49 protein-coding genes and 1 other RNA gene are annotated in these 51,751 nt (G+C 45.5%); 15 read left to right on the top strand and 35 right to left on the bottom strand.

Features of this window, described 5'->3' with window-relative positions; all coding sequences use genetic code 11:
• Window positions 1–226 precede the first annotated feature (226 nt).
• A complete protein-coding gene (serS, locus tag Q7V32_RS19010) occupies window positions 227–1,501 on the bottom strand; it encodes a serine--tRNA ligase (RefSeq protein WP_304898552.1) in 1,275 nt (424 codons plus the stop codon).
• 141 nt (window positions 1,502–1,642) lie between these two features.
• Entirely contained in the window at window positions 1,643–2,188 is a 546-nt protein-coding gene (gene orn / locus Q7V32_RS19005; RefSeq protein ID WP_304898551.1) for an oligoribonuclease, read from the bottom strand.
• A gap of 89 nt (window positions 2,189–2,277) precedes the next feature.
• On the opposite strand from orn, the gene Q7V32_RS19000 reads away from it, so the two are divergent.
• On the top strand, window positions 2,278–3,528 hold the full coding sequence (locus Q7V32_RS19000; RefSeq protein WP_304898550.1) for a M48 family metallopeptidase: 1,251 nt from the start codon (window positions 2,278–2,280) through the stop codon (window positions 3,526–3,528).
• Complete coding sequence (gene rsgA, locus Q7V32_RS18995) at window positions 3,525–4,406, top strand: ribosome small subunit-dependent GTPase A (protein ID WP_304898549.1); 882 nt, start codon at window positions 3,525–3,527, stop codon at window positions 4,404–4,406. Before Q7V32_RS19000 ends, rsgA begins: the two co-directional genes overlap by 4 nt.
• 221 nt (window positions 4,407–4,627) lie before the next feature.
• Here the strand turns inward: rsgA and Q7V32_RS18990 are convergent, their stop codons facing one another.
• From Q7V32_RS18990 to rluC, 11 genes are all read right to left on the bottom strand, one after another.
• A complete protein-coding gene (locus Q7V32_RS18990; protein ID WP_304898548.1) occupies window positions 4,628–4,966 on the bottom strand; it encodes a histidine triad nucleotide-binding protein in 339 nt (112 codons plus the stop codon).
• Between the two features lie 18 nt (window positions 4,967–4,984).
• On the bottom strand, window positions 4,985–5,581 hold the full coding sequence (gene recR / locus Q7V32_RS18985) for a recombination mediator RecR (RefSeq protein ID WP_304898547.1): 597 nt from the start codon (window positions 5,579–5,581) through the stop codon (window positions 4,985–4,987).
• Window positions 5,582–5,586: 5 nt separating this feature from the next.
• On the bottom strand, window positions 5,587–5,910 hold the full coding sequence (locus tag Q7V32_RS18980) for a YbaB/EbfC family nucleoid-associated protein (RefSeq protein WP_159656321.1): 324 nt from the start codon (window positions 5,908–5,910) through the stop codon (window positions 5,587–5,589).
• Window positions 5,911–5,930: 20 nt separating this feature from the next.
• A complete protein-coding gene (gene dnaX / locus Q7V32_RS18975; RefSeq protein ID WP_304898546.1) occupies window positions 5,931–7,544 on the bottom strand; it encodes a DNA polymerase III subunit gamma/tau in 1,614 nt (537 codons plus the stop codon).
• A gap of 36 nt (window positions 7,545–7,580) precedes the next feature.
• An RNA gene (gene ffs / locus Q7V32_RS18970) (signal recognition particle sRNA small type) lies at window positions 7,581–7,677 on the bottom strand.
• A 151-nt stretch (window positions 7,678–7,828) separates the two neighbouring features.
• Complete coding sequence (locus Q7V32_RS18965; RefSeq protein ID WP_304898545.1) at window positions 7,829–9,172, bottom strand: ATP-binding protein; 1,344 nt, start codon at window positions 9,170–9,172, stop codon at window positions 7,829–7,831.
• Between the two features lie 72 nt (window positions 9,173–9,244).
• A complete protein-coding gene (locus Q7V32_RS18960) occupies window positions 9,245–9,916 on the bottom strand; it encodes a response regulator transcription factor (protein ID WP_159656327.1) in 672 nt (223 codons plus the stop codon).
• A gap of 17 nt (window positions 9,917–9,933) precedes the next feature.
• A complete protein-coding gene (locus Q7V32_RS18955; RefSeq protein WP_304898544.1) occupies window positions 9,934–10,218 on the bottom strand; it encodes a PepSY domain-containing protein in 285 nt (94 codons plus the stop codon).
• A gap of 104 nt (window positions 10,219–10,322) precedes the next feature.
• Window positions 10,323–11,303 (bottom strand): signal peptide peptidase SppA, encoded by a 981-nt coding sequence (gene sppA, locus Q7V32_RS18950; protein ID WP_304898543.1) that lies wholly within the window; start codon window positions 11,301–11,303, stop codon window positions 10,323–10,325.
• A complete protein-coding gene (locus tag Q7V32_RS18945; RefSeq protein ID WP_370690851.1) occupies window positions 11,293–11,961 on the bottom strand; it encodes an HAD-IA family hydrolase in 669 nt (222 codons plus the stop codon). Before Q7V32_RS18945 ends, sppA begins: the two co-directional genes overlap by 11 nt.
• Window positions 11,948–12,901 (bottom strand): 23S rRNA pseudouridine(955/2504/2580) synthase RluC, encoded by a 954-nt coding sequence (gene rluC / locus Q7V32_RS18940; protein WP_304898542.1) that lies wholly within the window; start codon window positions 12,899–12,901, stop codon window positions 11,948–11,950. The genes Q7V32_RS18945 and rluC overlap by 14 nt, the downstream gene beginning before the upstream one ends.
• A gap of 484 nt (window positions 12,902–13,385) precedes the next feature.
• Here rluC and Q7V32_RS18935 point away from each other — a divergent pair, with 484 nt between their 5' ends.
• On the top strand, window positions 13,386–15,488 hold the full coding sequence (locus tag Q7V32_RS18935) for an Rne/Rng family ribonuclease (RefSeq protein WP_304898541.1): 2,103 nt from the start codon (window positions 13,386–13,388) through the stop codon (window positions 15,486–15,488).
• Window positions 15,489–15,663: 175 nt separating this feature from the next.
• On the opposite strand, the gene dnaE is transcribed toward Q7V32_RS18935, so the two are convergent.
• The 14 genes from dnaE to Q7V32_RS18865 all read right to left on the bottom strand — a co-directional run bounded on the left by dnaE (window position 15,664) and on the right by Q7V32_RS18865 (window position 31,241).
• Window positions 15,664–19,149 carry a DNA polymerase III subunit alpha gene (gene dnaE / locus Q7V32_RS18930; RefSeq protein ID WP_304898540.1) on the bottom strand — a complete coding sequence of 1,162 codons (3,486 nt, stop codon included), beginning with the start codon at window positions 19,147–19,149 and terminating at the stop codon, window positions 15,664–15,666.
• A 300-nt stretch (window positions 19,150–19,449) separates the two neighbouring features.
• Entirely contained in the window at window positions 19,450–20,025 is a 576-nt protein-coding gene (gene rnhB, locus Q7V32_RS18925) for a ribonuclease HII (RefSeq protein WP_304898554.1), read from the bottom strand.
• Window positions 20,022–20,843 (bottom strand): acyl-ACP--UDP-N-acetylglucosamine O-acyltransferase, encoded by an 822-nt coding sequence (gene lpxA / locus Q7V32_RS18920; RefSeq protein WP_370690850.1) that lies wholly within the window; start codon window positions 20,841–20,843, stop codon window positions 20,022–20,024. The genes rnhB and lpxA overlap by 4 nt, the downstream gene beginning before the upstream one ends.
• A complete protein-coding gene (gene fabZ / locus Q7V32_RS18915; protein WP_159656339.1) occupies window positions 20,794–21,240 on the bottom strand; it encodes a 3-hydroxyacyl-ACP dehydratase FabZ in 447 nt (148 codons plus the stop codon). The genes lpxA and fabZ overlap by 50 nt, the downstream gene beginning before the upstream one ends.
• A gap of 80 nt (window positions 21,241–21,320) precedes the next feature.
• The gene (locus tag Q7V32_RS18910) at window positions 21,321–21,821 is read right to left on the bottom strand and encodes an OmpH family outer membrane protein (RefSeq protein WP_304898538.1); all 501 of its coding nucleotides are present in this window, start codon (window positions 21,819–21,821) and stop codon (window positions 21,321–21,323) included.
• Window positions 21,822–21,918: 97 nt separating this feature from the next.
• Window positions 21,919–24,195, bottom strand: coding sequence for an outer membrane protein assembly factor BamA (gene bamA, locus Q7V32_RS18905; protein WP_304898537.1), 2,277 nt, complete (start codon window positions 24,193–24,195; stop codon window positions 21,919–21,921).
• A gap of 230 nt (window positions 24,196–24,425) precedes the next feature.
• Window positions 24,426–25,031, bottom strand: coding sequence for a hypothetical protein (locus tag Q7V32_RS18900; protein ID WP_304898536.1), 606 nt, complete (start codon window positions 25,029–25,031; stop codon window positions 24,426–24,428).
• A gap of 418 nt (window positions 25,032–25,449) precedes the next feature.
• Window positions 25,450–26,661 (bottom strand): argininosuccinate synthase, encoded by a 1,212-nt coding sequence (locus Q7V32_RS18895; RefSeq protein ID WP_304898535.1) that lies wholly within the window; start codon window positions 26,659–26,661, stop codon window positions 25,450–25,452.
• Between the two features lie 128 nt (window positions 26,662–26,789).
• Window positions 26,790–27,512 (bottom strand): tRNA pseudouridine(65) synthase TruC, encoded by a 723-nt coding sequence (gene truC, locus Q7V32_RS18890; RefSeq protein ID WP_304898534.1) that lies wholly within the window; start codon window positions 27,510–27,512, stop codon window positions 26,790–26,792.
• Complete coding sequence (locus tag Q7V32_RS18885) at window positions 27,506–27,778, bottom strand: GIY-YIG nuclease family protein (RefSeq protein ID WP_304898533.1); 273 nt, start codon at window positions 27,776–27,778, stop codon at window positions 27,506–27,508. The genes truC and Q7V32_RS18885 overlap by 7 nt, the downstream gene beginning before the upstream one ends.
• Window positions 27,779–27,793: 15 nt before the next feature.
• The gene (locus Q7V32_RS18880; RefSeq protein WP_304898532.1) at window positions 27,794–28,123 is read right to left on the bottom strand and encodes an ASCH domain-containing protein; all 330 of its coding nucleotides are present in this window, start codon (window positions 28,121–28,123) and stop codon (window positions 27,794–27,796) included.
• Window positions 28,124–28,400: 277 nt separating this feature from the next.
• Complete coding sequence (locus Q7V32_RS18875; protein ID WP_304898553.1) at window positions 28,401–28,841, bottom strand: VOC family protein; 441 nt, start codon at window positions 28,839–28,841, stop codon at window positions 28,401–28,403.
• 372 nt (window positions 28,842–29,213) lie between these two features.
• Window positions 29,214–30,584, bottom strand: a complete 1,371-nt coding sequence (locus tag Q7V32_RS18870; RefSeq protein WP_304898531.1) for a TrkH family potassium uptake protein — start codon at window positions 30,582–30,584, stop codon at window positions 29,214–29,216.
• A 3-nt stretch (window positions 30,585–30,587) separates the two neighbouring features.
• The gene (locus tag Q7V32_RS18865; protein ID WP_304898530.1) at window positions 30,588–31,241 is read right to left on the bottom strand and encodes a TrkA family potassium uptake protein; all 654 of its coding nucleotides are present in this window, start codon (window positions 31,239–31,241) and stop codon (window positions 30,588–30,590) included.
• A gap of 315 nt (window positions 31,242–31,556) precedes the next feature.
• On the opposite strand from Q7V32_RS18865, the gene Q7V32_RS18860 reads away from it, so the two are divergent.
• The 5 genes from Q7V32_RS18860 (at window position 31,557) to cpdA (ending at window position 38,444) form a co-directional block, all read left to right on the top strand.
• Window positions 31,557–33,818 (top strand): PAS domain S-box protein, encoded by a 2,262-nt coding sequence (locus tag Q7V32_RS18860; RefSeq protein WP_304898529.1) that lies wholly within the window; start codon window positions 31,557–31,559, stop codon window positions 33,816–33,818.
• 386 nt (window positions 33,819–34,204) lie between these two features.
• Window positions 34,205–35,959, top strand: coding sequence for a serine/threonine-protein kinase (locus Q7V32_RS18855; RefSeq protein WP_304898528.1), 1,755 nt, complete (start codon window positions 34,205–34,207; stop codon window positions 35,957–35,959).
• 128 nt (window positions 35,960–36,087) lie between these two features.
• Complete coding sequence (locus tag Q7V32_RS18850) at window positions 36,088–36,231, top strand: hypothetical protein (protein ID WP_304898527.1); 144 nt, start codon at window positions 36,088–36,090, stop codon at window positions 36,229–36,231.
• Between the two features lie 90 nt (window positions 36,232–36,321).
• Window positions 36,322–37,638 carry an amino-acid N-acetyltransferase gene (argA, locus tag Q7V32_RS18845; RefSeq protein ID WP_304898526.1) on the top strand — a complete coding sequence of 439 codons (1,317 nt, stop codon included), beginning with the start codon at window positions 36,322–36,324 and terminating at the stop codon, window positions 37,636–37,638.
• Window positions 37,639–37,643: 5 nt separating this feature from the next.
• The gene (gene cpdA, locus Q7V32_RS18840) at window positions 37,644–38,444 is read left to right on the top strand and encodes a 3',5'-cyclic-AMP phosphodiesterase (RefSeq protein ID WP_304898525.1); all 801 of its coding nucleotides are present in this window, start codon (window positions 37,644–37,646) and stop codon (window positions 38,442–38,444) included.
• On the opposite strand, the gene Q7V32_RS18835 is transcribed toward cpdA, so the two are convergent.
• On the bottom strand, window positions 38,418–38,981 hold the full coding sequence (locus Q7V32_RS18835) for an RNA pyrophosphohydrolase (RefSeq protein ID WP_304898524.1): 564 nt from the start codon (window positions 38,979–38,981) through the stop codon (window positions 38,418–38,420). The genes cpdA and Q7V32_RS18835 overlap by 27 nt on opposite strands.
• A 290-nt stretch (window positions 38,982–39,271) precedes the next feature.
• Here Q7V32_RS18835 and Q7V32_RS18830 point away from each other — a divergent pair, with 290 nt between their 5' ends.
• Window positions 39,272–39,958, top strand: a complete 687-nt coding sequence (locus tag Q7V32_RS18830; RefSeq protein WP_304898523.1) for an HAD family phosphatase — start codon at window positions 39,272–39,274, stop codon at window positions 39,956–39,958.
• A 313-nt stretch (window positions 39,959–40,271) separates the two neighbouring features.
• Here Q7V32_RS18830 and Q7V32_RS18825 read toward each other — a convergent pair whose 3' ends face one another.
• The gene (locus Q7V32_RS18825) at window positions 40,272–40,502 is read right to left on the bottom strand and encodes a sulfurtransferase TusA family protein (RefSeq protein WP_304898522.1); all 231 of its coding nucleotides are present in this window, start codon (window positions 40,500–40,502) and stop codon (window positions 40,272–40,274) included.
• Between the two features lie 83 nt (window positions 40,503–40,585).
• Here Q7V32_RS18825 and cysG point away from each other — a divergent pair, with 83 nt between their 5' ends.
• From cysG to Q7V32_RS18810, 3 genes are all read left to right on the top strand, one after another.
• Entirely contained in the window at window positions 40,586–41,980 is a 1,395-nt protein-coding gene (gene cysG, locus Q7V32_RS18820; RefSeq protein ID WP_304898521.1) for a siroheme synthase CysG, read from the top strand.
• Between the two features lie 13 nt (window positions 41,981–41,993).
• Entirely contained in the window at window positions 41,994–42,944 is a 951-nt protein-coding gene (locus tag Q7V32_RS18815) for a WD40 repeat domain-containing protein (protein WP_304898520.1), read from the top strand.
• Window positions 42,945–43,120: 176 nt separating this feature from the next.
• On the top strand, window positions 43,121–43,456 hold the full coding sequence (locus Q7V32_RS18810) for a cytochrome c (RefSeq protein ID WP_304898519.1): 336 nt from the start codon (window positions 43,121–43,123) through the stop codon (window positions 43,454–43,456).
• Window positions 43,457–43,578: 122 nt separating this feature from the next.
• Here the strand turns inward: Q7V32_RS18810 and epmA are convergent, their stop codons facing one another.
• Both epmA and efp read right to left on the bottom strand, forming a co-directional pair.
• Window positions 43,579–44,559 carry an EF-P lysine aminoacylase EpmA gene (gene epmA, locus Q7V32_RS18805; protein ID WP_304898518.1) on the bottom strand — a complete coding sequence of 327 codons (981 nt, stop codon included), beginning with the start codon at window positions 44,557–44,559 and terminating at the stop codon, window positions 43,579–43,581.
• Window positions 44,559–45,128, bottom strand: coding sequence for an elongation factor P (efp, locus tag Q7V32_RS18800; protein ID WP_304898517.1), 570 nt, complete (start codon window positions 45,126–45,128; stop codon window positions 44,559–44,561). Before efp ends, epmA begins: the two co-directional genes overlap by 1 nt.
• Before the next feature lie 82 nt (window positions 45,129–45,210).
• Between efp and epmB the strand changes: the two genes are divergently transcribed.
• Both epmB and Q7V32_RS18790 read left to right on the top strand, forming a co-directional pair.
• Window positions 45,211–46,218: an EF-P beta-lysylation protein EpmB gene (epmB, locus tag Q7V32_RS18795; protein ID WP_304898516.1), complete on the top strand. Its 1,008-nt coding sequence runs from the start codon at window positions 45,211–45,213 to the stop codon at window positions 46,216–46,218.
• Window positions 46,219–46,353: 135 nt separating this feature from the next.
• Window positions 46,354–47,862, top strand: coding sequence for a hypothetical protein (locus Q7V32_RS18790; RefSeq protein ID WP_304898515.1), 1,509 nt, complete (start codon window positions 46,354–46,356; stop codon window positions 47,860–47,862).
• On the opposite strand, the gene Q7V32_RS18785 is transcribed toward Q7V32_RS18790, so the two are convergent.
• From Q7V32_RS18785 to Q7V32_RS18775, 3 genes are all read right to left on the bottom strand, one after another.
• Window positions 47,834–48,742, bottom strand: coding sequence for a 5'-nucleotidase (locus Q7V32_RS18785; RefSeq protein WP_304898514.1), 909 nt, complete (start codon window positions 48,740–48,742; stop codon window positions 47,834–47,836). The two genes, Q7V32_RS18790 and Q7V32_RS18785, sit on opposite strands and share 29 nt — an antisense overlap.
• 14 nt (window positions 48,743–48,756) lie before the next feature.
• On the bottom strand, window positions 48,757–49,098 hold the full coding sequence (bamE, locus tag Q7V32_RS18780) for an outer membrane protein assembly factor BamE (RefSeq protein WP_304898513.1): 342 nt from the start codon (window positions 49,096–49,098) through the stop codon (window positions 48,757–48,759).
• Window positions 49,099–49,309: 211 nt separating this feature from the next.
• Window positions 49,310–50,233 (bottom strand): AEC family transporter, encoded by a 924-nt coding sequence (locus Q7V32_RS18775; protein ID WP_304898512.1) that lies wholly within the window; start codon window positions 50,231–50,233, stop codon window positions 49,310–49,312.
• 243 nt (window positions 50,234–50,476) lie between these two features.
• Here Q7V32_RS18775 and Q7V32_RS18770 point away from each other — a divergent pair, with 243 nt between their 5' ends.
• Window positions 50,477–51,025, top strand: coding sequence for a Slp family lipoprotein (locus Q7V32_RS18770; protein WP_304898511.1), 549 nt, complete (start codon window positions 50,477–50,479; stop codon window positions 51,023–51,025).
• A 34-nt stretch (window positions 51,026–51,059) separates the two neighbouring features.
• Here the strand turns inward: Q7V32_RS18770 and Q7V32_RS18765 are convergent, their stop codons facing one another.
• Window positions 51,060–51,467: a Rieske 2Fe-2S domain-containing protein gene (locus tag Q7V32_RS18765; RefSeq protein WP_304898510.1), complete on the bottom strand. Its 408-nt coding sequence runs from the start codon at window positions 51,465–51,467 to the stop codon at window positions 51,060–51,062.
• Window positions 51,468–51,751 lie beyond the last annotated feature (284 nt).

The following is a 51,751-nucleotide window of genomic DNA, read 5'->3' as shown; positions in this document are numbered from 1 at the left end:
CCCTTCCTATTTTATTGGGTGTAGGTGCTTGATTTCAAAGGACGCATGAATACATCCTTGTAGCTCTCTGCAACATCCCTGTTGCAGAAGCCTTTTCAATCAATCACCTACACCTTCTATTTCAAGCGGGCGAGTAGTTACTTTTGTAGTTATGTATACAGCGCTATGCTGGAAAACCGGCCATATGAGGCTTAACATAACGGAATTCCGGTTCGGCAAGGGCGAATCAGCCTATAACCTGTAAGCCACCCATGTTGGGAATTAAGGCTTCGGGAATATGAATACGGCCTTGTTCGTCCTGATAGTTTTCCATCACGGCTATCAAGGTCCGCCCGGCAGCAAGTCCGGATCCATTCAGGGTGTGCAGCAACTCAGGCTTACCTGTTTCTGGATTACGCCACCTCGCCTGAAGCCTTCTTGCCTGAAAATCCTTAAAATTACTGCAGGATGATATTTCCCGGTACGTATTTTGACCTGGCAGCCAGACTTCCAGATCGTATGTTTTTGCTGAGGAAAACCCGGTATCACCGGCACACAGCAATACTTTACGATAAGGCAGATTGAGTTTTTTAAGAATGGCTTCTGCATGCAAGGTCAACTGCTCATGCGCTGCAGCGGAATCTTCGGGCTTGACGATTTGGACCAATTCAACTTTCTCAAATTGATGCTGGCGAATCATGCCCTTAACGTCTTTGCCGTAAGCTCCCGCCTCGCTTCGAAAACAGGGGGTATGACAAACGAATTTCAACGGGAGTTCTTTCGCCTCAACAATTTCGTCCCTGACAATATTGGTCACAGGTACTTCAGCCGTAGGGATCAAATAAAAAGCAGGATCGTTATTCACTTTAAACAAATCCTGTTCGAATTTAGGCAACTGCCCGGTTCCCCTCAAAGTAGCTGCATTGGCAAGGTAAGGAACATAAGTTTCCATATAACCGTGTTCTGCCGTGTGCGTATCCAGCATCAGTTGAATAATCGCACGCTGCAATCGTGCCAGAGGTCCTTTTAAGACAACAAAACGCGCACTGGCAATTTTAACGCCCAGCTCAAAGTCCATGCCTTTATCGATAGCACCCAATTCAACATGATCTTTGGGTTGAAACGTGAAATCCTTTTTTTGACCCCATTTGTATATCTCCTGGTTCGCTTCTTCGCTGCGTCCTGCGGGAACCGAGTCATCCAAAATATTAGGAATCCCCTCCATGATTTCTGACAATTGCGCTTGAACTGCAGCCAGCTCATTTTCAGCTTCTTTAAGCTGATCGCCCAAATTTTGAACCTGATCGAGTAGAGGCTGGATGTCTTGTCCACTGGCTTTCGCATGACCAATCAATTTTGACCGGTTATTACGCTCATTTTGTAAATCTTGCGTTTTGACTTGAATATCTTTTCGCTGTGCTTCCAATTTGACGTAGCCATCGGTATCGAATTGAAACGAACGGCGATCTAATTGCTGGCGAATATAATCAAGATCGGATCTAAATAAACGCGGATCTAGCATAGTGATTGTTTACCTTTAAAGTTGAGTTAAACGACGAGGTCGGATTTCCTGGAATCAGTCAGGCACATCCAAATCAAACTAACGACTTGGATTAGTGCGTGCCATTTTTATTTTGAACAAATTGAATGGAGCCGGGTAGGGTCAGAACTTAATGAAATGTGTGCGGTAGAAACGTAACTCTTCAACCGATTCAACAATATCATCCAAGGCTCTGTGCGCTGCTTTCTTGGCAAAGCCGTCTTTTAAGTGAGGCGCCCAACGGGCGGCAAGTTCCTTGAGTGTTGAAACATCCAAATTCCGGTAATGAAAAAACGCCTCTAATTGCGGCATATACCGGCATAGAAAACGCCGGTCCTGACCAATACTGTTACCACACATCGGGGACGTCTTTTCCGGCACCCATTCTTTCAAAAACGCCAGTGTTCTTGACTCTGCTTCAGCATCATTGACGCTAGAGGACCTTACCCGCTCAATGAGACCTGACGCGCCGTGGTGCGCTTGATTCCATTCATCCATTCCCGCCAAAGCTGCGTCGGACTGATGGACTGCCATCACAGGGCCTTCTGCCAGTATATTAAGGTCTTTATCCGTTACGATTGTGGCTATTTCGATGATTAAGTCACGGTCCGGATCAAGCCCGGTCATTTCCAGATCAATCCAAATCAAATGTGATGAGTCCATTGCCATTGTTCGTTTCCATAGTATGATAAAAATTGCACTTAGTGTAGCATTGGCGGTTATTTATGGCTATTTCTTAACATCGGGCACAAATTACGATGAATACTTTTACCCTTATTTTTTTATTTGCGTTGGCCGTGTCTTACGCAATCCAGTTCTGGTTGGCAGAACGTCAAGCGTCTCATGTTTTACAGCATCGCGCTGCGGTTCCTGATGCGTTCAAAGCGCGTGTATCGCTGGAAGCCCATCAAAAAGCAGCCGATTATACAATCGACAAAGGCAAATTGGGCCGAATCGACAGCATCATTGGCCTGATCTTGCTTTTAGCTTTGACTCTTGGCGGCGGCATCGGTTTTGCCTTTGAAACCTGGCAAGCCACGGGCCTATCGCCTTTAGTGGCGGATCTTTGCGCTATCGCCAGCATTATCCTGGTCATGACGCTGATAGAACTGCCTACACACCTCTATCAAACTTTTGTTATTGAAGAAAAATACGGTTTCAACAAAAGCACCACCCAGCAATTCGTCAAAGATCAGTTCTTGCAACTGGGCTTGATGGCGGCTATCGGCTTACCGCTGTTAGCCCTGATTTTATGGATCATGGAATCAATCGGAGATAACTGGTGGATCTGGGCCTGGGCGGTTTTGATGTCCGTTTCCTTGTTGATGAGCTGGCTTTTTCCAACTGTAATAGCCCCGTTGTTCAATACTTTCACCCCGATGGAAGAAGGTGTACTGAAAGATCGCATACAAGGTTTGTTAGCGCGTTGCGGCTTCAACAGCAAAGGCATCTTTATCATGGATGGCTCCAAGCGTTCAGGGCACGGCAATGCTTATTTTACCGGCCTGGGCAACAACAAGCGGATCGTATTTTTCGATACGCTCGTTAAATCCCTGGACGATGAGGAACTTGAGGCGGTTTTGGCTCACGAATTGGGCCATTTCAAATGCAAACATGTGATTAAAATGCTGATTGCCAGTGCAATCATGAGCTTGATCAGCTTTGCCATTTTAGGCTGGATCATCCATCAGGAATGGTTTTTTAATGGGCTGGGCGTTAGCCAGCCATCCAATGCGGCAGCTCTGTTGCTGTTCACGATGGTATCACCTGCTTTTACTCCGTTCATGCAACCCATCAGTGCTTATTTCCAACGAAAATTTGAATTTGAAGCCGATGACTTTGCTGCAAACAATGCCAAAGCTTCAAAAATGATCAGCGGCCTGGTTAAATTATATGAGGAAAATGCCAGCACTTTAACGCCTGATCCTTTGTATTCTGCGTTCCACTACAGCCACCCCCCTGCCGCCGTTCGAATAGGGCATCTGGAATCAAAAATGCAAACCACATGAATGAATTGATTGAAGGCCTGGTCATATCGCACTTGGGCCAAGGCATTGCGGTTCAATACAATGACACAATCATTCTTTGCCAACCGCGACGAAAACTGGAAACAGTCGCGGTCGGCGATCGTGTTCTATGGCGTTTAAGTTCACCTGATCAAGGCAGTATTGAAGAAATATTGCCCAGGCGTTCTTTGCTGATTCGCCCGTCCAGTAATGGAAAGATCCGTCCGGTAGCGGCGAATATCGACAGAGTTTTTGTTGTCGTGGCCGTTGAGCCTTTTTGCGATTTTCTATTAATCGATCAATATCTCGCCGTGTGTGAAAACAGAGACATTGACGCAGCTATCATCCTTAATAAAATCGACCTTGCACTGCCCGAAGCCTTGCTAGCTGAACTCGATATTTACAGCCGACTCGGTTACCCTTTTTATACGGTCAGTACCTATGACCATCGGGGGTTGGATAGCCTTAATTCAGCACTTAAAGACCAAACCAGCATTCTGGCCGGCCAATCGGGAGTCGGCAAATCGTCTTTAACCAAAACACTCATTCCCGACCTGGATCTAAAAACCAAAACGCTTTCAGAAACCACCCGGCACGGTCGCCATACCACAACAGCAGCTACGCTTTATCACCTGCCGGGCGGCGGCGATCTCATCGATAGTCCGGGCGTAGCCATCTTCGGACTGGCAGGGTTGACGGAAAGACATTTGGCTTATGGTTTCAGGGACTTTCAGCCATACATTGACCAATGCCAATTCAACGACTGTAGACACGATAAAGACAAAGGCTGCGCGATCCGTGTGGCCATTGAAAAAGGTGATATTTCTGCGAGCCGCTATCAGCGTTTTTTAAAGCTTAGAGAAAAGATGACGCTGGCCTGATAAAAAAAGGCAATCTTTATGCAAGTGATTTCTTGAATGGGAATAGGTTTTTTTGCGAAAAATGAGCCACTCGGCGGCTACTATAGAGCAATCATTTGGGCCACGAATTGCACTATTCAGGATTAACCGCACACAATCATAATTTGCATAGCAGCAAACCAGAAGCCGCCCCACTTCTCAGGAAGGATCAGCAACATCCGGTTAATAAGCCGCCTTATTAGCTAGCCGGGAGGCCAGCGCATCTGCCGCCGACCCAGCACATGTAAGTGCAAATGAAAGACCTCCTGGCCACCCTGCTCGTTACAGTTTATTACTGTTCGATAACCATCATCTGCTAACCCTTCCTGAGCAGCAATTTTGGTAACTGCCTGCAGTAAATGCCCTGCAAGAGACACATCATGAAGATCGTTTAACGTGCTGATATGCGCCTTTGGAATGACCAATATATGAACAGGCGCCTGTGGATTAATGTCTCTGAAGGCTAATACCTGCTCGTTTTCATAGACAATATCCGGCTTTATTTCGCCAGAGACCATTTTACAAAAGATACAATCGGTCATTGTTTCCCCCTCTATTTTTTATATCGGCTTGCGCCCTTTAAATGCGTGGGTCAAAGTACTGCTATCGATGTATTCAAGCTCGCCTCCCATGGGAACACCATGAGCTATCCTGCTGGCCCGAACATGGGATCTTTTTGCGATTTCTGAAATTAACTGCGCCGTCGCCTCTCCTTCTACGGTAGAGTTAGTCGCCAAAATAATTTCTTTGATTTCTTTATTTTCCAATCTTTGCTCTAGCAGGTCCAAGCCCAGCTCATCCGGACCGATGCCATCCAGCGGCGATAAATGGCCATGAAGCACAAAAAAAACACCGCCGAATACAGACGCCTGATCCACAGCCCACACATCAGCGGGCGTTTCAACGATGCAGACAACAGAATGATCTCGACCTTGATTCGAGCAGATGGAACAAATCATTTGATCGGTCAAATTTCTGCAACTTTTACAACGTGTCACTTTATTAAGAGACTCGAGCAAAGTCTCCGCCAATCTTTTCGCACCGTCTCTGTTGCGCTGCAACAAATAGAAAGCCATTCTTTGAGCCGATTTTGGCCCGACTCCCGGTAGATAGCACAAATCCTGAATTAATTGCCCTAACAAGCCTTTCTTATCCATTACCATTAAAAAGGCATCTGAAATCCGGGCGGCAGAGGAAATCCTGCAGTAAATTGCGCCATTTTTTCCTGCTTCATTTTTGCAACTTTATGAACCGCATCATTGATTGCCGCAGCAACCAAGTCTTCCAGCATATCTTTGTCATCACCGACCAGAGAGTCATCTATCGTCACTTTTCGCACTTCTCTTTTGCCAGTCATCACTATTTTGACCAGACCACCGCCAGATTCGCCCAGCACTTGCATCAGGGCTAATTCATCTTGCGCATTTTTTAAATCTTCCTGCATTTTTTGGGCTTGCTGCATTAAATTGCCCAGTGCATTTTTCATAATAGGGTTACTCCTTAAATTTATTGACCTGCGGGCTCGATAGTACCGGGAACAACCCGCGCATCAAATCGTTCTTTTAATGCCGCAACAGCCTCGTCATTATTGATAGAATCCACGGCGTTTTGCTGTAATTCTTCACGTTCTTTGCGATGCTTCATTGCCGGTGTGACAGCCTCAACTTCACCGGTCTGGATAACCAGACGGATTGGCTTAGAAAAATAATCCTGCAAGGCCTTCTGCAAATTATCCTCAATTTTAGGGCTGAGTAAATGCTTGTGCCCGGTATCCAATTCAAGCGTACAAACTGTATCACTAATATTTCTCAAGACACAATTATTAGCAAACTCCCGCGTCATTCCTCTGATTTTAATCGCAACGACCAGATCAGACCATTCAACTGAATCACTTGTAACCGGCTTTTCCTGACTGCCCGGCTCCGGTACTTTCAAAGTCTCTTGCACCTTGGAAGCGGAACGTTCAGGTTCTTGGGGCTTGGTCTGACGAGTGTCTTTTACTGAGACTACTGGAGACGAACGGACTTGCTTTTCTGAAACAGCAGGCTGAAACGTCAAAAGCCGCAGCATGACCATTTCAAATCCGCTGCGCGGATCAGGAGCCAGTGCAAGGTCCCGTTGGCCAATCAACACAATTTGATAATAAAGCTGAACTTCCTCAGGACTGATTTTTTCAGCCAGCATGGCCACGGAATCCAAATCAAAATCGTTTTTCACTACGGAAGGAGCCACCTGATACAACGCAATCTTGTGTAAAACGAGCAAAATTCGTTGCAGCACATCGCCGAAATCTGGCGTCAAATCAGATAATTCATTAATGATCTGAAAAAGCTTTACAGCGTCTCTTTCTAAAAGAGCATAAATCAGATTATCAACCGGCTGCTGGGCAATCGTTCCGAGCATCGCGGTAACGTCATCCAAATTGACACGGCCATTACCAAAAACAATGGCCTGATCAAGTAAGCTCAAGCCATCACGCATACTACCATCTGCAGCTCTTGCCAGCATTCTCAAAGCGGGAGATTCGGCGTCTATCGCTTCCTTTTGCAAAATCGTCTCCATTTGCAAAAAGACCTGATCCGGCAGCATACTTTTCAGATTGAATTGCAGGCAACGCGACAAAACTGTAACTGGAATTTTGTGGGGGTCAGTTGTTGCCAATAAAAACTTGACGTGTTCGGGTGGCTCTTCCAGGGTTTTTAGCAGCGCATTAAAGCTGTGCCCGGAAAGCATATGCACTTCATCGATCAGGTAAACTTTGTATCGCCCGCTGCTTGGGGCATATTGAGTATTTTCCAAGAGATCGCGGGTATCATCGACTTTTGTTCTGGATGCAGCATCCACCTCAATCAAATCCGGATATCGGCCTTGATCAACTTCGATACAGACATTGCATTGGCCGCACGGATTATAATCTTTTCGCGCTTCGCAGTTGATTGCTTTGGCAAGAATTCTGGCGATAGTCGTTTTGCCAACACCGCGAGTGCCGGTAAACAAATAAGCGTGGTGTAGACGGTTATGTTTGAGTGCGTTAATCAGAGAATTAACAACGTGCTCTTGTCCAACGATTTCCGAGAAATTGCGAGGACGCCATTTTCTGGCAAGAACCTGGTAAGTCATTGAAGACTCTTAAAGGGTATGAAATTGGGGAGGGAACCGTGCCAGCCACATCCCGGCACACGAATCTGCTGCTACCGTTGCTCCCTTCCGGACCTGGCGGGGTTTACAGCGTATCGTTGCGAGAGGACCGACACGGTTTCCATAATAGAGCCGCCTAAACGGCTAAAGAGGGCGCATTATGATGGAATCGATTTGAAAATTCAACCTTAATTTTAATAATCATCAGGAATCGCAGTGGACTGACTGTAATATCCTGAAAACCAAGGATCATCGGCAAAAACGGATCAGGGCAAATAAACCTTCCAACGCATACCACCTAGTGAAGGGCTTTTATCACCGAAAAGCTCTCCCCCCATCAGTCCAACCAATTCATTGACAACAGCCATGCCAATTCCATGTCCATGTATGTTCTGGTCAGCCCTGACCCCTCTTTTAAGAATCTCTTCCAGTTGACCTGCAGGTATACCCGGACCATCATCTTCAATTTGAAGTAGAAATTTATACTTGTTTTTCTTAATTTGGTTCTTATTTTGCAAACTGACTTTGACTTTTTTATCACACCATTTACTGGCATTGTCGATCAAATTGCCGGCAATTTCGTAAAGATCGCCTTCTTCACAATATAATTTATAGCTTTCAGGCTTTCGGGTTTCAAAGTTAATTCTTTTCTCACTGTGAACCTTGCGCATGGACCCGATAATTTTATCCAGGACTACTGAGGCATCGACTGTGCCTGTCGATTTTTTCTCACCTTTTGCCGCGGCTTTCTGCAGCTGATACTCGACGATCTCATTCATCCTTGATATTTGATCCAACGCGGTTTTTTTATTCAATTCAGGCGTTTCAATGCAGCCTCTCAGTATCGCTAACGGTGTTTTCAAACTATGCGCCAAATCGGCCAGTGTATTTCGATAGCGCTCAAGGTGAGCTCGCTCACTGCTTACTAACGCGTTCAGATTACCTGCCAAGCCTTCCAGTTCAGTTGAATAAACACCATCAAGCCGGGTTTTATCGCCGCGCTCAATCGCTTCCAGATCTTTGACGATAACTCTGAGCGGTTTTAAACTCCAGCGAAGAACCACTAATTGAATAATAATAAGTACCGAACCAATCCCCATCAACCAGGACTGCAGCACTCTTTTGAAACTTGAAACCTGGTTGCTGACAAATTGACTGTCCTCAGCCACACTAAAAATAAATTCACGTCCTTTTCTTCGCTTATCTTCCCAAATAACACTGTAGTGCAAAACATAGCGCCCCATGTCATCCAGCAGGAAGGCAAACTTTCCAGGCGCTATTTGGGGAGGCGGAGATAAAGTCAAGCCAACAGCCGATGGCGAATGCCATTCTGTTTTGCCTTTTGAGGACTGAACCGAGGCATACAGGCCTGAACCAGGATCAGAAAAACGGGGGTCCCTTAAGGCTTTAGGCAGTTTAATCTGACCGTTGCGCGTCAATTCGGCGGCCGACAAAAGCGAATAAACCTGAACTTTTAAATTTTCACGCAACGCTTGTTCCGCGCTTTCCTTATAACCACGCTCCAAAACCACTGATACGATGGCAAAAAAAGAAGCGAGAACAAAGCCGGTGGAAAAAAGCAGCCTGAGACTGAGGGATTTACGTTTCACTTTGCTTCAAACACCGGATTCAGCTCAACAATTATGCATTAACTCATTTATTTTCAGTCGCACTGCAGCGGATTAATTTGCGGGTATGCGGTAGCCGCGTCCACGTAGCGTTTCAATGGGTTTGACGACACCGTCAGGATCCAGTTTTTTTCTTAGCCGCCCGATAAATACTTCAATGACATTGCTGTCTCTATCAAAGTCTTCATCGTAAATATGTTCGGTTAATACTGACTTTGAAACGACCTCACCTTTTCTAAACAACAGGTATTCCAAAACTTTATATTCGAAGGCAGTTAAATCCATTTTTTCACCGGCAACAGTCACCTCCTGCGATACGGTATTCAACTCAATATTGGCATGAGTCAAGACCGGGTGCGATTTACCACCCGACCGACGGATTAAAGCATTAAGCCTGGCCAGCAATTCTTCGTAATGAAACGGCTTGACTAAATAGTCATCCGCACCCGATTCCAGACCTTCAACTTTTTCCTGCCAACGGCTTCTGGCAGTCAGAATCAAAATCGGAAACTCGACATTTTCCTTGCGCAATTTTTTGATCAATTCTACGCCCGAAATATCGGGCAGTCCTATATCGATGATCGCCGCATCAATCGGGTACTCGCTACCCAAATAGAATCCGTCAGCACCCGTTGCAGCCAAATCCACTGCAAAACCTTTCCTGCCCAAAAACTGCCGGATCTGATCACCAATCAACGGCTCGTCTTCAACCACCAAAATTCGCATAGCACGCTCTCTTTATGTCATTCTTTATCTTCATCGGGCAAAAAGTCTTCCAACAAATCCCCCGTCTGGGCATCAACTATAAAATGCTGAATCCGGCCATCGGCTGTCAGCACCTTAATGATATGAACCTCTCTTTCATTAATCGTCTCCGTTTTGGCACCCAGCACTTTATTTTGCGGATCGGAAAGCACCTGCCTGGTTGCCTCATCTAGAGAAACCGAAGCAAAGGCTACCTCGCTGCCAGACAAAACAGAGGCGAGGAACATGAAGCCGATCAAAATTACTTTAATTAAATTTGCCATTGAAAATCCGGAACATAATCATGTGTTGCACTACCCTTTGGTCTCTGCAAATTGCATGGCTTAAAATATACGTCTAAATGACTGAATAGTCACTGAATCCAACTTCATCTCATATCCCAGCGCGTAAAGGCCGCACTGACAGCCTGACCAAAAGAGGTTCCCAGCTTGCCAAACAATCTGTCCATTATGCGTTCGCTAGGTGTAAAATTAACCAGTTTTTCAGCGCCAATAACGTTTTTCGCAACGAATTTGTCACTGCCAAAATCATCGGCTAACCCCAGAGAAACGCCTTCCTTACCGGTCCACACCAACCCTGAAAACATATCGGGCGTTTCTTTGAGGCGATCGCCACGTCCCTTCTTTACCGCATCGATGAATTGTTTATGCACCTGATTGAGCAATGTTTGCATATGCCTGGTTTCAAGCTCATTCACCGGTAAAAAAGGATCCAGCATCGCTTTATGATCTCCGGCAGTCAGCGTCCGTCTCTCTACACCCATTTTTTCCAGTGTTTCAACAAAGCCGAAGCCATTAATGACCACACCAATCGAACCGATAAGACTGGCTTCATTCACATAAATCTTGTCAGTTGCAGAAGCCACATAATAGCCGCCGGAAGCGCAAATATCGCTCACTACCGAAATAATAGGCAAATTGGGAAACTCCTGCTTAACCTGTCTGATTTCGTGAAAAATATAGTCAGACTGGACGGGGCTGCCACCGGGCGAATTAATGCGCAGAATAATGCCTTTAGTATTTTTATCTTTTGCAGCATCGCGTAAGCCTTGTGAGATTTTTTCAAAGCTGGCGGGCTTATCCTCCGCTATGACACCAACCACATCGATGACGGCTGTGTGACCTTCTCCTCCACTCACATCCATGTCTTTTTTGATGGAGGGATACATCGCGACAACAAAAACAGCGACCAGGTAAAAAAACAACAACAATTTAAAAAAAATGCTCCAGTGTCGTGCTTTTCTTTGCTCTGTTACAGCAGCGAGCGCCAGTTTCTCAATGACTTCGCGCTCCCAACCCTGTTGTTTTTGACCCTCAGAGCCTTGCGTCATGTCATTATTACTTTCCATTATTTAACCTCAGAAATGTTATTAAATCAGATGTATTTTGAAGAAATTCCAGGGGGCGATGCGGCAATAACTGCTGTTCAGCATGCGCGCCGCAGGTAACTGCAATTGAAGATATTCCGGCATTTGAAGCCATTTCCAGATCATGAACAGAATCACCAATCATGACCGCAGATTCTTTTCGAATGCCGATTTCCTCAATAATCTGCTTGAGCATTAACGGATCAGGTTTTGACGCCGTCTCATCGGCACAGCGGCTCGCAACAAAATATCCGCCGATCCCGGTTTGTTCAAAAGCATGCTGAAGACCTTTGCGTGATTTTCCGGTCGCTACTGCCATCATAAAACCGCTTTTCTTAAGCGCGTTCAAAAGATCAAGTACGCCTGGAAACAAGTCCTCAACCCCTAGTTGACGGGAAAAATAAAGCTGTGAATAACGGTTGATTAAACGCTGCGTTTCGAATTGATCAAGTTCCGGAAAAAGGACTGACATGGCCTGATTGATGCTAAGTCCGATAATGTCTTTTGCCGCACCTTCATCCGGCGCCTTATGTCCGCACTCTAATGCTGCGTTTTGTAAACAATAAACAATCCAATCGATGGAGTCCATCAGGGTTCCATCCCAATCGAATATCAGCAAATCAAACTTACTTTTTATCATCAAACCAAACCTGCATATCTGCGGGTATCGGTGCAGTGATGGTTAATGGCTTACCACTCACCGGATGCTGGAATTCAAGTCTAAAGGCATGAAGAAAAAGGCGCTTGATACCTCTTTTTTTAAAACCTCGATTGACTTCAAAATCACCGTATCGGTCATCGCCAATGATGGGATGCCCCAACCAGGCGGCATGAACTCTTATTTGATGAGTTCTTCCGGTTTGCGGACTGGCTTCTACCCATGTCGCATCAGGCAATGATTTAATAGCTTTGAAAAATGTTGCCGAACTTTTTCCTTCCTGGCTCACGATAACCATGCGCTCACCACTCTGGCCTGTCTGCTTTAACAAAGGCGCATTGACGGTCATGGATTTCTTCTCCCATACACCGCTCAACAAGGCCAAATAGGACTTTTTGATGCCATCTCCCCGGAAAAGTTCATGCAGCGTCCGCAGCGCACTGCGTTTTTTAGCGATAATCAAACACCCCGAAGTATCCCGGTCCAGACGGTGTACCAATTCAAGAAAATGCGCATCAGGTCTTAATTGACGCAAACTTTCTATCACTGCCGTATTTAAGCCGCTGCCGCCATGAACGGCATAACCGGCGGGTTTATTTAGCACCATCAAGACATCGTCCTCAAACAGAATATCCTGCTCCAGACTCTGTTTAAGATTTTTCGGCACAAAAATAATGTCATCAACCACATTGACCCTAACCGGTGGAATTCTGACTAAATCACCCGACTGCAACCGGTATTTAACGTCGACTCTGCCCTTGTTGACCCGCACTTCGCCTTTTCGCACGATACGATAAATGTGGCTTTTTGGAACACCTTTGAGCTTGGTAATCAAAAAATTATCCAACCGTTGATCACTGGTTTCCTCGGTAATTTCAACCATCTGCACCGCAGCGTATAGGCAATTTTGTTCTGTTTTCATTTTCTTATGATATCAGCATATCCCGTAATTTAATGCTTTAAAATTGATGGATGGCCATAACATTGCTATATTAGGCGAGTCTATAATTTTATTGACATAACCGATTCGCAATATTAGAGCGGAACATCATAGTTTTTTCCAAACTGTTTTTATGAATTTTAAACAGCTTGAGCATTACAATTTTGGGTTTCATCGTTCGACCCATGACGAACGAATTGCAATAACTCCTGTTTAGGAAAGATTTTACAAGACGACAGTCCTTTGCTTTCATCATACTTTGAACCATCGTTATGAGCACTTCAGCCTCTTAACCTTAACTAAAGCGGATCTATACAAAAATAAACTCGCATACTGTCACTTTCAAAGTTGAATCTACCCGTAAAAGATGAATTATCACGCTGCATAAAACAAGCCGTGAACACAATCCAAACTGTCTAAATCACAAAATCTGATAATGGAGCAGGAACCTATCAAGGAAAAATGAATGAAAAGAATGCTTATCAACGCTACGCAGCCTGAAGAACTGCGTGTTGCTTTGGTAGATGGTCAAAAACTTTACGATTTTGACATTGAAGTACCTTCAAAAGAACAAAAAAAATCAAACATTTACAAAGGAATCATAACCCGAATAGAACCCAGTCTTGAAGCCGCTTTCATCAACTATGGGGCTGAAAAACATGGCTTTTTACCTTTTAAGGAAATAGCACCAAGTTTTCTCCAGACCAGTAACGCGCCTTCAGAAGGTCGGCAGTCAATCAAAGACCAGCTTCGTGAAGGTCAGGAAATTGTTGTTCAGATTGAAAAAGAAGAACGCGGCAATAAGGGTGCCGCTTTAACCACCTATATCAGTCTTGCTGGAACCTACCTCGTTTTAATGCCCAACAACCCTAAAGCGGGCGGTATCTCCCGGCGTATCGAAGGCGATACCCGCAGTGATTTACGTGAAGTCATGGCGGCACTCGAAATACCCGATACCATGGGCCTGATCATCAGAACCGCGGGGTGCGGCAAAAATGCCGAGGAACTGCAATGGGATTTGAATTACCTCTTGCAATTGTGGGAAGCCATTGAACGAACCTCCAAAGAGCAAACTGCGCCCTTTTTGGTTTTCCAAGAAAGTAATGTCATTATTCGCGCACTAAGAGATCATCTGCGGAGTAACATTGACGAAATCCTGATCGATAATGAATCCTCATTTAAATTGGTGCAAAACTTCCTGAAGCAGGTAATGCCCCACTTTTTACCCAAGGCAAAGCTCTACCAGGATGCAGTGCCCTTATTCAGCCGTTATCAGATCGAATCACAGATTGAAGTGGCCTACGGCAGAGAGGTGTCATTACCTTCCGGCGGCTCCATAGTCATTGACCATACGGAAGCACTCACCAGTATCGACATCAACTCGGCCAGAGCGACTAAAGGCAGTGATATTGAAGAGACTGCCCTCAATACCAATCTGGAAGCCGCTGATGAAATAGCCAGACAATTGCGTCTGCGCGATTTGGGAGGACTATTCGTCATTGATTTCATTGACATGATGTCCAACAAAAATCAGCGAACCGTTGAAAATCAATTACGCGACGCCTTAAAGATTGACAGAGCACGCATCCAAACGGGGCGTATTTCTCGTTTCGGGCTATTAGAAATGTCCAGGCAACGCCTGCGGCCATCTCTCGGCGAATCAACTCAGTTGACCTGTCCTCGCTGCAAAGGCCAGGGGATGATACGCAATGTCGAATCTGTCGCACTGGCCGTGTTACGTGTGCTGGAAGAAGAGGCTATGAAGCCGGGCACCGAAAAAGTGATTGCGCATTTGCCTATCGAAAGCGCGACCTTTTTACTCAATGAAAAACGCCCCGCTATCGAACAAATCGAATCTCGTCTGAAAGTCGGCATTATCATTTTACCAAGCAAGCATCTTGAAACGCCCGCTTATGATATTGAGCGAATTAAAAGTAAGGATGCGTCCGAAGAAAAACCGAGTTATTTACAGATTAAAGAGGAAGATATTCCGCTTCCTGATTTTGCTCAGCAGAGTAAACCCAAAATTGATTCGCCAGCGATTAAAGAGTTTATGCATGAAACGCCGGCACCGGTTCAAAACAGAAATAACTCGGCCAGCTTGATTAAGCGTTTTTGGCAAAAATTAGTCGGTACCCCTGATGTCAACGCACCGGTAAAGCATACGCCAGCCAAAAAGCCTTCAGACGACGGTGAAGAAGCATCAGAGCATTCAAAAAACCGGAGAAATCCTGATAACAAACGCCCGCAAAATGGACGCGGCAATAGGCCGCCCAGAAGTCCTGATGGCAAAAACCCAAGAAGAAATAAACCACCGGAAAGACCACCCGTTGAAAAAGCGGTGACTGAAGACGTGACGCAAACAGAAATTGTGGCTGCCCAACCGCTAGGCGGTGCCGAACCGGTTAAAAAGCCACAAAGCCGCAGACGGGGACCCAACAGAAGAAGACCGCGCAACCCAAACTACCGGAAACCTGATTCGGCCTCAGAATCCGAGTCTAAATCCGCCGAATCAACTGAATCCTCTCCCGCTCCGGCACGAGAGCCCAGTCCGGTAGAAAACGACTAAAACCTTTAAGCCAAGGACGGCTTAAATGCCAAGATCATCGACCCACCGCTTTTTACCCGCCAAGACGCAGTATTTGCGAGAGGACGGGATACAACATTACAACATACGTCGGTTTCGATTAAGCTCATTCGCAACCAATGTCTTGTCAAACAAATACCGTTAAAGAAGCGTCTTTTTAACGGTATTTAACTTCTACATGATCTCCTTCAAAAAGCCGTTTTAGGCGGACTATTAATTCATCGGTAGGATGGACACGCCATTCTTCGCCCAATTGAACCGAAGCCCTTGCCGTATTTGAAGAATAATTAATAACGACGGGGCAAGATCCGCCTTTGTAGGGCTTTAGTACCGCATCGAAAGGGTCAATGATTTCTTTTGTTGATGACGCGGCATTCTTCCAGTCAATCAGGATGCATCGGGCAAATTGACTACGTGCATCTTCAATACTGTAAAGTTTCTCCACAGTCAGCCTTAACATCCCGGTAAAGTCGTCTATTCCAATGGCGCCTTCGGCAACCAGCAGCGCATCTTTTGATAAAAGATCGCGGTATTTATCGTAACTTTCACCAAAAATTGCCAACTCCAAGCGACCGGAACGATCATCCAACGTAACAAAACCCATGGTTTTACCCTGTTTGGTTTGTCGCGTGCGAATATCAACCACCATTCCGGCAGCACGCCCTTCCATTCGTCCGCGGGATCTTTCTACATCCGCAAGAATGCTGGAAATTTTGCCATGTGTGAAATTTTTTAATTCCTTTTCATACTGAATAATCGGATGTCCCGTTAGAAACAAACCCAGAGTATTTTTCTCAGCAGTCAGGCGCTCGGCTTCTGTCCAGGGCTCTGCCGTTGTCGAATAGGCTGACTGATCAACATCCGGCTCTGCATTTACCGCCAAGCCAAACAAGTCATTTTGACCCGTTTCCGACATTTTTCCATGTTGTTCGGCAACACGCAAAGCTACCGTCAATTCGGCCAAATGAGCAGCACGATTATCATCGAATTCGTCAAGTGCTCCCGCTTTGATCAGCGCTTCCAACACACGCCGGTTGACCTTTCGCAAATCCACTCGCTTACATAAGTCATATAAACCTTCATAGCTGCCATGCTGATCACGCTCATTAATCAGTTCCTCAATGGCCGATTCGCCGACGCCTTTGATGGCCCCCATGCCATAGACAATCTGCTGCTTAACATTAACCGTGAAACGGAAGTTTGAAACATTGATATTGGGCGGGCAAATACTGAGCTTCATTTCCCGGCATTCTTCGATCAAAACGACGACTTTATCGGTATTGTCCATATCGGCGGATAGTACTGCCGCCATAAATTCGGCTGGAAAATGTGCTTTTAGCCAGGCAGTTTGATAAGCGACCAAAGCGTAAGCGGCAGAATGCGATTTATTAAAGCCGTAACCCGCAAATTTTTCCATTAAATCGAAAATGTAAGTAGCGACACTTTCATCAATTTGATTGGCGACCGCTCCTTGGGTAAATATCTCTCGTTGCTTGGCCATTTCTTCAGGCTTTTTCTTACCCATAGCCCGGCGCAACATGTCAGCGCCACCCAAGGTATAGCCCGCCAGCTCACGAGCAATCTGCATAACCTGTTCCTGGTACAGAATAACGCCGTTGGTTGACTTGAGAATTGGAATCAGCAAGGGATGAGCATATTCAGCTTTCGCGCCATGCTTGACATTGATGTAATCGTCCACCATGCCCGATTCCAGTGGACCAGGCCTAAATAATGCAACCAGCGCGATGATGTCGTCAAAACAGTCCGGTTTGAGTTTTTTGATTAACTCTTTCATACCTCTGGACTCTAACTGAAACACCGCTGTTGTCTGGGCTTTTTTCAATAATTCGAAGGTATCCTGATCATCCCGGGGAATCTGGGTAATGTCGACGATTCCTTCACCGGCTTTCTGCAGCCTGTGATTGATCGTTTGCAACGCCCAATCGATTATAGTCAGCGTGCGCAGCCCCAAGAAGTCAAACTTGACCAGTCCGACCGCTTCAACATCATCCTTGTCAAACTGTGTTACCAGATTGCCGCCGCCCTGCTCACAATAAAGCGGCGTAAAGTCGGTCAACTTTGAGGGAGAAATAACAACCCCACCGGCATGTTTACCTGCGTTCCGGGAAATGCCCTCCAACATTCTGGCCATATCGACCAGCGCCTTGACTTCTTCCTCCTTGTCATAGAGCTGCTTGAGTTCAGGGCTGTCTTTAAGCGCTTTTTCCAGGGTCATGCCAATTTCAAAGGGAATCAGCTTGGCAAGCCTATCGACAAATCCGTAAGAAAAACTTAACACGCGCCCTACATCCCTGACGACCGCTTTTGCGGCCATAGAGCCATAGGTGATAATCTGAGAGACATGGTCCCTGCCGTAATGTCTGGCCACATAATCAATCACCTCATCCCGGCGATCCATGCAAAAATCCACGTCAAAATCAGGCATTGAAACCCGTTCGGGATTAAGAAAGCGCTCAAACAATAATTCGAATTCAATAGGATCCAAATCAGTGATTTTTAACACGTACGCCACAAGCGAACCGGCACCGGAGCCCCTGCCCGGCCCAACAGGAATGCCATTGTTTTTAGCCCATTGAATAAAATCGGCAACAATAAGGAAGTAACCGGAAAAACCCATCTGGGTTATCACGTTCAGTTCTATATCCAGGCGGTCGTGATAAGCTTTTGTGTTTTCTTCTTTCGAGCCGGAGCCAAATGCCGGATATTGCACTAGCCGTTCAGCCAGCCCTTTTTTTGATGCATCAATCAGGAATTCATCAATGGTCATCCCTTCCGGCACTGGAAAATCGGGCAGGTAATTTTTACCCAGAGTCAGTTCCAGATTACACCGCTTTGCAATTTCCACAGTGTTGGCCAATGCTTCGGGTATATCTGAAAACAAGGCCTGCATTTCCTCAGCCGTCCGCAAGTATTGCTGCGCAGTGTAATCCTTGGGTCTTCTGGTATCGTCCAATACACGGCCTTGATGAATGCAGACTCTAACCTCATGCGCATCAAATTCACTGGCTTTAAGAAACCGGACATCATTCGTAGCAACTATCGGTAGTTCTCTTTGCAAGGCAAGCTCCATTACCGCAGCAATATAAAACTCTTCATGCGGCTTGCCTACCCGCTGAACTTCCAGATAAAAACTGTTTTCAAATAGTCCGGCCCATCGCTCTGCCAGCGCTTTCGCCTCCTGCGTATTATTAGCCAATAATGCCTTGCCGATATCGCCATTCATTGCACCTGATAAAGCAATCAACCCATCATGGCTTGCCTCTATCCATTCCCTTTGAATCATTGGGATGCCCTGATGCTGTCCCTCCTGGTAAGCCTTGGAAATAAGCTCTGTCAAAGTAACGTAGCCTTTTCTGTTTTTTACCAGTAATGTCAAACCAAAGGGAGCTGCCGGCTCATCGGCATTGTAAAGATTGATATCAGCGCCAATAATCGGCTTTATGCCTTGCCCCAAAGCCGTTTTATAAAACTTGACCAATGAAAACAAGTTAGCCTGCTCAGTGACAGCAACAGCCGGCATATTCATTTCGGCTAAGGTTTTAATCAACGGTTTAATTCTGACAATTCCATCTACCAGCGAAAATTCGGTGTGTAATCTCAGATGGACAAATGAAGGTTGCATGTTGATAGCGATAGTTGAGAGATAAACAAAAACGGCAAGGAGTTAACCAAAAGTGCAGGCCAATAAGCTTCCTTTTGCCACAGGGCGCTAATCTGAAACAACGGCTGTATTTAAATTAATTATTCAGCGTAGTTTGGATTGCATGCTTATCGCAACCCAACAATAAATGCCATGGCATTGAAATGTTCGGTTGACTATCACCAACCGCAACCTACACGGCTCATCACCGTTGTTTTGTTGCCCCACTGAATAGCGACATAGAAAATTAACGCTTCAAAGTGAGGTTTGGGTATTAGCTGATCAGGAAATAGCCAGGACTTGCTTGACCGGTGCAAAACTGCGCCTGTGAATAGGTAACAAGCCAAGTGTTTGAATGTGTTCCAGATGTTTTTTTGTGGGATAGCCCTTGTGACTGTCGAAATGGTATCCGGGATAAATGCCATGGATGAACGACATTTCATTATCACGCGCGACTTTAGCCAGAATTGAAGCCGCCGAAATACAGGGGATTAAAAGATCACCCTTGATCACGGTTTCACCAGGAATTAAGACCGGAGGATAATAAGACCCATCGACCATCACCCACTCGGGGGTAATGTCTAATCCGGATAAAGCTCTGACCATTGCCAAAAGCGAAGCCTGGAGAATATTGATGCGGTCAATTTCGCTGGCTTCGGCTCTTCCTACAGACCAGCACAGTGCCTTGGCTTTAATCTGGCCGGCTAAATACGCGCGGCGCTTTGCTGTTAGTTTTTTCGAATCGGTCAGACCGGATATTTCGCAATCTGGATTTAAAATGACTGCAGCAGCAACCACCGGCCCTGCGATACAACCACGCCCGACTTCATCAACGCCTGCTACCAGTGAATACGCTATCTTAAAATTCCTCGCGTGACATTTCTAAGAAAGCTGACCATGTTGGACAACTCGTCACTATCACCGGCCATTCCTTCCATTTCCTCTATTGCATCTTCCAAACGCATATTCATTTTATAAAGGATTTTGTAAGCTTTTCTAATTTGCCTTATTGCTTCCGGCGTCACACCATTGCGTTCCATTCCGACGGAGTTGATACCATGCGGCCGAGTGGGCCGCCCTCCTACCATGACAAAAGGAGGAATATCCTGGGTTATAGCACTACCCATAGCAGAGAAACTGTATTGTCCGATTTGAGTAAACTGATGAACCAACGTAAATCCGCCTAGTATGGCGTGATCACCCAAATGCACATGACCTGCCAGAGAAGCACCATTTGCCAAGATAACATGATCACCGATCATACAGTCATGAGCGACATGCGTATAAGCCATGAACAAGTTATCGGAGCCAATTGACGTAACACCGTGATCTTGAAGCGTCCCTCTGTGCATGGTGGCAAACTCTCGAATGGTATTTCTATCGCCGATTTCAAGACGCGTTTTTTCTGACGCATACTTTTTATCTTGAGGATCTTCACCAATAGAGGTGAATTGATAAATTCGGTTTTGCTCGCCTATCTGGGTAGGACCGTTGATAACCACATGGGGCCCGATCACCGTTCCGGATCCAATCGTTACATCAGGGCCGATGACTGTATAAGGACCTATACAGACATCATCGGCCACTTGAGCGCGTTCATCGATAATTGCTTTAGGATCTATCAAATCAGTCCACCGCTGCCGCACACATGATATTAGCACTGGCGACAAATTCATTGTCTACTTCCGCCCGGCATTCAAACGACCAGATATTACGTTTGCTCTTTAAAAACTTTGCTTCAAGCATCAACTGATCTCCGGGCACAACAGGCCGTTTAAATCGGGCTTTATCTATTCCCACCAAATAATACGTCATCCCTTTACCAAGAACATCGGGCGCAGTTTCAGAAGCAAGCAAACCGGTTGCCTGCGCGAGTGATTCGAGTATCAAAACGCCAGGCATAATTGGCATATGAGGAAAATGGCCTTGAAAGAAAGGTTCATTATAAGTCACATTTTTGACACCCAAAAGCCTGACACCCGGCTCGCACTCGATGACTTTGTCCAGTAACAGAAAAGGATACCGGTGCGGAAGAAATTCTTGAATTTGCAGTATATCTAACTTGATAGACATTATTATGGCGTGATGAATGTATGAAATTTGAGAATCGAGCCGTCATGGAGGCGCTCCTGCAGTCCTTTACTGATCAGTTCTTATTCAGGCATGGAAAGTAATTTTTCTTGAATTTGGCTGGTTACGTCGATTTGCTCACTGGCATAGATCACGCCATCAGTTAACAACAAATCAAATTTTTGTTCTTGTGCCAAAGTACGTATTGCTTCAATAATCTTGCGTTGCAATTTACCCAATTCTTCGTTGCGACGCATATTGAAGTCTTCGCTAAACTCCTGTTGGCTTCTTTTCAGTTCTCTTTGTTTAGCCAAAATGTCTTTTTCCAAATTTCTTCTTTCCGAATCTCCCATAACGGATGCATCTCGGTTCATTCTTTCTTCCAGTCCTTTGGCTTCATTTTGTTGAGCCAGCAACTGTTTGTCTCTTGGGGAAAATTCTTGCTCCAGACGTTTTTTAGCTTTTTCCGCTTGGGGTGATTTCTCTAATACAGCAGGGATATTGACAAAGCCAATTTTCAAATCTGCAAAAGCCGCATTGGCCGATAACAATAATCCCAAAAATAAAACAATCTTAGTTTTCATTAGTTCATCCATCTTAGGTAAAAGTAAGTGTAAATTGTATAAACGCGTATTTTAATTTGTATAAATTATAGGGGATATATCGAGCAAACTAAAATGCCTAAAACCCGGAACCGAATGAAAACTGAAAGTTTCTTTCGTCATCTTGATCTTCAAGATTTATAGGCTTAGCGACACTGACCGAAATAGCTCCGAAAGGCGACAGCCATTCACCGGAAATACCGGCAGAATAGCGCATTTCATTAAACGAAAAACTGTCATCGACCATACCAGCATCAATAAAAGTACCCAATCTTATCGACTTGGATTCTTTCATAAAGGGAACAGGAAAAAATAATTCCGCACTGCCGGCCAGCTTCGTAGATCCACCTAAAGGACGTTTAGTGGAATCTCTGGGACCCAGGGTATTATCGTTAAAGCCCCGCACAGAACGCACCCCGCCGGCAAAATAATTTTCAAAGAAGGGCAGTTCATCTGTTTTACCATAGCCGTCTCCATACGCCGCTTCTGCACTCAAACTAAACGTCAGATCTTTGGCGATGGGGAAATATTCCTGCTGTTTATAACTGATTTTGTAATATTCAAGATCACTGCCCGGCACAGTTGCCAAGGCCGATAACCTTTGCTGACCGCCGCTGGTGGGGAAAACGAAACGATTCAGCGTATCATGCGTCCAGCCTATAGAAGGCGCAAAGGTTAAAAAACTGTCGCCTTCTTCATCAATGAAGTTAGTAATTTCGTCCGATGAGGATGGCGTAGTATCCAGGCTGGTATGCTTGACATCGGCATTAAAGCGCAAGGTATCAAATTCATTCAACGGTATGCCGAAGTTCATACCGGCATTTGCCACATCGGTAGTATAACTGGCAATATTAGCTTGCCGTGCATCGGTGCTTCGATAACCCAGTTCATAACCCAAGCTAATACCATCCAAAGTAAAATAGGGGTTTAAAAAGCCAAACCGGTAATTAGTTGAAACATCACTGTTATTGAATGCCAGATTGAGCCGTTTGCCGGACCCAAAGACATTGTCCTGTGAGATATTGGCATTCAAGATAATACCTTGTGTTTGCGAAAAGCCAACACCTGCCGTCAAATTTCCGGAAGGTCTTTCTACAACGGTATAATTGACATCAATTTGATCCGAAGTACCAACCACTGGCGGTGTCTCGACATTGACTTCCTCGAAATAGCCCAATCTTTCCAAACGCGTTTTGGATCGCTCTATTTTTGTATTGGACGCCCAGCTGGCTTCCATTTGCCGTAATTCGCGTCTCAACACTTCATCACGGGTTTTCGTGTTACCCCTCATATTGATACGGTTAACATAAACCCGTTTACCCGGGTCCACAAAAAACGTCATCGCAACGGTCTTATCAGCCTCGTTAATGTCAGGAACCATATTAACGTTTGCGAAAACATAGCCATCATCACCCAAGCGGTCAGAGATAGCCTTCGACGTTTCAGTCGCATTTCTTCTGGAGAAAATTTCACCCGGTCCAACCTGAACCAACTTGGTAATTTCATCGGGCTGAACAATCAGATTGCCTGCCAGTTTGACTTTTTCTAACGTGTAGACATCGCCTTCTTTTACATTGATCGTAATATAAATCTCTTTCTTGTCCGGCGTTATGGCAACCTGCGTTGATTCAATATTGAAATTGATATAGCCGCGATCCAGATAATATGAACGCAAACGTTCGAGGTCAGCAGAAAGCTTTTGTTTTGAATATTGGTCATCTTTGGTATAGAACGACAAAAGATTGGAGGTGCTTAATTCAAAGTCTTTTTGCAAATCGTCATTATCGAAGGTTTTATTGCCGACAACATTAATCTGCTTGATTTTGGCAACCCGGCCTTCTGAAATCTTGATATTGATCCCCACCCTGTTTCGAGTAAGATCGGCAACTTCGGTGTCAATCTTAAGACCATATTTGCCATGACTAAAATATTGACGCCTCAACTCCTGTTCGACTTTTTCCAGAATTTGCTGGTTGAATACTTTTCCTTCAGACAGGCCGATATTTTTTAATGCCTTCAGCAAATCCTCAGAACTGATATCTTTGTTACCTTCAAACAGAATTTTGGCGATTGAAGGTCTTTCGACCACATTGACCACCAATGTCGACCCCGATCTTTCAATCGTGATGTCTTTGAAAAAACCGGTTTTAAAAAGCGCTCTGACGGCAACAGGGATCCGATCCGATGAAAAAACATCCCCAATGTTGACGGGGAGATAATTGTAAACGGTTCCAACGGAAATTCTTTGTAATCCATTGACTTGAATATTATCAACCACAAACCCGTCTTCACTTTTTACTACCTGTGAAAATACCAAAGTCAGCATGATAATGACTGATAAAGCTGATAATCTCATGAATGTGTGCGGAATACGGTTGCCGTTGACTTATAACGTGGCAAGTATACCACAGAGCTTAGGCGCTCAACCAAATGGAATAAGGGCACAGTGATTTGCTATTGGGACGAAGGGTAGAATAAAACCGGGCTAGCCCGAAGCAGCGCTAAACAACCCGGCAGACAAGAAAACTGCCCATGTAGCCGGATTATTGATAAAGAAAAGAGCGGTGCTGAAATTCCAGTGGATTGTCAGCGTTTACCCAAAAACCCGCTGATAGGCTTTTTGTGGGTCAATAGATAACGATTCCTAAACCAGACACCACCTATAGCAGCCAACATAAGACCGCAAGAGGCAACCGTCAAGTAAATCAAATTCTTAAGGTGCGACATTTCTTTTAAAAGCTCTTCATTGCTGGTGTCTGCTGGAACTTGCTTCGTCTTTTCAGTATAAGCTCGAAGCACTTTTACGTCACTTTTAAGGTCTTCAATGGTTCCCAATGAATAGGTTACAGAACCTAATTTAACACTTTGTTCCAATGTTCTTAATTTGCTCTCAATTGAGCCGCTGACCAAACCAATCATTTGCCCTTTGAGGGCATCAATTTCTGCAGACAATACAGGGTTTTCCCTGGCTTTATAAGTAGCATCAAGCTGTGCTGTTTGATAACTATTCAAGAGATCCTGAGATGGCATAAGGAAAAACCCCATCACCATGACAATAGCCATTAATGCCAGAACAGCATAAATCAACATTTTATTGACTATTACTAAACTCTTGTCGGCTGGAATTTCACGAAGAATCATTGGATTCAACGCCTGTCCACCGCCAGAATTTTTCTCTCGCTTATTGCTCATTAATGTATTTCCTCTCAACGCAAACACAAGCGCAGATAGCAACTCAACCCCAAAGACGAGAACCCCCCAAACCCTGCCCGACCTTTTTATTACTATTCATTTTAAATACGAAACCAGCCCAGAAATCAGCTGCAAGCGCTTCTTTTAAATGATCAGAAGTCTCAAGGTAAAAACAAAGTTAAATGCATTCCCGATCCTTAAATTATTATTTTTCCAACCAAAAACCAAACATCCAATTTTCGGCGAATAGCAATTATACAAGCTTAAATCAAATTGTCGTGCGTTTTATCGGGTTTAAGCAAGAAGCGCTAGCCAGCGCTTCCATAAGCTGCCACCAAGCTTAAAGCCTTTGAAAGCGGGTATACCCGATTAACCGTGACCAAAAACCCTCACGCCAAGCAGACCACCAAAAACCTGATTAGCGGCTTTTCTTTGCGGCAATGCGCATTCTCAGTGCATTTAATTTGATAAATCCTTCCGCATCTTTTTGGTTGTATGCGCCGGCATCGTCCTCAAACGTTGCGATAGCCTCATCAAATAGACTGTCGGAATCTGACGCTCTTCCCACAACGACCACATTCCCTTTATACAACTTGACCCTGACCTTGCCATTGACATTGACTTGCGATGCATCAATCATGGTCTGCAGCATTTTGCGCTCAGGACTCCACCAGTAACCGTTATAGATCAAACTGGCATAACGCGGCATCAATTCATCTTTAAGATGAGCTACTTCTCTGTCCAAGGTCAGCGACTCAATGGCTCTATGCGCTTTAAGCATGACGGTACCGGCCGGCGTTTCATAACAACCCCGAGACTTCATACCTACATAACGATTTTCGACGATATCCAGACGACCTATGCCATTGGCTCCGGCTATGGTATTCAGCTTTTCAAGAACTTCCGCTGCCGAACACGCTTGACCGTCGATTTCGACGATATCGCCCTGTTTATAGGTTAACTCCAGATAGGTTGGCTTATCGGGCGCCGCTTCCGGAGCCACACTCCAGCGCCACATCGACTCTTCAGGCTCAGCCCAAGGATCTTCGAGAATGCCGCCTTCGTAAGAAATATGTAACAAATTGGCATCCATTGAATAAGGCGAAGCTTTACCTCGTTTCATTTCTACCGGAATATTGTGTTTTTCAGCATAAGCCAACAAGGTTTCACGCGAAGTCAAATCCCACTCACGCCATGGAGCAATCACATGAATATCGGGTCTTAACGCGTAAGCACCCAACTCAAAACGGACCTGATCATTACCCTTGCCTGTTGCGCCGTGAGAAATGGCTTCAGCTCCGGTTTCGTTGGCGATTTCTATCAACCGTTTGGCAATCAGCGGTCTTGCAATGGAAGTCCCTAAAAGATATTCACCTTCGTAAACGGTATTGGCGCGAAACATCGGGAATACGAAATCGCGCGCAAATTCTTGACGCAGATCATCAATATAAATCTCCTTTATACCCATGGCTTGCGCTTTCGCTCTTGCCGGCTCAACTTCCTCACCCTGGCCGATATCGGCTGTAAAGGTAACGACTTCACAATCGTAAACATCTTTTAGCCATTTCAGAATGACTGAGGTATCCAAACCTCCGGAATAAGCCAGAACGACCTTCTTGATACTCGACATAACACCCCAATGTATTGCTCGATAAAAATAATCGCGGTGTCCGTTTCTAATAAACATCCGCATAAATGGAAACTTAATGGGGCGAAATTATACCGTAAAACCAGAAAGACGGCAGGCCCGAAATAGCATCAATCATTCGTCTGCCAATTCAATTGTTCGATAACCCTTACAAATTCAGCATCCGGAGGAGAATGGATCGAAACCAGCGCGTCTGACACAGGGTGAGGAAAATGAAGATCGCTTGCCGTCAATAACAGCTGATGAGACCCCAGATAGGTTCTAAAAAAAGCATTCTGTTTGCCGTCACCGTGAGTCGTATCACCCACAATAGGATGAAAGATATGCTTCATATGCCGCCGCAACTGATGCTTACGCCCGGTTTCAGGCACCAGCTCAACGAGCGAATAACGGCAGGTTGAATGGCGTTTTGTTACAAAAGGCATCTCCGCTCTTGCCAGACATTTAAAATGCGTCAATGCAGCCTGTGCCGGTTTATCTTCTGCGGCGTTCCTATCGCTCATTCGATCAAGCGTCTCCTGTAACGGATAATCGATACTGCCTTTTAGCTCGACAAACCCTCTGACAATAGCCTGGTAACGCTTGCGCACATGTCCATTGACGAAAACCGCCATCATTTGCCGAGCAACATCGGCATTTAAAGCAAAGAGCAGAATCCCTGATGTGGGTTTATCCAATCTGTGCACCGGAAAAACATGGCGACCGATTTGATCACGCAGCAATTGCACAGCAAACCGGGTTTCATGACGGTCTATATTGGATCGATGCACCAGCAAGCCTGCCGGTTTGTTGATAGCGACCAGATAGTCATCCTGATACAGTATTTCTAACACTCCGAAACCGCCATTTCATTGGTTTCAGAGCTGATTAACTGCAGTTTTTCCGCTCTTTTAAGTTTTTTCAGCATGGCTTCGCGTTTGCAGGCTGCTCTTCGATCGGCCAGCGTTTCCAGATACATCAAGCGGACCGGCTTGCGGCCAAAAAAATATTTGGCCCCCTGCCCTTCTGCATGCTGGCGATAACGCCTTTCCACATCATTAGTGCAACCGGTGTAGAAGGAATCATCGCTACAGTGGATGATATAGACCTGCCAAGCCATCATGTCACTTTAAAATCAGGCCTTGATTTCGAAATAGTGCGCCCAAACCAAACTTTCCGGATCCCAGCTCATTCCAGGATGCATTCTTAAGATCAAATCCCGGTAACTTTCCAGACTCGGATAACCTTCTGCTTTGGCATGTTCATCCGTCATGTCTCCCAATTTTTCCCTTTGTAAACCGGTCACTACAAACTCGGTGCCTTGCAACTCAAAGCTTTCTCCCGGCCAGCCATAAACGCCATTTCGGCGCTGCTGAGTTTTCAAACCCGCCTTGGCGGCAGCAACCAGTTTTTCGTGACGTATCAGGTTATCGATAGAGCAGGTTTTTTGGGGTAAGTCAGACATAAATAAGCTTATTTAACCTTTTAAAAAGTAAGAAAAGAGGAAGAATGGATCAGTTTAAACAGCTTTTAGTCACAGCATGAACTCTGATCAAAATTTATTATTATACCTTTCGCACTTCAAATTTCGACAGTGCCTAAGGAGGCAACGGGTTGTTCGGCAAAGGCTTTGCCAGCATGGATGCTGGCATAGAGCCTATAGGGATGTATTTACGGCGTCCTTTGACGGGCACCCCGGTGCCGAATTTCGATATACGATGGGTATGTCTACGTTCAATGCCTCACCAAACCCCGGTGTTAGGCATAGAATCCCAGGGCTCTGCAGGTTTCAGCGACGAACCTTTTTGTAAAAATTCAATGGAAATCTGATCCGGCGACCGGATAAATGCCATGTGGCCATCTCTGGGCGGACGGCTGATCAATACACCTTTATCCATCAGCTGTTGGCAGGTTGCATAAATATCGTCGACTTCAAACGCTATATGCCCAAAATTTCTGCCGCCGGTATAGTCTTCGGTATCCCAATTATAGGTAAGCTCCAACAAAGGCGCCTCATACCGCTTAGCTGGGTCGGCATCCAGAGGAGCGGCCAGATAAACCAACGTAAAACGGCCTTGCTCGCTTTCCATACGGTTAATTTCCTGCATCCCGAGTTTGTTGCAATAAAAGTCCAGGGATTCATCCAAATTGCGAACCCTGACCATGGTATGTAAGTAACGCATCATACTGACCTCTCATTTGCAAAGTTATCGTTTTCAGCATCTGCTCACGCCTACCATTTTATTGGATGTAGGCGCTTGATTTCTAAGAACGCATGAAACCATCCCTGTTGCAGAAACCTTTTCATTCAATCACCGACACCCTCTATTACAAGCGGGCGAGTTTTAACGTTTTCAATTAATGTGTAGCAACTAAGGAATAAGCATAAAGTAACTTCCACAAGCTTGACTGTTTGTGAGGTTCGGTGGCTCGTCTGACAGGACGCCGTGAATACGTCCGTGTAAGCTTGACAGCGTCAATCCCTGAAGCCGATACCTGTCAATCGAGCCACCGAACCCCTTCCAGTCTTTGAAGAAGTTGTTTCATGCTAGTTGCTAACCGATCTGAATGTCGATAGACGGATACTTAATCCGGCGTTGCTTGGGTATAGCAATAACATAAGCTACCGTCAATGGCCCAAGACGTCCTACAAACATGAGCAACATAATCAACAATTGACCGGCATTAGTTAAATCGCCGGTCAAGCCTCTGGACAAACCTACGGTGCCTAATGCCGACACCACTTCAAATAAAATATCCAAAAGCGGCGCTGCCTGGATAACCGATAACATAAGCGAGCCCAGCAGCACGAGCATCATTGAAATGACGGTTACCGCAAAGGACTTCATGATCAAATTCAGCGGAATTGAGCGGCGCAAGATCGTGACTTCATCATGCCGCATTAAAAATGCATACGTCGTGATTAACAGCACGACGAAAGTGCCTAACTTTATGCCGCTGGCAGTACTTAAAGAACCACCGCCGATAAACATCAAAATAAGCATGAGCAAAGATGTGGAATCCGTCAATGATTCTATAGGCAAGGTATTGAACCCCGCAGTCCTGGGCGTCACTGCCTGAAACCAGGAGGCGGTTAACTGATCGGATAAAGAAAAACCTCCGATGGTAGCAGGATTCTTTCGTTCAAACAGCCACACCAGCAGCCATGCCAGTAAATTAAGCATCACCGTGCTGCTGATCATCACTTTGGTATAAACCTGAAGTTTCTTCCAGCTGCGCTTTTTCCAGACATCCTGCAACACGACAAACCCGATGCCGCCGATGATAAAAAGTGCAGTGATGATGAGATTAACAGGAATGTCTCCCTGATAGGCGGTCAAACCATCAGCAGACAAAGCAAATCCCGCATTATTAAACGCTGAAATCGTATAAAAAAAAGCATGATAAGCCGCTTGCGAAAGGCTGTATTCATCAAGCCAGCACAGCATTAAAAGTAAAAAACCAATAGCCTCTATAGCCAAAGAGAAGACAATCACCGCTTTGGATACATCTTTAATACTGTTGAAGCTGGTTTGATTCAAGGCTTCCAAAGCCACTAACTGATGCCTCACACCCAATCGTTTGCCCAGATTCAATAACGTAAGAATTGAAAAGGTCATAAACCCCAAACCGCCGGCCTGAATCAACACCGCAATGACAACCTGGCCGAAAACTGAAAACCCGGTACCGGTATCCAACACAACCAGGCCCGTTACCGTTACAGCCGATGTCGCTGTAAAAATGGCATCAAGCCAGGTAATCGATGACGCTGTCGCGATCTCCAATTTCAGCAATCCGGCACCGAATAAGATAAGCATCAAATAACCCATCATCAATATGGCGGGTGGACTGGCATTGATCAAAAGATGTCGGAACTGCGCTTTTTTTTGCACTAATGAACCCCACAACCGCGGCAGTTGAGTCATCGCTTATATCAATTGTGGAGCCAGCTTCGTCAAAGACAAACGATCTCCGGCCAAAATCAGAATATCATTTGCCTCAATGACGAATTGCTCATGCGGACAGGGAAATAATTGCTCACGCCGCTTGATCAGAAGCCCAAACACCTTGCCTTTCACATCCGTCAACAAATCCACCAGCGCCTTACCCGCCAACCGCTCAACAACGGGCACTTCAACAATATACTGCTTGTTACCCAGAGCCATATATTCTCTGATCATAGGGTAAGAAAGCGCCTGAGCCGTTCTTTTGCCCATCTCTTCTTCCGGATGAACAATGCGCGTTACCCCCAATCGATTTAAAATTAAATGATGTGAAGCGGAAGTGGCCTTGACCCAAAGATTTTCTATTCCAAGATTCTTTAAATGGACGACACACAGCAAACTGGCCTGCAGATTCTCTCCAATCGCGACAATAACTGCATCGTAATCGGTCAAACCCAGTTCAAGTAGCGCATTTTCATCGGTGACATCGGCTATAGCCGTGAGCGTGAGCAAACTGGATAACGACTCAACCACTTTTCTGTCAGAATCGACACCCATGACATCGTGATTCATTTTGACTAATTGCAACCCTAGCGTAGTGCCAAATCTACCTAAACCGATCACCGCATATTGAGCCATAAACACACCAAAATAACGCCAATATCACCTGCTCCGGCATTCTCATGAGCAATGGCAACGGACAGGACTAATAATGGCCGGGAATTATACGCTTTAAAAACAAGCAGACAATGAAACAATGGCGAGGAGACCGGCTTACAATAGCAAGATCCCGGCGAACCACGGCCGGCTCTTTTAATGATGGATGACTCACATTCCTGATAACGGGTTTCTTTACAATAAAAATATACGGTATAAATTGACTACTGAAGTTTGGTCAGCATTTGATGCATAAAACTTTCCGGTAACTCGACTGAACCATAAAAATCAAAACCTATGCAACCTTTCATTGACGGCTTAACATTCAGCATTTTGATTGCAGAGATAAAACAGGCTAACCCCTTGTTACTGGTGATCAAAGAGCTCAACCGCAGTGCTTGCGACCTGTTCGGTTATGCACAGCACGATCTGATCAATCAACCTCTCAATGTTATATTGTCGCCCCATTGCCCGGCAGAACTTTGGCAAAATGCGCTGGCACAATTGGATAGCGACCATCCTGCGGCCAATTTTCAAGCCGAATTGATCAATCGTGAGAATCAGATTTTCCCCGTCATGATTTCACTCGGCAAACTGACCGATCCCGCCAAAAATGAGACGCCCACTATTGCTGTTTTAATCCAGGATCTCAGTGCATCCAAGCAACAGGAAAGAAAATTGCTGCTGATGCATGCCGCAGTCGAACAGAGCGCCAGCGCCGTGGTGATAACCGATCCCAGCGGCCGGATTGAATATATCAATCCTAAATTCTGCTCCATGACCGGATACAGTCACGAGGAACTGTTAGGCCATAATCCCAGAATACTTCAGTCCGGTGGCACTTCTGACGAACAATACCTGAAAATGTGGCAGGAACTGCTCAAACAGGGAGAATGGCGGGGAGAGATAAAAAATCAGCGCAAAAACGGTGAAGATTATTGGGCATTTGAGAGCATCAGTGCGATTAAAAACAGCCGCGGCGAAATTACCCATTTATTAGCGGTAGAAGAGGACATTACTGAACGCAAACAAGTTGAAGCCGCCCTTCAGGAAAGCGAACAACGCTTTAGACAAATGGCCGAAATGACCGGGGAATGGTTATGGGAGCAAGACCCAGGCGGATACTATATTTACTGCAGTAACGCGGTAAAAACAATTTTGGGTTACAAACCCGAAGAGATTATAGGAAAACACTATACCGAGCTTCTTACGGCCCAGGATAAAACCGATTTTCAACCTTACTCCTCAGTCCAAAATGCCTTTTATGCGCTGACCAACCATTACCGCCACAAAGAAGGCCGCCTCGTGATCGCCGAATCAACCGGCCTTCCTATCATAGATGCACAGGGCAAGCTGCTGAAGTGGCGCGGTGTGGATCGTGACATTACCGCAAGAAAGCATTACGAAGATGCTCTGATCGAAAGCGAGAAACGCACGCGACTGATCATTGAAACTACGTTGAATGCAATCATCATCATGGATTCTTACGGCATCATTACTGACTGGAATCAGCGCGCTGAAAAAATGTTTGGCTGGACGCGCCAGGAAGCGATTGGTCGCAATATGGCCGAGCTCATAGTACCCGAACGATTTAGGAAACTTGTTCATCAAGAACTCAGCCATTTTCTTATCACAGGGAGCAGCCGTGTTATCGATCAGCTAACCGAGCAAATCGCGTTGAGAAGAAACGGCACCGAGTTTCCTGTTGAATTGAGTATTGCACCGCTAAAAATCGGCAATGCCTATGAATTCAGCGGCTTTGTGCACGACATCAGCAGCCGAAAAGCCGCTGAAAGGCAAATTCGAGAAGCGCAGGTCAATCTGGCCATCGCGCAAAACGAAATGAAAATTGCCCAGCAAATTCAAACGTCCTTGTTTCCAGCCAAACCAATCATTTCACCCTATTTCGAAGTGACTGGTTTTTGCCTTCCTGCAACCCAGATAGGCGGTGATTATTTCGACTATTTTTACCGCGACGAGCAGCATCTGGACATGGTGATTGCCGATGTTTCCGGGCATGCGGTAGGACCTGCCCTTCTGATGGTTGCTGCACGCAGCGCCATTAGAACCCAGGCCACCTGGTTAGGCTCACCCGCTCAAACCTTGGACGTGCTGAATAATTTTCTTTATGAGGATCTTTATAACGCCGATCATTTTATTACGCTCTTTTACCTTCAGTATTACACCACAACGCAAACCCTCAGTTACGCCAATGCCGGACACCCACCGCCCCTGCTCTACCAAAAATGTAACTTTAGCTGTAAAGAATTGGACGCCGACGGATTGATCATAGGAATCAGGCAAAATATTAACTTTGAAGAAAAAAAAATCACACTCTGTGCCGGTGATTGCCTGCTCATCTATACCGATGGGCTGACAGAATCCCAAAATCCGACCGGGGAACAATTCGGCATTGACAGACTAAAAACCTTATTCGAAAAATACGCTGATCAAAAGCCGGGATTTATCGTCGACACGTTAATTCAACACCTCAAAGATTTCTGCCAATCAGACCTTTTTTATGACGATATCACGGTCATGGTATTCAAACGCTCATAAAAGTCCGGCAATTCTCAGTTTGATCTTTTCGGCGTCATTTTGGGCTGAGAAAATCCTTTTGAAGAACGCCGTAAATCCTTCCATGGGGACTTGACAGCAGCATCTGACCGCCAAGGAGGGTGGAAATGCAGATTTTTTCCGGAATAAAAATCTGCCCTGCTGCCGACATCCTCAAAAAACTTCCCCCAGCCCTTTTTTACCTTCAAATTGAGAATTGCTAATACCAGCCAGAAGAAAATACCACCTCAAAAAATTCCTTTATACTTCTTGTAATGGTTCTAGGCCAATAGCCTAAAAAGAAAGCAGCCACATGGCAATCAAACTGCCGGCAAAACCTTGTTATCCACAATCCATGACATCAAGACTTACCAGGCTAAGACACATCAATGAATAATCAATCGGACTTAATTACTGATACGTTGCTGCACTTTTGTCAGGGGCAACTGAACCTCGATCAACTGGAAACTTTTTTTCAGCAAATTCTTATTCAATCGCCTAAAAAACACGAAGAAATCCGACACGTGTTACGTATCAGTCTCGAACAGAAACAGTTGAGCCCTGAGCACTATCTAAGCTTACTATCATCATTAGACAGGATCAGCCATTCAGAAAATCGGACTGACGATGATGAAACGCGGTTCAGTCCTGTAACGCAATCCTTAACAGATGATGAGACACGTGTCAGTTCATTGAATGCTGAGTCATCCGCTTTATCCAGCGAAGAAGAAGCAACCGTTGTTATCAATCCGGCCGGACGAACGGCTCCGGCAAAGACCGTGTCGTCAGGTTTTCAAGCAGGTTCAACAGCTGCCACGCTGTCATTTACTCAAACTACTTCAACTTCTGCAGGCCTTTCAAATAACGGCCCCCTAGGCATCGGCTCGACGCTCAAGGAGCGTTTCGTGTTGCAGGATGTGCTGGGTAGCGGCGGCATGGGCGTGGTCTACAAGGCACTGGACCTTCGCAAGCAGGAAGCAAGAGACAAATCCCCTTACGTAGCGCTGAAAATCCTCAACGAAGATATTAAAAACAACGCGACCGCCTATATTGCTTTACAAAGAGAGACCCAAAAAGCCCAGACCCTGGCACACCCTAACATTATTACAGTCTACGATTTCGACCGGGATAAAAGCCATGTCTTCATGTCCATGGAAATACTGGATGGTCAATCGTTAGGCCGGTATATTTCCGAAAAGGCCCCCAATGGCCTGCCTTTCAAAAAGGCCTGGTACATCATTAAAGGCTTATGTCTGGCGCTGGCTTATGCCCATAAGCACGGAATAGTCCATTCCGATTTCAAACCAGGCAATGTCTGCGTTTTAGAGAACGGCGAAGTTAAAGTTCTTGATTTCGGCATAGCCTGCGCCGTGAGCCGTCATGATGCCGAACAGGATCAAACGGTATTTGACGCCCGCCGTGATTTGGGGGCACTCACGCCGGCTTATGCAAGCCTGGAAATGTTTTATGAAAATGATCCGGACCCCAGCGATGATGTTTACGCCTTAGCCTGCGTAACCTACGAGATTTTGACCGGAAAGCATCCCTATGGAAAGCTTTCAGCCCCTAAAGCCATGGAACTGAATCTGCAACCTAAAATGGTCAGTGGCTTAAGCCGAAGACAATGGAAAACGTTAGCCAAAGGACTCGCTTTTAAACGGCAAGACAGAATCCAATCCGTTCAGCAATTCATGAACGGGCTGCAAGCCAAATCCGCACTGCCCATTATCCTGGGTAGTCTCGCTGTATTGACGCTAATTGCCGGTATTGCCGGTTACATTCAGCTCGCTCAAGAAATAGATCCGTTACAAGACAAAATCATTCAGCTAAGCCCCGAACAACAATTAAAAATCAAAGACTTATTAGATTTAGCCGAAATTCATTTTGATGTGGGCTATTTGACGGCGCCTACCGGAAGCAATGCACTCTGGTCTTATAGGCAGGTGCTTGAGATCGACCCCTATAATAAAGAGGCGAAACAGGGGCTGAAAAAAATTGCCGATATTCTGAGCGAGCAAGCCGAACAACTTTATGTTAAAGGCAAACATGATGAAAGTCTGACCAAAATTGAAGAAGGATTGGAAGCTATCCCCAAACACCAGGCCTTATTGGATCTCAAAGCTAAAATTTTACGCCAGCCCTGAGATTCGATCGTAAACACCGGCGTCCATAGTGATGCAAGTAGTGAGTAACTCATGAAGTCGCCTGAGCAATTCCCAGTTTGATGATTAAACGGGGAAGCTTAAGCTTTGCGGGCTTGACGGCAGCAGGCATGCTGCCGTCAAGCCCGCATGAATGGATTTACGGTGTTCCTCGCAAGGCTTACGCCGACCCTCAACGCTACAAAAAGATAAAACCGGGAATGGCTCAAGGTGGCTGCAGCCTAACACCTGCCCAGTATATTCAAGTAAAATAGGGCTAACGTCATTTTATAAACAAGGTTTAACCAAGATTTTTATCCGGTCCTTGTCTACACGTCAACTTAGCTTGTCTTGAAATTAACTTAATGGAACAACAAAGCACTTTCGTCAATTGGTTCAGAAACTCCTCTCCTTACATCCACGCGCACCGAAACCGTACCTTTGTCATTTTTTTTAGCGGCGTGGCGGTAACTGAACCGAATTTCGATAATTTGATTCATGACTTTGCCTTATTGAAAAGCCTGGGTGTCAGGCTGGTTCTGGTTCACGGCATTCGTTCCCAAATCGATGAACGCTTGCTCCAGCAAGGTGACACCCCGAGATTTCACCATCATCTTCGCATTACCGACCAATCAACACTGCAATATGTCAAACAGGCGGCCGGATTGGTCCGGGTTGAAATTGAAGCTTTGTTATCGATGGGTTTGGCTAATTCACCCATGGCCGGCGCAAAAATAAGAGTCGCCTCGGGCAATTTTGTCACCGCAAAACCGCTCGGTGTGCTGGATGGAATAGACTATTGCTATACAGGCAAAGTCCGTCGAATTGACAGTCAGGCGATACATCAACAACTTGACCAGAATAATGTCGTGCTCATTTCGCCGATTGGCTATTCACCGAGCGGGGAAGTTTTTAATCTTTCGGCGGAGGAAGTCGCAACCGAAGTTGCTATCGCCTTGCAGGCTGAAAAACTGATTTTGATGACTGAACAAAACTGTTTAAATCCTGACAACCAGAAACCGGTCCAGCAACTGACTACCGGACAAGCCAACGAATTACTGGAAAACAATCCAAACCTGCCGGAGGCCATCGCCCGCTCTTTAAGCGCTGCCATTCAAAGCTGTCAAAACGGCGTAACACGCGCCCACCTGGTCAACCGACAAATTGATGGCGCTTTATTACTGGAATTATTTACGCGTGACGGCATCGGCACCTTGGTCAGTCACGCCGCATTTGAGACGATTCGCACGGCCGTTCTGGATGATATTGGCGGCATCATGGAATTGATAAAGCCACTTGAACAACAAGGCTTACTGGTTAAACGCTCACGTGAAAAACTGGAAATGGAAATTTCCGACTATATTATTATTGAACGAGACGGTTTGATCATTGGCTGCACCGCTCTTCACGCGCTAGCTGATTCGGGTAGTGGTGTAATAGCCTGCCTGGCAATACATCCGGATTATCAGAGAGCATCCAGAGCCAGCCACCTGTTGGATTACATTTATGAGAAAGCGGGACAGTTTAATTTTTCGAAGCTTTATGTACTCTCGACTCAAACCGTTCACTGGTTTATTGAAAGAGGGTTCAAGCCTGTTTCAATCGATCTTTTGCCTGAACCTTTAAAATCGTCTTACAACCCGCAGAGAAATTCCAAAGTCTTATGCAAAATTATTAGCTAATGCCTATGCCTTATTCAAAGACGGTGTCTATCCTTCAAATTACCGACCTTCACATTTTGCCTGAGCCAGGGGAGAAAATGCTGGGCATAGACACCGAGTATTATTTCAAGGCCGTTCTTGAACAGGCATTTGCCGCAGGCAACACCTTTGACCTTATTCTGGTATCGGGAGATCTTGCTCAAGATCCTTGTACTGCGAGCTATACGCGAATTTTAAAAACACTGGAACAGTACCCCGTCAATTCGGTGTGCTTGCCCGGCAATCACGATGACTACCCGCTGATGCTCAGTTTGTTTAACAGCCAAAAAGTCAGCTGTTACAAACAAACCTTGTTTGAAGACTGGCAGTTAATCTGCCTTAACAGCCAGATACCCGGACGACCGGGCGGCAATATCGACAATGAAGAACTGTTGTTTTTACAGAAGTGTCTGGCTGAACAGCCTGATTATTTTGCGTTAATCGCAGTCCATCATCATGTGCTGCCTACGCAAAGCCAATGGATGGATACCATGCTGATTGAAAATCAGCATGAAGTTTTGAAAATACTATTGAATTATCCGCAGGTAAAAGCCGTCACATCGGGGCATATCCATCAAGTGATGGACCGCGATTATCAGTCTTTACGGGTTCTAGGCTCACCAGCTACCTGTTTTCAATTCAAACCGCTGTGCAGAGATTTTACGCTGGATCTGGAAATGCCAGGGTACCGTATCATTAACTTATTGCCTGATGGATCAATCGAGACCAGCGTCTACCGCCTTCCGGGCTTGCTCCAGGAATTAAGTTTGGACTCGTTTGGCTATTGATCTGGTTTTTTTGGCATTCTTTTTTTCTTTAGCCAGATAACCATCTGCTTTTACCGGAACAGAATCAGCTACCAGCAGCGCACCCAATTCCGCCATCGCCTTGCGATAAACCTTGCGCTTGAAATACACGACATCATTCAGTGGTTCCCAATAGTCCACCCACCGCCAGCCATCAAATTCAGGCTTGGAGGTTCGATCAAAACGCACATTGGATTCAGGCGTAACCAAGCGCAAAATAAACCAGATTTGTTTTTGTCCTATGCAAAGAGGCATCGACTGTTTGCGGATATATCGTTCCGGCAATTGATAACGCAACCAATATCGTGTGCGCCCCAGCAATTGCACATGCTCAGCGCGCAGACCGGTCTCCTCCCACAGTTCACGATACATCGCAGCTTCAGGGTCTTCGTCATCATTAATGCCCCCCTGTGGAAACTGCCAGGAATTGGCACCGGAACGTTTAGCCCAAAACACGCGACCCTCGTCATTGCAAAGGATTATTCCGACATTAGGCCGGTATCCTTTTGAGTCAATCATGTTAAAACCTTTAAATTATCTGACCGTCACCGACTGCTTCGCTTTAGGCGATCAGTTCGCTGGAACCGGGAGAATTAGTAAGCCGTGAAACCGCAAGGTTTTTACAGGCATTAAAAGCGCATGTGCTGCAGATTCTCAATCAGTTCTTACTATATGAGTTCAGCGTAAACCCGCTAAGGTGATAAACTCGTCGTAACGTTCAGTGAATAAAAATTAATGAAGCTATTGTTCCACAAATCAGTTGGGGAGGCTATAGCCTATTTTTAAAGCTAATTTAAACGGGTATTTTAATGAGCCTAGCTATTTTTGATTTAGATAATACACTCATCGCGGATGACAGCGACTATCTCTGGGGCCAGTTTCTGGTCGACCAGGGCATTGTCGACAAAGACGCTTATGAAGCGGCAAATGCCAAATTTTACGAGGACTACAAACAAGGGAATCTGGATATCAGAGAATTCCTGGCTTTTTCTTTACGTCCGCTTGCCGATAATGAACCGCAAAAATTGTATCAATGGCGAGAACAATTTGTTCAGGAAAAGATATTTCCAATCTTGCTGAAACCTGCCCAAGAACTGATAAACAAACATAAAGTTAAAGGCGATACCCTAATGGTTATTACCGCGACCAACCGGTTTGTCACTGAACCGATCGTACAACTTTACGGCATCGATATTTTGATAGCGACCACGCCTGAATTTTCCGATGGAAAATATACCGGGGGGTTTAATGGCGTCCCGTGTTTTCAGGAAGGCAAAGTCACATTACTGACCGAATGGCTGGCATCGCATTCAGAAACACTCGATGACAGTTGGTTTTACAGCGATTCCCACAATGACTTACCGCTATTGAATCGAGTCACACACCCGGTTGCCGTAGACCCGGATGAAAAGCTGCAACTGATTGCAGAACAGCAGGAATGGCCCATTATCAGCCTCAGAAACGATGCCTGCCCTACCCATCACTTCAAAAAATAAAGCCGCAATTTATAAATTTCACCGCGCACAATTAAACGGCAAAGGTGTTTAAGCAATTCTCAATTTGAAGGGAAAAAAGGGCGGGGAAGCTTTTTGAGGATGTCAGCGGCAGGGATGCTGCGGTCAAGCCCCCATGGAACGGTTTACGGCGTTCCTCGAAAGGCTTTTCTCAGTCCAAAATGACGCTGAATTTCAAGCTGGGAATTGCTCAGGGTATCTGCAACAGGAATGGTTTGTCGCACCCTTTTAAATCGAGCACTTTGCACTCGATTCAAAGCGGACGAGTATTGACAGACAAAGAATCATTCACCTTTTAATTTTTCTTGATCAGAAAAATTTGTTTTTCCCCTTCCCGCACAAACTCAACAATTTCATGCCCGGTCTGTTCGGTGTAGACACCGATATCCAGATGCGCAGCCGGATCGGTAGCGATTATTTTAACCACATGTCCGGCCAGCAATTGCTGAAGGGCTTTCTTTAATCTTAACAAGGGTAATGGACACATTAACCCGCTGGCATCAACTTCTAAATCAAATTCAATCATGGTTCTTGGATATAATTACTATTAACTCCCTACGTGGTGTTTATAATACCACCGCTACCATAAACAGCGAACTAACCGATCACATGGACTATTTTCCTTTATTTTTTAAACTGACAGGCCAAGCCTGTTTAGTGGTGGGGGCAGGCGAAATTGCGGCTAGAAAAATTGACTTGCTCAGCAAAGCCGGGGCCTGCATTACTGTCATAGCCAAAGATATCCGTTCTTCAATAAAAGAAAGAGAAAGTGACTTAAGCCTTCGAATCATACAAAAAAGCTTTACCGCAGAGGATGTCGCGGGATTTACCCTAGTCATCTCGGCCACCGACAACAAAACCACCAATGAAAGTGTTGCCGCCGCTGCACGTCAGCACAAAATACCCGTTAATGTCGTTGACAGCCCCGAACTGTGCAGTTTTATTTTTCCTGCTATTCTCGATCGCTCACCTTTGATAGTCGCGGTTTCATCGGGCGGTGCATCGCCGGTTTTAGCCCGTTTGTTAAGAGCCAAACTGGAAACCATCATTCCGCCCACTTACGGTCGCCTCGCACATTTAGCTGAAAAATTCAGGCCCCAAGTCAAGCGATGGATCAAAGAACCTGCACAACGCCGAATTTTCTGGGAAAAAGTGTTACAAGGCCCGATTGCAGAACTGGTTTTCAAGGGAGACGAACAACAAGCGACGCTTCAACTGGAAAAATGCCTGACCGAAGAATCAAATTCAACAGCTCAAGGTGAAGTTTATCTGATAGGAGCCGGCCCAGGCGACCCTGATTTGCTGACTTTTAAAGCATTACGGTTAATGCAACAAGCCGATGTTATCCTCTATGACCGCCTCGTCGCACCGGCAATTCTGGAACTGGCGCGCAGAGATGCTGATAAAATCTATGTCGGAAAAAAACGCAGCGACCATAGCCTGCCTCAGGATGAGATCAATAGTTTACTGGCCAATCTTGCCAAATCAGGCAAGCGTGTAGCCCGTCTTAAAGGCGGCGATCCCTTCATATTCGGCCGTGGCGGAGAAGAGATTGAAACACTGATGGAGCAAGGTGTTAATTTTCAGGTTGTGCCCGGCATTACCGCCGCATCGGGTTGCGCCACCTATGCGGGCATCCCTTTGACGCACAGGGATTATGCTCAATCCTGCACATTTGTTACGGGTCATTTAAAAGACGACACCATAAACCTCAACTGGAATCAGCTCTCTCTGCCAAATCAAACCCTGGTAATTTACATGGGGTTGATAGGACTGCCTTTTCTTTGCCAGTCATTGATAGATCACGGCGCACCAGATGACTTACCGGCCGCATTGATTCAACAAGGAACCACATTGAATCAAAAAGTGTATACCGGCACACTCTCGACACTTCCCGCTATCGCAGCCAACAAGGATATTAAACCGCCGACCTTGATCATTATCGGGAATGTCGTCAAATTGCATACTAAACTAAATTGGTACAGCGCTACTTCAGCGCTGTAATCCGGGATCAGTCATGCTAAATCGCTTATGTTTTGTCGCTTTATTTTGTTTATTCCTGCTTAACGGCTGTGATAATTCGTCAACTTCAGAAAAAACCCAGCAGCTCGGTCCGGATAATCTTTTTGCGGCTGATATTTCCGAACACTATGCTTTGATCAGCAACATGTCGGGACCTGCGGAACTGTGGCAATTAAAACCCAAAAGTCTGCTTCATTCATGGAAACATCTGGATGGCACCAATGGCATTATCAAAACGGCTATTTCAGGTAATGAAGAATTTGCAATCACCGCAGAGCGTGATTCTTTGGCCTGGTGGCGCATCAGTGATGGCAAGCTTTTAAAAGTTTGGAGTTTCCCCGAGATTAGCGCGGTCAGCCTATCGGGCGATGGACGCTTTGCGCTTATTGGACTCGCAGATAAAGCCATCTATTTTGCACTTAAAAAAGGCATCACGATTTACGCTTTCAGGCATGAAGGTTCAGTTTTGGCAACCGATATTTCAAAAAGCGGACAGTATGCATTAACAGGTTCAGCCGACAAAACCGCCAAATTATGGGATTTGGCAACAGGTGAATTAAAGTACAGCTGGACTCATTACAATCAGCTGTCATCAGTTGCGATAAGTCCGGATGATAGCTATGCCTTTACCAACGCAGCACTTGGACAAGCGCTGTTATGGAAACTCAGTAATGGTAAAATCTACAAATCGCTTAAACCTGAAAGACAAACGGTAGCGACTGCAAAATTCTCAAGCAACGCCCGTTATCTGGTAACAGGTTTAACATCAGGGCGTATTGATCTTTTGAATGTTAAGACAGGTCTACGAATCAAGTTCTGGCGCGCTAAAAAGGATGAAAAGAGGCGGCCAACTGTTGCTTCGGTTCTGGGACTTGCGTTTACCGAAAACGATAAAAAGATTTATAGCATCGCCTCAAATGGTTACCTGCAACGCTGGAAAAAATAGCTAAAAATTCAGTAATTGTTCAGGCACTTCAACGATAATCTTCACGACAAAAAGTAAAATTAATTGAATTTTTCGGTTAAATCCCCTATTCTTTTCGGGTTTAACTTTTTTATTGAGCGCAGTCATTTAACTATTACTAAAGAGTGCGCTCTTTTTCCATCACAAGAGAGGTCAAAATGAAAAAATTATTAATCGCGTCTGCTGGAATTGCCCTGGTTGCCCTGAGCGCACAAGCTAACGCTGCTGCCGACGCTGAAATAGGCAAAAAAATCTACGACCGCGCTTTCGGACGCGGTTGCGGTGCTTGCCACGACATTTCTTCAAATCCGCAACTGCGCGAATTGATCAAAGGCGGTAAATTAGATCGCGCTAAATTTGGTACTGTTTTAAAAGAAGGTAAAAACGGTATGCCTAAAGCAGTTGAACAAATCATGAGCCTAGGCCCAGTCAAAAAAGAAGGTCTGACTGAAGAGCAAGCTATCGATGCTGTTTACGACTACCTGAGCAAATAAGTTAAAATCGCTAATTAATTTTGACTTAAAAAACAAAAGCCCCGCGCGATCCAATCGACGGGGCTTTTTTGTTGGGGGAGAAGGCAAAAAACAGTTGATCGCTATTAGGCTCTTCCTGATGCTTACGCCTTGACCACCGGAAAAGCTAACACCTGATCAATCGATGTGGACTGGGTCATTCGCATTAACAGCCTATCCAAACCGATTGCAATTCCTGCGCAATCCGGCAATCCCGATTCAAGCGCTTTCAACAAACGAACATCCTTAGTCACATCAGGCAAGTCCTGTAGACGTCTGATGGCTATTTCTCTGTCAAATCGCTCATCCTGCTCCTGCGCATCGGTCAATTCGTAATAGCCATTACCTAACTCGACGCCATCAATAAATACTTCTACCCTGTCGGTAATATCTGGATTTTGAGCATTCAAACGAGCCAGTGAAGACTGGCAGGCGGGATATCCAAATACCAGATACAAAGCATTGTCATTTAACTTGGGCTGAACGCAATGGCTGAAAATAAAGTCCAGCCATAACGCATGAGACGTTCCGCATAGGGTGATGGCTTCAGCTAGTCCTGTTTGTTCGGCATAGGAAGAATAATCAGCCAAAGAAAACCGTAACGCATCCAGACCGGTATGCTGCATAAAAACGGCTTGATAACTGAGTCTATGGGTACAGGTCAATGAACGGTAGGGGGAAAACACAACTTTTACCAGTTCCTCAACCTCGTCCATCAAGTCAAACAAATCAAACCCGACTCGGTACCATTCCAGTAAAGTGAACTCAGGATTATGTAAACGTCCTGTTTCTCCGTTTCTGAAAGCCTTGCAGATTTGATAAATTGAACCGGAACCGGCTGCCAATAAACGTTTCATGGCAAATTCCGGCGATGTTTGCAGATACAACCTTTGTCTGCGGGGATAAAGCAGGTAATCCGTCGTGAAAAAAGCTAATTGAGGATCTGTTCCTATGCTTTGGCTCAGTAAGGGCGTTTCAACTTCCAAAACCCCCCTTTCCGAGAAGAACTGCCGGATGGCCGCCAGTAATTGCGCCCTGCTCTTCAACAGCGTTAAATCGCCAGAAGGCAGCCAATCGGGATTCACTATTCTTTAACGCGAGAAACGTATTCACCTGTGCGGGTATCCACCTTGATGATCTCACCCGTTTGAACAAATAGAGGCACTCGCACTACTGCACCGGTTTCCAGCGTGGCCGGCTTGCCGCCGCCGCCTGAAGTATCACCTCGCAAACCGGGATCGGTCTCGGTGATTGCCAGTTCAACAAAATTGGCAGGCACCACGGATAATGGAGAATCATTCCATAAAGTAACTGTGCATTTGTCTTGGTCTTTTAACCAGTTCGCGGTGTCACCGACTGTTTTATCATCCGCCTGGTATTGCTCGAATGTGTCCGGCACCATAAAATGCCTGAAAGAACCGTCATTGTAGAGATACTGCATTTCAATATCGACCACATCAGCACTTTCCAGAGAATCCCCTGATTTAAAGGTTCTTTCGATCACCCGCCCTGTTTTCAGGTTTCTGATTTTGACTCGATTGAATGCTTGTCCTTTACCCGGCTTCACAAATTCATTTTCAATAATTGCACACGGATCATTATCCAACATGACTTTTAATCCGCTTTTAAATTCATTGGTACTGTAAGTCGCCATTTTTTCCTCGAGACAAAAAACGATATAAAAACGAGGCATTATAATGGACGCTGGATTTGTAAGAAACTAAATCACACATCTCATGACTAAAAACCACCCACCACTGGGCGATATTCGCTGGCAACACGAATTGGCCAACGCTTTTAAAACGATTGACGACCTGTGTAAGTTTCTGCATCTGGACACAGCCCAACTGCCTGTTTCAGAAGCTGCGGCCAAACAATTTGTCTTACGCGTGCCACGCGGTTTTGCAGAATGCATGCAAAAAGGCGATGCCAGCGATCCTTTGTTGCGCCAAGTATTGCCGTTGACTGCTGAATTACTGCAAATGCCGGGCTTTAGCGATGATCCGGTTGGCGACAAAGCGGCCGCCAGAGAAAACCTGATTATTCACAAATACGACGGCCGGGCCCTGATGATTAATACCGGAGCCTGCGCAATCAATTGCCGCTATTGCTTTAGGCGGAACTTTCCCTATTCGGATTATCAGGTCAGCAAAGAAAAGCAGGATCAGGCACTGACTTATATTAAAAACGATATCCGGATTAAAGAGGTGATATTAAGTGGCGGCGATCCCTTATTGCTCAGTGATCAGCGATTAGCCGACTTGATGCAGGAATTGGCTGACATTGACCACGTAAAGAGGATTCGCATTCACTCCCGCTTGCCTATCGTTTTACCCAGCCGGATTACCGGCACATTACTGGCTATTCTAACCAGCACACCTGCCACCCCCGTGATGGTCATACATTGCAATCACGCCAATGAAATCAGCCAATCTGTTGCTGACGCCTGCCGGTTGATCAAAGATTACGGTATCACTCTATTTAACCAGTCCGTCCTTCTTAAAGGCGTTAACGATACGGCAAATGATTTATGCAATTTAAGTGAACGTTTATTTGAAAACGGCGTTATTCCCTACTATTTACATAGCTTGGACAAAGCCAACGGCACGCAGCATTTTGAAGTCAGTGAAGAAGACGCCCTCAAACTGATTAAGCAGATACAAGACCACTTACCCGGCTATCTCGTACCCAAATTGGTCAAAGAGATCGCAGGCGCAGCCTCAAAACAAAGCTTGACCGGATAGACCGCGTTATTCCTTAGTGCAAGAGGGTCGTTAGTGGCCTACAATTAACTTCGATTCCATAAGGGAATTACCTATAGATTTTGTCCGGGGCCAATGTTTTTTCGCCCCGTCTTTAATCAGATGCCCTATGAAAAGATGACTCGACACTTGGATCTTCCATCAATCATAAACGCTGATTCGATTTCGAACTGGCTCTCTCTGGTCAACTTCATTGAGACTATCCCGGCCAGTAATGAATTACTATCAGCGTTAAATCTACTATCAAAACTTCATGGCAATGATCATGATTTGTTGGCCGGATTGAAGGTTATCGAGCCTTTAGTACATCAAAATTGCGACAAGCTGATACTTTTGTTAGCGCAAAGCAGCCCCGATCCAGGCCACCTCAGCACCAAATCAAGAAAGATTGCCCGATTAAACGCCATGCTGATAAGAGCATTATGCCTTGCCTATATCAATGCCTTGGGGCAAAAGTCGATGCCGGATCAAGAGAAAACAGAAACGCTGGCAAAAATTTTGCGCTTGATCACTGAATCTATCCAGGCCAATAGCCTCTATTACAATCGCGGATCCACGACACTCTGGAAAAAAATGGGCGGGCTTTACGAGTTGGCGATTCGTGAAAATCTTTTAGAAAAGACAGTAACCGATCACTCAAACGATGCATCCAAAAATACAAAGCTTGTTTCACTGTTTAAGCAAAGTCTGATACTTGATCTGTTAAACGCCTATCAAGCCCCTTTCAATAAAAGAACAGCTCTTTTTGACATAGCCATAAAATACGCGGACAAACTCGATATTTCAGAGCAAGCAACGACGCATCACACGTTTATCTGGGATACCCGGACAGAATTGCCCCTCCTTAGCGGTCAGGCTGAATCATCAGGTTCGAACCCAGTTTATATCAATACAGACCCCCTGACCCAGCATCTTAAGAAAATCCACCCTGAACTTATCGGCAGAGATTCCTGGTTTTTTCCCAACTGGCAAAAACTAAACGGATACAGAGAGATTCTTGACTCTCTTACGCCGAGTATGCCCCGTTATTTTGAGGTTGTTGTGGGTATGGAAGCGTGTTTGGAACTGATAAAACAGCTCACCAAACTATCCAACTTAAAACGCCTCAGTGCACTACCCGAGCAAAGCAACAATTTAAACGATATCGAGTTAGAACCCCTGAAAGATATTAATACCGGTCACATAGATCTATCGGGTAGCGGACTATCATCAACTATCGAGCGTGCCAACATCCAACCCGCGCGCTTTGAAAATTTCTGTTCTGCTCAAATCAGACATGCATCAATCCGTATCAACACCCTGGTTCTCATCCTTAGCAACCAAAAACCGCCCGATCTAGGCATTGTCAGAGCCCAGCAGGCAAACCCGAATGACTCAATCGGCTGGGCTCTGCTGGAAAAATTACCGGGAAACTTGCGAACCGTTGTCATCAGATATAACGAGAGAATCAGCCGTGGGCTTTTACTGAGAAGAGAAAACGGAGCATTGAGCGTTTTATTTCCGGCAGCCCGCTATTCATCCGGAGATAAGCTCGAGATAACCGGAGATAACCCGCGCACTTTAACGCTTGAAAGGCTGGAAGAAACCAACGATCAATTCATTTGCTTTCAGGCAAGAGTTGATTAATTATTCCGTGAGGCACATGCGCCGCAGCTACGTGTTTGGCAGCCGACTCACAATGTCCACGCTGATCATCGAAAAAAATGTCGGCGCCAAATGCATCCAAAAACTCGCCTTTGGGCATGCCGCCGAGAAATAACGCCTCATCAATACGAATACCCCAGGCGCGCAGCGTTCTGACTACCCGTTCATGAGCCGGAGCCGCTCTGGCTGTGACCAGCGCCGTGCGAATCGGAGAATGATCCTGCTCAAAATGACTTTGTATATGCTGCAAGGCACTCAGAAAATCTTTAAACGGCCCACCCAACAGCGGCTTTTTCGCCTCGTTCCTTTCATTCTCAGTAAAGGCCTTTAAACCTTGCTCCTGATAAATACGTTCGGAAGCATCCGAGAACAATACCGAATCACCATCAAAGGCAATCCGCAACTGCTCCGAACTTTTTTGCAGCGATGAACCGGATAGAATCGTTGCGGCAGCAAATCCAGAATGCAAAGCCTTTGCTACATCATCGGCATTGGTCGACAAAAACAAATGCGCACCGAAAGGCGGTATGTAGCCATAAGGAGACACGCCACTGGTAAATGCCGCCCGGGTAATATTCAGCTGAAAATGCGCAATCGAGTTAAAGACTCTTAAGCCGGTATCGGCGCTATTTTGTGACAATAAAATCACTTCAACCAGCGGCCCAATCTTACTCAAATCATTGATGGCCAGAAACTTTCTGACCAGATCAAAACCGAATCCCGGCGATAAGAGCTCATCTTCATGATCGATTTGATAACGGCAATACGCTTCTTTTCCCTGTTCTTCAAAAACACGGTGAGACTCGGTCAAGTCAAACAAGGCGCGAGAAGAAACAGCGACAACCAGCTTATTGATTTTCATGGGTACAGTCGGACTCACCGACTGGTATTGAATGTATACGAACGCACAACACCCTGATTGTCGAAACGAATGACAAGATCTTTGGTTTCATCGTCGGCGAACAGCGAGTAGCGATATCGCCCGTAAGTCCAGGTATTTCTTCCATCTTCGATACCCATCCGCCAAGGCAGCCCAAACATTTCCCTAACCTGTTGTTGAGTCGTTTGCCCAATCTTAATATCGGACACCCGGGAATTAGGAAAATCCTGACCAATCGTGGCACACCCGTTGATTTGCAAAACACCAAAGACCAAAATCAAAGCGCTTAAAAGCCGCTTGAATGCGGAAAATTGAAGTGATAATCGAAATAAACTCATGATATTAAAAACCCTTTCATTGAAAAAAAATGGTAATTACTCGCCCGCTTGGAATAGTGGATGTAGGTGCTTGATTGAAATGGCTTCTGCTACAGGGATGTTGCGGAGAGCTACAGGATTGTATTTATGCGTCCTTTGAAATCAAACACCTACACCCACTTAAATTAGCTGAGGTTACCCGATACACTATAACAACCTTGCCCTAGCCCAATCAAATGTAGCCCCGATATTTTAAAAGCAAAAGCCCAACCGTAATGGTTAAAGCACTGCCAATCGTTGTCAGTGCAATAATTTCAGCCGCCATGGCACCATGCCGGGTCATTTGTTTAGCCATGACAAAACTGGCCGAGGCACAAGGCACCGACATCATCAAAAACAACAAGCCCAGTTCCTGCGCCCTAAAACCCCAGGCAATTGCTAAGCCCGTCACAATAGCAGGCACAACAACCAGCTTAAAGATCGATGCCCAGATAACCTCTTTATGATTGGCTTTAAAACTTTCCCAATGCAAACTACCCCCCGTGCAAAGCAAGGCTAAAGGCAAAGTCATTTGGGAAAAATAGTGCCCCGAATTAGCCACAATTTCAGGAATCTCTACGGCAAAATAGGAGCCGGTAATACCCAGCAAAACAGCCAAAACCAGAGGATTTTTTAACAAACTCAGCCAATAGGAGGCTTTATCCGTACGTAGCACCAAGACCGCCAGAATATTGTATAAAACGGTCATCAATGCCAAATAAATACTGGCTTTGGGCAATATTTGCTGACCATAAGCGTTGAGCACCAGGGCGATACCCATAACCCCCATATTGCCGCGAAATGCACCTTGCACAAAAACACCCCGCTTTTCTCGGATCACAAACAGCGCCGATGTCAGCCATAACAAACCGACAATCATCACGGTGACGAGTGAAGCAAACAAAACCAGCGGTCCATCTAGTGATTCACTCAGCGGCGTGGACACGGTGCCAAAGAAAAGCAGGCAAGGCAAGGTGACGTTGAATACTATTTTATTGCCGACCGCTATAAAATGATCGTCAATCAGTCCTGTTTTCCGGAACAACCAACCCATACTCAAGATCAGCAGCGTAGGACCTGTCACATTTAAAGCAAAAAACAACTGGTCAAAATACATAGTATGGAATTATCAGTGACAGCGCGTTTAGACAGTGTTCGTTTGAGTTTCAGGATCAGCGGAATGCTAGCCCGATAAGATAATGACACTCAGTTGCTCCGTTTTAAAAACAAAGACATTTAAACGTACACCAACAAAGTGATTAATCTTATAAGGAATTATTGGATAATGCCGCATGTCTGACTGTTTATCAACCAGGCTCCGGCAACCCCTCACCGCTTAACTTTAGGAATCAAACTGTTTATGCGCTATTTATGGCTATTCGTTCTTCTATTATTGAATCTTCAAGGGTGCTCGAACTTGCCGGTGGCGCTGCAAAATCCGCCTATCCCTGACTTGACCTACCAGGACATCACGATGCAGCCAAACGGTCATCTGAACCGACCTGTTCGCTGGGGAGGCACAATACTGGAGGTTCGCAATGAAGAACAATACACTCAAATCGAAGTGCTTTACTACCCGTTGAGCAGTAGCGGCAGACCGCAAAGTAATTCGGCGACAGAGGGACGCTTCCTGATACAAAGCCCGCGATTTCTCGATCCAGCCGTCTACCAAAAAGATCTCGAAATAACCGTTGCCGGCTTATTTACGGGCGAGAGCGAAAAAAGAATTGGCAACAAAACACTAAAAATCCCCATCATCCAGGAAAACACGCTTTATTTATGGCCCAAACAACAACCTCAATATTATTACTGGAACGAATTCGGTTACGGGCCTTATTACAGTCCATTTTATTTCGGCTTCAGACCCTACCGGTACTATGGTTATCCTTATGGCCGGTATTATTGGTAAACGCTGCAGGTGTAAAAAGAGCTCTCGGGTGATTTCATGACCTGCTTGTGCTCTTTTTATCCGGTAAAATTGGCTTGGCCTCCATAACGGCTCTTTTATCAAGCAAATACACCCAGCTTCCTTCTTCACTGACCTTCAATGCCGTCAACTTTTTGCCTGCACAGATTTCGCTTAACGATTCGCCGCTAACCGGGTCATAGCAAATGCTGTGCATGGAACACTGCAAATAACGCCCCGACTCATCAAAAATGTTGCTTTCCTCACAATCCAATGCTCTGGGCATATGCACGCATTGATTCAAATAGCCGTATACCGCACCGTTAAAACGAATCAGAATTGCACCGTACGGGTTCCCCCGATACTTGATATTAAAAGAAAACTTTCCTAATTCCGGAATTTGGAATCCCTGACAAATAGGCTCTGGAACTCTTCTTATTGCCATAATTGTTAACCTCCGTTTTCCATTACAGCAAACATCAGGCCAAAGGTTATTAAACAGAGAAAAGAGCAGGGCAAACGCATTAAAACACTATAGAAAATCAGATAGTTAAACTATTACTTTTTCCGGATTAACTATAAGATTTGGTTTATTTGAAACCTAAAAAAGGCTTTGTGTCGCTATCGCGACGCTTAAGTGGAGTCGGTTCGCGGACCGACAACCGCGATACTGCTACGAAACCCATCCCTGGGTTTCGCCCTTCGGGCCAGCTAAAGCTGTTCAAAATC

The sequence above is a fragment of the Methylicorpusculum sp. genome, assembly GCF_030651835.1.
Classification (GTDB): domain Bacteria; phylum Pseudomonadota; class Gammaproteobacteria; order Methylococcales; family Methylomonadaceae; genus Methylicorpusculum.
The sequence above is the reverse complement of the archived record's forward strand: the minus strand, read 5'-3'. Positions and strand labels throughout refer to the sequence as shown.

Bases quoted from the DNA above. Each gene is read 5' to 3' on its own strand.
- fabZ (WP_159656339.1), bottom strand. From the start codon at position 21,240: ATGTCTATCAAGTTAGATATACTGCAAATTCAAGAATTTCTTCCGCAC.
- Q7V32_RS18835 (WP_304898524.1), bottom strand. From the start codon at position 38,981: ATGATTGACTCAAAAGGATACCGGCCTAATGTCGGAATAATCCTTTGC.
- Q7V32_RS18770 (WP_304898511.1), top strand. From the start codon at position 50,477: ATGCGCTATTTATGGCTATTCGTTCTTCTATTATTGAATCTTCAAGGG.
- recR (WP_304898547.1), bottom strand. From the start codon at position 5,581: ATGGATAAGAAAGGCTTGTTAGGGCAATTAATTCAGGATTTGTGCTAT.
- Q7V32_RS18810 (WP_304898519.1), top strand. From the start codon at position 43,121: ATGAAAAAATTATTAATCGCGTCTGCTGGAATTGCCCTGGTTGCCCTG.
- Q7V32_RS18855 (WP_304898528.1), top strand. From the start codon at position 34,205: ATGAATAATCAATCGGACTTAATTACTGATACGTTGCTGCACTTTTGT.
- dnaX (WP_304898546.1), bottom strand. From the start codon at position 7,544: ATGACTTACCAGGTTCTTGCCAGAAAATGGCGTCCTCGCAATTTCTCG.
- orn (WP_304898551.1), bottom strand. From the start codon at position 2,188: ATGGCAATGGACTCATCACATTTGATTTGGATTGATCTGGAAATGACC.
- rluC (WP_304898542.1), bottom strand. From the start codon at position 12,901: ATGAAAACAGAACAAAATTGCCTATACGCTGCGGTGCAGATGGTTGAA.
- rsgA (WP_304898549.1), top strand. From the start codon at position 3,525: ATGAATGAATTGATTGAAGGCCTGGTCATATCGCACTTGGGCCAAGGC.
- Q7V32_RS18860 (WP_304898529.1), top strand. From the start codon at position 31,557: ATGCAACCTTTCATTGACGGCTTAACATTCAGCATTTTGATTGCAGAG.
- Q7V32_RS18775 (WP_304898512.1), bottom strand. From the start codon at position 50,233: ATGTATTTTGACCAGTTGTTTTTTGCTTTAAATGTGACAGGTCCTACG.
- Q7V32_RS18945 (WP_370690851.1), bottom strand. From the start codon at position 11,961: ATGATAAAAAGTAAGTTTGATTTGCTGATATTCGATTGGGATGGAACC.
- Q7V32_RS18785 (WP_304898514.1), bottom strand. From the start codon at position 48,742: ATGAAAATCAATAAGCTGGTTGTCGCTGTTTCTTCTCGCGCCTTGTTT.
- bamE (WP_304898513.1), bottom strand. From the start codon at position 49,098: ATGAGTTTATTTCGATTATCACTTCAATTTTCCGCATTCAAGCGGCTT.
- Q7V32_RS18790 (WP_304898515.1), top strand. From the start codon at position 46,354: ATGACTCGACACTTGGATCTTCCATCAATCATAAACGCTGATTCGATT.
- Q7V32_RS18885 (WP_304898533.1), bottom strand. From the start codon at position 27,778: ATGGCTTGGCAGGTCTATATCATCCACTGTAGCGATGATTCCTTCTAC.
- Q7V32_RS18900 (WP_304898536.1), bottom strand. From the start codon at position 25,031: ATGAGCAATAAGCGAGAGAAAAATTCTGGCGGTGGACAGGCGTTGAAT.
- Q7V32_RS18825 (WP_304898522.1), bottom strand. From the start codon at position 40,502: ATGATTGAATTTGATTTAGAAGTTGATGCCAGCGGGTTAATGTGTCCA.
- Q7V32_RS18870 (WP_304898531.1), bottom strand. From the start codon at position 30,584: ATGACTCAACTGCCGCGGTTGTGGGGTTCATTAGTGCAAAAAAAAGCG.
- sppA (WP_304898543.1), bottom strand. From the start codon at position 11,303: ATGGAAAGTAATAATGACATGACGCAAGGCTCTGAGGGTCAAAAACAA.
- Q7V32_RS18850 (WP_304898527.1), top strand. From the start codon at position 36,088: ATGCTGCCGTCAAGCCCGCATGAATGGATTTACGGTGTTCCTCGCAAG.
- dnaE (WP_304898540.1), bottom strand. From the start codon at position 19,149: ATGCAACCTTCATTTGTCCATCTGAGATTACACACCGAATTTTCGCTG.
- Q7V32_RS18880 (WP_304898532.1), bottom strand. From the start codon at position 28,123: ATGTCTGACTTACCCCAAAAAACCTGCTCTATCGATAACCTGATACGT.
- Q7V32_RS18765 (WP_304898510.1), bottom strand. From the start codon at position 51,467: ATGGCAATAAGAAGAGTTCCAGAGCCTATTTGTCAGGGATTCCAAATT.
- cpdA (WP_304898525.1), top strand. From the start codon at position 37,644: ATGCCTTATTCAAAGACGGTGTCTATCCTTCAAATTACCGACCTTCAC.
- efp (WP_304898517.1), bottom strand. From the start codon at position 45,128: ATGGCGACTTACAGTACCAATGAATTTAAAAGCGGATTAAAAGTCATG.
- Q7V32_RS18865 (WP_304898530.1), bottom strand. From the start codon at position 31,241: ATGGCTCAATATGCGGTGATCGGTTTAGGTAGATTTGGCACTACGCTA.
- lpxA (WP_370690850.1), bottom strand. From the start codon at position 20,843: ATGAATTTGTCGCCAGTGCTAATATCATGTGTGCGGCAGCGGTGGACT.
- Q7V32_RS18830 (WP_304898523.1), top strand. From the start codon at position 39,272: ATGAGCCTAGCTATTTTTGATTTAGATAATACACTCATCGCGGATGAC.
- Q7V32_RS18980 (WP_159656321.1), bottom strand. From the start codon at position 5,910: ATGAAAAATGCACTGGGCAATTTAATGCAGCAAGCCCAAAAAATGCAG.
- Q7V32_RS19000 (WP_304898550.1), top strand. From the start codon at position 2,278: ATGAATACTTTTACCCTTATTTTTTTATTTGCGTTGGCCGTGTCTTAC.
- Q7V32_RS18875 (WP_304898553.1), bottom strand. From the start codon at position 28,841: ATGCGTTACTTACATACCATGGTCAGGGTTCGCAATTTGGATGAATCC.
- bamA (WP_304898537.1), bottom strand. From the start codon at position 24,195: ATGAGATTATCAGCTTTATCAGTCATTATCATGCTGACTTTGGTATTT.
- Q7V32_RS18990 (WP_304898548.1), bottom strand. From the start codon at position 4,966: ATGACCGATTGTATCTTTTGTAAAATGGTCTCTGGCGAAATAAAGCCG.
- Q7V32_RS18815 (WP_304898520.1), top strand. From the start codon at position 41,994: ATGCTAAATCGCTTATGTTTTGTCGCTTTATTTTGTTTATTCCTGCTT.
- cysG (WP_304898521.1), top strand. From the start codon at position 40,586: ATGGACTATTTTCCTTTATTTTTTAAACTGACAGGCCAAGCCTGTTTA.
- serS (WP_304898552.1), bottom strand. From the start codon at position 1,501: ATGCTAGATCCGCGTTTATTTAGATCCGATCTTGATTATATTCGCCAG.
- argA (WP_304898526.1), top strand. From the start codon at position 36,322: ATGGAACAACAAAGCACTTTCGTCAATTGGTTCAGAAACTCCTCTCCT.
- epmB (WP_304898516.1), top strand. From the start codon at position 45,211: ATGACTAAAAACCACCCACCACTGGGCGATATTCGCTGGCAACACGAA.
- Q7V32_RS18935 (WP_304898541.1), top strand. From the start codon at position 13,386: ATGAAAAGAATGCTTATCAACGCTACGCAGCCTGAAGAACTGCGTGTT.
- Q7V32_RS18895 (WP_304898535.1), bottom strand. From the start codon at position 26,661: ATGTCGAGTATCAAGAAGGTCGTTCTGGCTTATTCCGGAGGTTTGGAT.
- Q7V32_RS18910 (WP_304898538.1), bottom strand. From the start codon at position 21,821: ATGAAAACTAAGATTGTTTTATTTTTGGGATTATTGTTATCGGCCAAT.
- Q7V32_RS18960 (WP_159656327.1), bottom strand. From the start codon at position 9,916: ATGCGAATTTTGGTGGTTGAAGACGAGCCGTTGATTGGTGATCAGATC.
- Q7V32_RS18955 (WP_304898544.1), bottom strand. From the start codon at position 10,218: ATGGCAAATTTAATTAAAGTAATTTTGATCGGCTTCATGTTCCTCGCC.